The following is a 55,299-nucleotide window of genomic DNA, read 5'->3' as shown; positions in this document are numbered from 1 at the left end:
CGGCGGGTCAAAATCGCGATCCCGGTTGCCCGCCTGTTCAAAGCGGGCACTTTGCTCTATGCCGCAATCCAACCATCTTCGCCCGGCATAGGCGAAACGCGGGATCGAAGAACCATGAATGACGCAACGCCCCCCAACCGCTGTCGCATCGTGCTAATCGCGCCGCCCGGCGTGCCGGCGGCCCGTATCGCCGCGGCATTCGAAGGCGGCGACGTCGCTTCGCTGATCCTGCCGGAGAACGGCATGGACGAGGCCTCCTTCCAGGCTTTTGCCGAAGAGATCGTGCCGGCAGCTCAGGCTGCGGGCGTCGCTGTCGTCATTGCCGGCGATACCCGCATAGCCGGCCGCGTCCAGGCCGACGGTATCCATGTCGAGGTCTCCAAGGCCGAACTCGCCGAGACGATCGAGCATTTCCAGTCGAAAATGATGGTCGGCACCGGCGGCGCCAAGACGCGCGACGACGCGCTCGAGCTTGGCGAGACGCGGCCCGACTACATCTTCTTCGGCCGCTTCGGCTACGACAACAAGCCAGAACCACACCCGCGCAACCTGTCGCTTGGCAGGTGGTGGGCCGATATGATCCAGATCCCTTGCATCGTCATGGCGGGATCCGACATCGCCTCGGTGGAGGCAGTGGGCGCCACCGGCGCCGAATTCGTGGCACTGTCGAGCGCCGTGTTCGCCGACGGCACCGATCCCAAGGCGGCGGTCGCCAGCGCCAACGCGCTGCTCGACGAGACCGCGCCGCGCTTCGAGGACTGACGTGCCCTCCGCGACGCTTCCCCTCCAGGCTCTGCTTGCGGTGCTGATGGTCCAGGCAGCGGCCGCGGAGACCGTCCCGCTGCCGCAACCCAAACCAGAAGTCGGCGTGCAGACGGACAAGCCGATCGACAAACCGCTGCCGCAACCCGCAACCACGACCGAGCCGGCGCCGCTGCCGTCGGCCGACACCGTCAATCCCGACCGCTTCGGGGCGAAGCCCGCCGATGCCGCCTATGGCGCCTTCCAGCGCGGGCTCTACAAGACGGCCTACAATCTCGCACTGATCCGCGCCCAAAATGGCGACCCCGCGGCGCAGACGCTGGTGGCCGAGATCCTGTCGCGCGGGCTGGGTGTGCCGCTGAATGCGGCCGGTGCGGCGAAATGGTACGCGCTTGCCGCCGAACAGGGCGTGCCGGAATCGCAGTTCCAGTATGCGCTGATGCTGCTCGATGGCCGCTACGTGAAGAAGGACGAGAAGGGGGCCTATGCGCTGATGCAGGCCGCCGCCGAAGCGGGCAACCGGCTGGCACAGTTCAATTTCGCGCAGATGCTGGTCCAGCAGGATCCCGGCGATGCCGGCCTCGCCAAGGCAGTATCCTACTACGAGCGCGCCGCCGCAACCGGCCTCGCCGACGCGCAATATGCGATGTCCCAGATCTATGCCAATGGCGTCGGCGGCAAGCCGCGCGATGACGCGCAGGCAAGGCGTCTGCTGGCGCAGGCCGCACGGCAGAACTACGACACCGCGCAGATCGATCTCGCCGCCTGGATGATCGAAGGCCGTGGCGGGGCGCGCGACCTGAAATCCGGCTTCGGCTGGATGAAGCAAGCGGCGGAGGGCGGCAATGTCGCCGCCCAGAACCGCCTGGCCAAGCTCTATATGCAAGGCATCGGCACGGATCCGGATCTTGTCCTTGCCGGCGCCTGGTACATCGTCGCCCGCCGCGCCGGTCTCATCGATCCGCAGATGGACGATTTCCTGCAGGGGCTGGGCGACGACCAGACCAAGCAGGCCCTGCAGAAGGCGAACCGCCTGCCCTGAGGCGGCTCGCGAAATCACCGCGTGTGATCGAGGACGACCTTGCCGAATGGCGAGCCATGCTCGAGATGGTGAAAGGCCGCCGCTGCCTCTCCCCATGGCAAGACCCGGTCGATCGCCGGCCGCAGCCGGTTCACGACAAGCGCACGGTTCATGGCCTCGAAGGATTCGCGTGAACCGACCGGTATGCCGCGTGCCCTGACCTGGCGGCGAAAGATATCGAGCGGATTGATCGCCCCCTCGCTGCCGCCGAGATAGCCGATGACGTTGATCTGGGCGCCGCGTGCCGCGGCCTTCAGCGACTGCGCGAAGCTCTGCGGCCCGCCGACCTCGATGATATGGTCGGCGCCACGGCCATCGGTCAGTTCCAGGACGGCCGACGACCAATCCGGATTGTCGCGATAGTTGACGCCGTCATCGGCGCCGAGTTGTTTTGCCCGCTCGAGCTTGGCGTCGCTGCTCGACGTGACGATGACGCGCGCGCCGGCAGCAGCAGCGAACTGCACCGCAAACAGCGACACGCCGCCTGTGCCAAGGCTGAGCACGGTTTCGCCCGGCTTCAGATGGCCTTCGGTGAACAGCGCATGCCAGGCGGTGACGCCGGCGCAAGGCAGCGTCGCCGCCTCGACATCGCTCAGATGCACCGGGGCAAGCACGGCCGCCTGTTCGTCCAGCAGGGCGAATTCGCTGAGCAGTCCGTCGATGGGACCGCCGCGCTGGTAGGACGGTTCGGCCATGGCGAAGCTGCCGCCGACCCAGCGCTGCCAGAAGGTGCCGCAGACACGGTCGCCGACCTTGAACCGGCTGACCTCGGAGCCGACCGCCACGACCTCGCCGGCGCCATCCGAAAGCGGCACCAGCGGCAATGGGAATGCAGTGTGATAATTACCGCGCGCGATTTCCACGTCGCGGTAGTTCAGCGCCGTCGCCTTGACCTTGATGGTCATCTCCTGGCGGCCCGGTTCCGGCATCGGCCGTTCGACCATTTTGAGGTGGCCGATGCCGCCTGGGTTCTGCAGTTCGATGGCTTTCATTGTCGTCATCCTTTCCGTTGCAAGGAAAATCGCTTGCCACGCAACGGATTTCAAATTCATAATAAGAAGAATGATTATGCGTATAGAACATGGTAGAAACGGATGCTCGAGGAACTGCGCACGCTTGTCTTGTTCGCCGAGGAAGGGTCGATCCAGAAAGTGGCCCGGCGCCTGCCGCTGACGCAGCCTGCCGTGAGTCGGCAGATCCAGCGGCTGGAGGACATGCTCGCCACCACGCTGCTCGACCGGCGGCAGAAGCCGCCGCGGCTGACCCAGGCAGGCCAGGATGTGCTGGCACGCGGCCGCGACATTCTCGCTTCGGTCGATGCACTGAAATCCTTCGCCGGCAGTGCCGAGCCTGAAGGCGCGCTTCGCCTTGGCCTTGCCCACGGCCTCTCCGACAGGGATGTGGCGGGGGCCATTGCCAATGCCGCCGCCTTGTTTCCAAACGTGTCGCTACGCCTCAAGACCGGCTGGAGCGCCGAGCTCGTCGACCAGTTTGATCACGGGCAACTCGATGTCGCCATCGTCTTGCGGGCAAGCGCCGGCGAAAGCAGCGAAGGTGCCATCGGCACGGAGCGCCTCGGCATTGTGGCCGGCAAGCACTCCGGCCAGGCGCCCGATCTTGCAAATGCCGCCTGGGTATTGAGCCCCGCACCCTGCGACGCGCGCCAACGGCTGCTTGCCGTCCTGGGCGAAGACGCAAGGAGATTGTCCATCGCCGCCGAAATCCAGGACCCGGCCATGCAGATGGAGTGGGTGCGCCGGGGTCACGGGCTCGGCCTCATGCCCATGCGCCTTCTGCGTCAGCACCTGCCGAAGGGCGTGATGCTCGTCGAAGCAGGTGATCTCGATCTCTCCATGCACGTCGTTGTCATGCGCTCGCCGCACATCCATCGACTGACAAAGGTCGCCGATGCCGTCGCCAAATCCATCGGTGCGGTTCTCAACCGGAGCGAATGACACCGCTGCCATGGCATCGCACCTCCGGACCTCGGCCTGGGTGTTCCATCCCCGTCGCATGGCCGCAGCCTGCCCGCTCCCTTGCCTCTTCTGGCGATTTGTGGTCTTGGGAGCCGCGAAATCGCTTTCTCGGCGAACATCTCATTCCGGATCAGATCACTATGGCCAAGATCAATGGCAACGAAATCCGTCCCGGCAACGTCATCGAGCATGATGGCGGCCTTTGGGTGGCGGTCAGGACCAACACGGTCAAGCCAGGCAAGGGCGGCGCCTACAACCAGGTCGAGCTGAAGAACCTCATCAACGGTACCAAGCTCAACGAGCGTTTCCGCTCGGCCGAGACCGTCGAGCAGATCCGGCTCGACTTGAAGGATTTTTCCTTCCTCTACGCGCAGGAAGATGCGCTGGTGTTCATGGACACCCAAAGCTACGAGCAGCTCGAATTGAACAAGGACTTCGTCGGCGACCGCGCCGCCTTCCTGCAGGACGGCATGATGGTGACCGTGCAGCTCTATGACGAAAGGCCGATCGGCATCTCCTTGCCCGACTATGTGACGCTGACCATCACCGAGGCGGATCCGGTGGTGAAGGGCCAGACGGCGGCTTCGTCCTACAAGCCGGCCATGCTGGAAAACGGCATCCGCGTACTGGTGCCGCCATTCATAGGCGCTGGCGAGCGCATCATCGTCGACACCAACGAAATCACCTACGTGCGCCGCGCCGACTAGAGCAATTCCACGAAAAGTGTGAAACGGTTTTCCCGGGAAAAGCGCATAGCGCTTTCCCTTGGGAATTGCGACAAACAAGGAGACAGAGCGGTTCGGCGTTTCCGTGAAGCGATCAACCGATCTAAGCATGATCCCGAACCGAAGGTCAGCGCAGCAAGAAGTTGCAGACTTTTCGGAAACAAGCACATGGAGCGCGGGCGCGATCCAATTTGAGTTGATCCGCCCCAAGCTCTCGGAGTTTCAACGATATGGCACGCTCAGCCCTTCTCAACGTCATGGTCCAGGCCGCAATGAAAGCCGGCCGCTCGCTGTCGCGCGACTTCGGCGAGGTGCAGAACCTTCAGGTTTCGCTGAAAGGCCCTGGCGATTATGTCAGCCAGGCCGACCGCAAGGCCGAGGACATCGTCTTTGCCGAACTGTCGAAGGCACGGCCGGGCTATGCCTTCCTGATGGAAGAGCGCGGCGTGGTCGAAGGTGACGACAGCCAGCACCGCTGGATCGTCGACCCGCTCGACGGCACCACCAATTTCCTGCACGGCATCCCGCTCTTTGCCGTTTCGATCGCCCTGGAACGCCAGGGGCAGATCGTTGCCGGCGTCATCTACAATCCGGCAATGGACGAGCTCTACACCGCCGAACGCGGCGGCGGCGCCTTCATGAACGACCGCCGCCTGCGCGTCGCCGGCCGCATCAAGCTGGTCGACACGGTGATCGGCTGTGGCGTGCCGCATCTCGGACGCGGCCACCACGGCAATTTCCTGGTCGAACTGCGCAACGTCATGGCGGAGGTCTCCGGCGTCCGCCGCATGGGTGCCGTCTCGCTCGATCTGGCCTATGTCGCCGCCGGCCGCATGGATGGTTTCTGGGAAACCGGCCTGTCGGCCTGGGACGTCGCCGCCGGCCTGCTGCTGATCCGCGAGGCGGGCGGCTTCGTTTCGGACATGGATGGCGGCCAGGACATGCTCGACAACGGCTCGGTGGTCGCCGGCAACGAGGTCATCCAACGCGCCTTGCTGAAGGCCGTGAAGAAGCCGCTCTCGGCGCGCTGATGCGCCGCAGTCGCAAAACCGCAACGGAAGCTTGAAATACTGCCAGGCGAGCGCCCAAGTTAGGGTGCGCGGCGCAGGAACCCGGCAGTGAAAGACAACCAACCCTACCCCGACATACCGTTCATCGGACGCTGGCACTATTCGCGCGCCGAGATGATCGCCGACGGTATCGTCCATGCCGTCGGCATCGTGCTGGCGATTTCGGCCGGTTCGGCATTGCTGGCGCTGGCGGCCTTTCGTGTCGGGCCGGGCGAATACATCGCCGCTGCCTTCTATGTGGTTTCGCTGCTCACCGTGCTGTCGGTGTCGCTGACCTACAATCTGTGGCCGGTGTCGTCGCCAGCGAAATGGATCTTGCGGCGCTTCGACCATGCCGCGATCTATCTCCTGATCGCCGCCACCTACACGCCTTTCCTGGCTCAGCTCGAGGGCTCGCCGCTGGCGCACTGGATGATCGTGCTCGTCTGGACCGCCGCTGCCATGGGCATCGCCATCAAGGTGTTTTTTCCCGGCCGTTTCGACCGGCTGGCGATCGTCTTCTATCTCGCCATCGGCTGGAGTGGCGTCATTCTGGTGAAGCCGCTTGTCCAGACGCTGCCGACGACGTCGCTCGCGCTCATCGTCGCCGGCGGCATCGTCTATTCCTGTGGCGTCATCTTCTTCGCCTGGAAGGGACTGCGCTTCCACAACGCGCTGTGGCACGGTTTCGTCGTCACCGGCGCCGGCCTGCATCTGGCTGCGATGGTCGACTGTCTGGTCATCAATCGCCTCTGACACAGACTATCGACGCGGCAATATTGCCAAGCGCCATTCAATTTGGTCACAATTCCGTTTAGAGTCGCGGTCTACGTGATCGGCGGCGGCATCGGAAACGGGGCACGGATGGCTTTTCTCAGATCCTTCGGCATGGGCAGACGTTCTGATGTCCTGATCTACGACCCGCACAAACTGTCGAGCCCTCAGGTCTTCCTGCTGACCATGATGATCTTCCTGGTCATCGTTGCCTTCATCGCCGCCATCCTGACCCGCCAGATCTCAACTGCTTTTGGCAGCAATCCCGGCCTCAACGGTCTGATCGTCGGCGTGCTGGTGGTCGGCATCCTGCTGGCCTTCGGCCAGGTCGGACGGCTGTTTCGCGAAGTGCGCTGGGTCAACTCCTTCCGTGCCGGTTCGGAGACCACTGAACCGGTGCTGCTGGCGCCCATGAAGGCGATGATCGGCCGCTCCTCGGCGACGGCCTTCTCGACCAGTTCGATGCGGACCATGCTCGATTCCATCGCCACGCGCCTCGACGAAAGCCGCGACACCTCGCGCTATCTTGTCGGCTTGCTGGTGTTCCTCGGCCTGCTCGGCACTTTCTGGGGCCTGTTGAACACCATCGGCTCGATCCGCGAGACCATTGAATCGCTCGATCCGGGCACGGGCGACGCCGCTGCGGTGCTCGATTCGCTGAAGCAAGGTCTTTCGGCGCCTTTGGCCGGCATGGGCACGGCTTTCTCGTCCTCGCTGTTTGGCCTGTCCGGCTCACTGGTGCTTGGCTTCCTCGACCTGCAGGCCGGCCGCGCCCAGACGCGCTTCTACACCGAGCTGGAAAACTGGTTGTCCTCGGTCACCGATCTGTCGTCCGACATCGTCGTCTCTGACCCGGCCAAGGCCGAATCCTCGGACGAGATCCGGGTTTTGTCGGAAAGGCTGCGCAGCATGCAGGAGAATGGCGGCAGCTCCAATCCGCGCGTCGCCACCGCCATGGCCAATCTCGCCGACGGCATTTCCGGGCTGGTCAAGAACATGCGCTCCGAGCAGCAGATCATGCGCGACTGGGTCGAGGCCCAGTCCGACGAGCAGAAGGCGATGCGCAACACGCTGGAAAAGATCGCCGATGCCCTGAAGAAGCCCGGGGTGCATTGACGTGGCGCTGGCACGTGGGCGGCGCACCGATCGCCGCATCGACTACTGGCCGGGCTTCGTCGACGCGCTCTCGACTCTGCTTCTGGCGATCATGTTCCTGCTTACCGTCTTCGTGCTGGCGCAGTTCCTGCTCGGCCGCGAAATCTCCGGCAAGGATACGGCGCTCTCGCGCCTCAATTCGCAAATCAACGAACTGACCCAGCTTCTGGCGCTGGAGCGCTCGACGACGCAGGACAAGGATGATTCGCTGGCCAATCTGCAGGCATCACTGTCGGCAGCGGAAGCCGAAAAGAGCCGGCTCCAACAATTGCTGGCGCAAGGTGCGGGCGCCGGCGACGCCGCCAACCAGCGTGCCGTAGCACTGTCGGGGGAACTCGACAGCCAGCGCCAGATCAGCCAGCAGGCGCTGAGCCAGGTCGAGATCCTCAACCAGCAGATTGCAGCACTTCGCAAGCAGATCGGCGCGCTCGAGGATGCGCTCAACGTCTCCGAAACCCGTGACCGTGATTCCAACACCAAGATTGCCGATCTCGGCCGCCGCCTGAACGTAGCACTTGCCCAGCGCGTGCAGGAGCTGAATCGCTACCGCTCCGACTTCTTCGGCCGCTTGCGCGAGATCCTCGCCGACCGCGAGAACATCCGCATCGTCGGCGACCGCTTCGTCTTCCAGTCGGAAGTCCTGTTCCCGACCGGCTCCGAGGTGATCAACGATGCCGGCAAGGTCGAGATGAAGAAACTCGCCGACGCCATCATCGAACTGCAGAAGGAAATCCCGCCCGAGATCAACTGGGTGCTACGCGTCGACGGCCATACCGACAACAAGCCGCTCTCCGGCACTGGCCGCTACCGCGACAACTGGGAACTGTCGACGGCGCGTTCGACCTCGGTGGTAAAATTCCTGATCGAGAACGGCGTGCCGGCCAACCGGCTGGTCGCCGCCGGCTTCGGCGAGTTCCAGCCGCTCGACCCCGCCGACACCGAAGAGGCGCGCAACAAGAACCGCCGCATTGAACTGAAGCTCACCGAACGTTGATCCATCATCACGCGGCATCACGCGAATTTGTTTGCCGGCTCAACTCTAGGGCGCAGACCGAGGCCGACAAGGCCTGAAAAGATTATCTTTTTTTAATTACACATCGTCGCTGTGCAGTCCTAGCTTCCCGCCTGGGCCGAGAACCGCCGGCGATGATCCCCCATCGCGACGCGACGGAACCGGACGGCCCTCGGCCGGAAGGCAGGCGAAACAACCGCTGCCTTCCCTTTCAGGAGGAGACGCGCGATGCGCTCTTTTATTCCCAAGACCTCGCTCAGAACTGCGACATTCACGGCATTCCTCATCGCCATTCCCCTCGCCGGCGCCTATGCCGCGGGCCATCACAAGGGCGGTCTTGACGCCACCGACCCGACCGACTTTACCGGCCCGCGCGTCGAGGGACTCCTCAACCAGGTCCAAGGCGTCCACCAGGGCATAGTCGACGCAAGACAAGCCAACAGCATTACGCCGGCCGTGGCCGAGCGCCTGGAAATGCGGACCGCCCGCATCAGTCAGGCGGCCGAGAAGATCGCGGCATCGGATCATGGCAGGATACCGGCGGCACAATACCATGACCTGCTGCGCCGTCTCGACAATGTCGACCAGCGTCTGAAGGGCGATACCGGGAGCGTTTTCCTGATGGGCGATGGCGCCGACGGCGGGAAATATCCGAACGGCTGAGACCGCGCACCTCGATATCGAGCATGATTCTGCCGAAGTCGATTCCGATTTTCCGGGCATGCGCCAGGAAGGGACCACCTGGCGCCTTCGGGACCTCAATCCCGCGGGCGTCTCTTTTCGCTACCAGCCCAGCCAGACTGCAATCAGGGCAACCACCGCCGGCACGGTCTGGATGAACAGGATCTTGCGGCCAACCGTGGCCGCGCCATAGAGGCCGGCAATGGCCACGCACAACAGGAAGAAAACCTTGACCTGAAATCCGGCAGCCCCGAGGTAAAGCCCCCAGATCAGCCCAGCGGCGAGGAAGCCGTTGTAGAGGCCCTGATTGGCGGCGAGCACCTTCGAAGCGCTGGCGAATTCCGGCGTCAGATTGAATGCCTTGTGCCCGCGCGGCGTGTCCCACAGCACCATTTCGAGATAGACGATGTAGACATGGATCAAGGCCACCAGCCCGACCAGGATGTTGCCGATCATAGTCCTCCCCCTTCATCTGTCGCCGGTAGCATTTCACGCGTGACCTCACCTGCGCAAGATGCACCCGCAGCGCAGTGCCCGAGGGTTGCAAACGCCTTTGCGTTGGTATCTTTTCGCGCCGTCCTCAATCACGGAAGCCTCCATGTCCTTTCAGAAACTCGATGATCTCGGCCACAAGCTCGAAGCGCTCGAGCATGCGCTAGCCATCCTTGGCGCCGACGAGGCCACCCACATGGCAGTCGGTGGCGGCGAGAAGCGCGCCGAGGCAATGTCGGCGCTGGCAGGCATGTTTCACACCAGGGCAACGGCACCGGAAATCGCCGACTGGATCGCCGCAGCCGAACAGGAAGCGTTGAGTGAGGAGCAACGGACCGCCATCGCGGAACTGCGGCGCCAGTACACCAATCTGACTTGCCTGCCGGTCGAATTCGTCGAACGGCAGACCACGGCGCGCATGCGCTGCGAGCAACTGTGGCGCGACCTGCGCGCCAAGAACGACTGGGCTGGCTTCCAGCCGGCGCTCGAGGGCGTGGTGGCGCTGGTGCGCGAAGAGGCGGCGCTGCGTGCCGATGTGCTCGGTCTCGCCCCCTACGACGCGCTGATGGAGCAATACGACCCCGGCAACCGCGCCGCCGACATCACGCATGTCTTCACCGACCTCAAGGCTTTCCTCAGGGGTTTCGTGCCGGAGGCGCTGGCGATACAGGAAGCGCGGCTGCGCAAGCGCCCGCTGAAGCCGCTTTCGGGCACCTATGCGATCGACCGGCAGCGCGAGCTCGGCCTTGCCATGATGGCGGCGGTCGGCTTCGACCTGACACACGGGTCGCTGTCGGTGTCGCACCACCCGTTCTGCGGCGGTGTGCCGAGCGACGTGCGCATCACCACCCGCTACAAGACGTCTGACTTCCTGTCGGCGCTGATGGGCGTGCTGCACGAGACCGGCCATGCGCTGTACGAACAGAACCTGCCGAAGGCATGGTCGCACTGGCCGCTCGGCAGGGCGCGCGGCATGGCCGTGCATGAAAGCCAGAGCCTGTTCGTCGAAAAGCAGCTTGGCCGCAACCCGGCCTTCTGGCGCTGGGCGCTGCCGGTGGTCGAAAAGCATCTCGGCGAAGCCTGGTCGCTCGACGACATCCTGCCGCATGTGCATCATGTCGAACGCGGCCTGATCCGTGTCGATGCCGACGAGGTGACTTACCCGCTGCATGTCATCCTGCGCTACGAACTGGAGCAGGAGCTCGTCTCGGGCAGGCTGGAGGTGGCCGATCTGCCCGAAGCCTGGGACGCCAAGATGCGCGACTATCTCGGCCTTTCCACCATCGACAATCCGGCCGACGGGCCGATGCAGGACGTGCATTGGCCGGGTGCGGCCTTCGGCTACTTCCCCTCCTACACGCTGGGCGCGATGATGGCGGCGCAGCAATGGGCGGCGCTGACGCGGGAGCATCCCGCCGCCGATGACGATCTTGCCAAGGGTAATTTCGAGTCCATCAACGCCTGGCGCCGCGAAAAGATCTGGTCGCAGGGGTCACGCTGGTCGACACCGGACCTGCTCGAGCGCGCCACCGGCGAAAAACTCGACGCCACTTATTTCGTGAACCATCTGAAGCAGCGATACGGCGGATGAACCCGCCATATCGGCCCTTCTCGATTTCGGTGATCGGCTGATGCCCGTCGGCATTCTGGATGCAACGGGCGTCATCGCTGGGCGGCGACAGCTTCCTGTGTCTTGCGGGATCGTCTCTACTTTTCTATCACTGGTAGTATCCGACAGTTATCTTGCGAGACGGCCGGATTGTTCGGGCGGGGTGCTTTCCAGTGATATCTTCAGCGATCATGCGGCTTTTCGTCTTGATTGCCTTTGCCATTTTCTGTTCCCCAGCCATGGCCGGCGCCGAAATCCACAAGGGCAGTCCTGGCGGCTGGATCGATCGGGTCGAGCTTCCCAGGCCGGACCCGCGCTTCGACAGCCAGATCAAGAACGGCATATCCAATCTTTTGTCGGAGTATCAGATCCGAAAACGGCCAGGCGGCATCGAGGCATTTGACCGCTATGCCTACAAGATCGTCGATCGCACCGGGCTCGAGCGCGGTGCGGCCATAAGCATCGAGTTCGACCCGGCAACGTCCGAAGTCACGATGAACTGGCTGAACATCATTCGCGACGGCGTGGTGATCGACCGGTTGCCCGGGGCCACCTTCGACGTTTTTCGACGCGAAAAGGATGCGGAGAAAGGCCTGTTCGACGGCTGGCTCACCGCTTATGTGAATGTCGACGATGTCCGCGTCGGCGACATCATCGACTACGGCAAGACCACGGTCAGGACACCGATCGTCGGTGCTGACCTGTTTTTTCACTCGGTCGCGCTGGCGTGGGGAGAACCCATCGCACTCATCCGCGAGAGAGTGATTTGGCCGACAACCGAGCCGCTGAAGATCCGCCAGATCCGCACCGACCTCCAGCCGGATATCAAGGCGGATGGTGCGATGACGGCCTATCTTTGGCAGAGCGCAAATCCGGCTCCGGTCAAGCCCGAAGAGAACCTGCCGGCGGATTTCCTGACTTACCCCAGTGTGCAGATGTCTTCGACGTCCAATTGGCAGGATGTCGTCGACGCGGTTCTGCCCTACTACCGGCTCGATCAGGAACTGCCGGCCGAGTTCGCCTCGAAACTGGACGACATCGCCACCAGATACGCCAAGCCGGAAGACCGGATGATCGAGGCGATGCGGCTGGTTCAGGACACCATTCGCTATGTGAGCCTGTCGATGGGCCGCGGCTCCTACATCCCCCGCAGCCCCGATGTGGTGGTCAAGAGCGGCTTCGGCGACTGCAAGGACAAGGCCCTGCTTCTTGCCTCCAGCCTGCGGCGGCTGGGTATCCAGGCTGACCCGGCGCTGACAGACCTGGACGACGGATTTGCACTCGGCGATATTCTTCCAACAATACGCGCGTTTGACCACGTCATCGTCAAGGCCATCATCGGCAGCCAGACTTACTGGATCGATGCGACCAACTATCTCCAGGGCGGCAGGGCCGAGAACCTTGTTCCGCCCGACTATGGCTTTGCCTTGCCGATCGTCGCCGACAACGCTCAGATGGAGAGAATCGAGCGCAAGGAACTTTTTCAGCCGACCACCTTCGTCAGCGAGGCTTTTGACTTTCCCAAACTCAAGGGCGAGCCGCTCAACCTGACGGTCAGTACGACCTATCGCGATGCGGATGCCGACAGCATGCGGTACAGGTTGGTTTCGCAATCGGCCACAAAGCTCGCCGACGACTACCTACAATACTACAACCGCCAGTATCCCGGGATGACAAGCCTGGCGACGTTGTCGACAAACGACGACCGCGATCGGAACGTCGTCACGATAGTCGAATCCTACGAGTTGCCGGCAGAGGCGCTCGATACCGATGATCTTGTTACGAACTTTCCGCTGAAGGCGGATGTTGGCATCAGCAATTTGCCGGCGCCGGATATGGTCGGCAGGATCGGTCCGGTCTGGCTCGGCAGCCCCATATTCAAGCGTCATCAATGCATCGTCAGAAACCTGAAGGCACAATTTGTCGGGCCCGAGAAATCCGACGACGTGATTACGCCCTACGTCGCCTTCAAGGCGCGCTGGTCCAGTACGCCAACTGAATTTCAGGTCGACTGGTACCTCAAGACGATCGGCGATCGGGTTCCCGCCAAGAATATCGGCGCCTATCTCCGATCACGAAAGAAGATGAGCGACAATTCCGGCTGGAACTACAACTTCGCCTACGCCGAGCCCGAAGCAAACTGAGTCCCGCCGGAAATGCCTACTCCGCCGCGCCCCTGAAGGCGCTGGCGCCGGTATCGAACTGCAACTTGGCCAGCCGCGCATAGATGCCGCCCTTGGCGACGAGGCTCTGATGCGTGCCCTCCTCGACGATGCTGCCGCCGTCCATGACCAGGATCCTGTCGGCCTTCAGCACCGTCGCCAGCCGGTGGGCGATGACGATGGTGGTGCGGCCCTGCATCAGCCGCTCCAGCGCCACCTGCACCAGCGTCTCGCTTTCGGCGTCGAGCGCGGAGGTCGCCTCATCGAGCAGCAGGATCGGCGCGTCGCGCAGGATGGCGCGGGCGATCGCCACCCGCTGGCGCTGGCCGCCGGACAGCGTCACGCCGCGCTCGCCGACCTGGCTGTCATAGCCTTTCTCCAGCCTCAGGATGAATTCGTCGGCCAGCGCGTCCTTCGCCGCCGTCTCGATCTCGGCCTCGCTGGCGCCCGGCCGGCCAAAGCCGATATTGTCGCGGGCGCTTGCCGCGAAGATGGTGACATCCTGCGGCACGATGGCGATGCGCTCGCGCACCGAGACGGGATCGGCCTCGCGCACGTCGACGCCGTCGATCAGGATCCTGCCAGTTTCGGGATCGTAGAAACGCAGGATCAGCGAGAAGACCGTGCTCTTGCCGGCGCCTGACGGGCCAACAATCGCTACCGTCTCGCCGGGCATGACCTGAAAGCTCAAGCCATGCACGGCAGCGCGGTCGGGCCTGGCCGGGTAGGAGAAGGAGACATCGTCGAACACGATCGCGCCCTTGGCGGCTGTTGGCAGGGGCTTCGGATGGGCCGGTGCCTGGATTGCCGGCTTCTCGGCCAGGATCTCGGTCAGCCGTTCGGCAGCACCCGCCGCCTGCGCAAGCTCGCCCCACACTTCCGACAGCGCGCCGAGCGCACCGGCGGCGAACACTGAATAGAGTAGGAACTGGCCGAGCGTGCCTGGCGATATCGAGCCTTCGAGCACGTCGCGCGAGCCGAACCACAGCACCGCCACGACGGACGAGAAGATCGTGAAAATGGCAAAGAAGGTGAGGAAGGAGCGCGCGAAGATCGAGGCGCGCGCCGCCGCGAAAGCGGCTTCCACCGCGGCGGAGAAATGCCCTGTGACCAGCTTCTCATTGGTGAAGGCCTGCAACGTGCGCACCGCGCCGATCTGCTCGCTGGCATAGGCGGTGGCATCGGCAAGTGTATCCTGCGCCTGCCGCGACTTGCGCCGCACCGAACGGCCGAAGGCGACCAGCGGCAGCACGATGACCGGGATAGCGGCGATCACCAGGCCGGACAGTTTCGGGCTGGTGACGACCATCATCCCCACCGCGCCGAGGCCAAGGATGACGTTGCGCAGCGCCACCGAGGCCGTCGCCCCGACCGCCGATTTGACCTGCGTCGTGTCGGCGGCGAGCCGCGAAACGATCTCGCCCGACTGGGCGGTGTCGAAGAAGGAAGGCGATAGCGTCGTCACATGGGCAAAGACATCGCGGCGGATGTCGGCGACGACGCGCTCGCCGAGCGTGATGACGAAATAGTAGCGGCCGGCCGAGGCGGCCGCCAGCACGGCGGCCATCGCCACCAGCGCCGCGAAATACTCGGCGATGAAGGTGGTGCTGGCCGACGAGAAACCATGATCGATCATGCGCCGCACGGCCAGCGGCAGCGCCAGCGTCGTTGCCGCGGCGATGACCAGCGAGATGACGGCGCCGATGACCAGCGTGCGATAATGCGTGATGTACGGGAACAGGCGCCTGAGCGGCTTGAGCGAGCGCCGGCGCTCGTCTGCGCTGCTGGGTTGCGCCATTCCAGTGTTTCCTCTAGCGGCCTTCGGGCTATGCGCTTCAATATGCGCTTGCCGCGGCCTTGTGATTCAATTCCGGCTGATGTATAGGCTCGCCGACCGTTTTAGAAGCCGTGGCTCCTCAATAGCTGCGGCTTCGAGTTTTAAAAAGGGGCGCATCGACGCAGGCTTATGCCCGTCGGCAGCGCCGGCAAGCCAGGAACCGAACCATGAAGACCGACATTCATCCCGATTACCACACCATCAAGGTCGTCATGACCGATGGCACCGAATACATGACCCGTTCGACCTGGGGCAAGGAAGGCGATACGATGAACCTCGATATCGACCCGACCACCCACCCGGCCTGGACCGGCGGCCAGCAGACTCTGCTCGACCGCGGCGGCCGCCTGTCGAAGTTCAAGAAGCGTTTCGAAGGTTTCGGCCTCTAAGTCCGGCGACCTTTTCGCAGATCGGAAAACCCGCCCTTCGAGGCGGGTTTTTTGTCGGCTTCGCCGAAGATTCAGCCTGCGCTCCTTACTCCGCCAGCAATTCCCTGAGCGCCATGCGCTTGTAGGCGGCGACCAGCCTGTCGCCCTCCTGGCGCTCCACCGAGATCGCCAGCCGCACAGCGGCCTCGCCCATCTGCCAGACAAGGAACGCAGTGGTTTCCAGCGCAGTCGGATCGGCGGCCGGCCGTAGCCGCTTCAGCACCGCGGTGAGGAATTCGGCGTTGGCCCGGCTGTCGGCGAGTTCGAGCTGGCGCAGCGCCTTGTCGGCCTGCGTGCCTGACCAGATGTCGCGCATCACCGGCTCGGCCAGGAACAGCCCGTAGTAGATATCGACCAGCTCCGAAAACGCCTGGCCCAGGCCTTCGGCGTCGCCGACATCGGCGAGTGCCGCCGAGATGCAGGCCTGGCTTTCGGCGGTGTAGCGCTCGGCCAGCGCCCAGACGATCGCCCGCTTGTCCGGAAAGAACTGGTAGAGCGAGCCGATCGACACCCCTGCCCGTTCCGCCACCTCGCCCATGCGCATGGCGTCGCTGCCCTGCTCGGCGATCAGCGCCGAGGCGGCGGTGAGCATCCGCTCGACCCGCTCACGGCTGCGCTGCTGGCTCGGCGCCCGACGCGGCGAAGCAATCTGCTCCTGGGCCGAAACCGGCACGGCGGTGTCTTCCATGGCCAACTCCAAATGCCAATAAAATTGCTTGACTCGCAAAATACGAGGGTTTATCACGTTTTGCAAATGTGAGGATTACTCATGTTTGTAAAAGAGGAAAACGCCATGAACGACACGACAACGAAACCCATCCTGATCCTCGGCGGCACCGGCAAGACCGGCCGCCGCCTTGCCGAGCGGTTGACGGCGCATGGCCTGCCGGTACGGATCGGCTCGCGCTCGGGCACCCCGCGCTTCGACTGGCAGATCCCCGCGACCTGGGGCCTGGCATTGCAAGGCGTCAGCGCCGTCTACATCAGCTACTATCCCGATCTGGCCGTGCCGGGTGCGGCCGAGGCGGTCGGCGCCTTCGCCAGGCTAGCCGTAGAAAACGGTGTCCCCCGGCTGGTGCTGCTGTCCGGGCGTGGCGAGGCGGAAGCCCAACGTGCCGAAGAGATGCTGAAGGCCTCTGGCGCAGACTGGACGATCCTGCGCTGCGCCTGGTTCTCGCAGAACTTCAGCGAAGGCTTCCTTGTCGAGTCCTTGGCTGAGGGCGAAGTGGCTTTGCCGGTCGGCAATGTGGGCGAGCCATTCGTCGATGCCGATGACATCGCCGACGTCGCCTTCGCCGTGCTGACTGAGCCAGGGCATGTGGGCCAGCTCTATGAACTGACCGGGCCGCGACTGCTGAGCTTCGCCGACGCGGTCGCCGAGATTGGCAAGGCCGCCGGGCGCGACATCCGCTTTGTCAGGATTTCGCACGACGAATTCACCGCCGCCGTGACCGCGCACGACCTGCCGCCCGAATTCACCTGGCTGCTCAACGAGCTGTTCACCGAGGTGCTCGACGGCCGCAACGAGTCACTCACCGATGGCGTCCGGCGCGTGCTTGGCCGCCAGCCAAGAGACTTCTCCGCTTACGCAACCGCAACCGCCGCAACCGGCATCTGGAGCAACTGACATGATCACGAAACTTCTCCCCACCCTCGTGTTCCTCGCCGCGATCGGCTCGGGCGTCGTCGGCGGCGTGTTCTTCGCCTTTTCCAACTTCGTCATGCCGGCGCTCGCCCGACTGCCCATCCCAAGCGGCATCGCGGCGATGAATTCGATCAACATCACGGTGATCACCCCGACCTTCATGATGGCGCTTTTCGGTACCGGCCTGCTCTGTCTGGTGCTTATCGCCGCCGCCATCATGGGCTGGAGCCAGTCCGGCTCGTACTGGTTGCTTGCCGGCGCGGTGATCTACCTGATCGGCAACCCGATCGTGACCATGGTCTTCAACGTGCCGCTCAACGATGCGCTCGCCGCCGTCGACCCGGCCAGCAGCAACGGCGCCGCCGTGTGGGCGAACCATCTGAACCAATGGGTGATGTGGAACCACGTCCGCACCATCACCGCCATCGTGGCGATGGCCTGCTTCATTCTCTCATTGCTCTAAGCAACTCCAGGAAACGTGTGTAGCCGTCCGGATTGCGTCAAGACAAAGAGAGAAGCGTTTCTGCGAAAAGCAAGAGGCCCCGCTCAGGCGGAGTCTTTTGATGTATGGCCCTTGCGGTCGGAATGACCGAGATCGCGATCCGGATCGATGACATCGCGGACCAGCTGCTTCAGCTTTGCCGCGTCCGGAAAGCCGCCGTCGCGCTTGCGGTCCCAGACCAGCGTATCATTGCAGGAAATGGTGAAGATGCCGCCGGTGCCGGGCACCAGCGTCACTTCGCCGAGATCAGTGCCGAAGGTCGACAACAATTCCTGCGCCATCCAGCCTGCACGCAGCAGCCACTGGCACTGCGTGCAGTAGGTGATGCGGATGGCGGGCAGCGCTTTTTCGCTCATCTCGGACTGAGCTCCGCTCATGTCTCTGGCCGAGCCCTGCTCATGCCGCGCTGAGCTTGGCCATGGTCTCGTCGTCGACTTCGAAGTTGGCGTAGACGCTCTGGACGTCGTCGTCGTCCTCGAGTGTGGCGACCAGCTTCATCAGCGACTGTGCGCGATCCTCGTCGACTGGAACACTGTTCTGCGGCTTCCAGATCGGCTTCACCGATTCGGCTTCTCCGAGCGAGGCTTCCAGCGCCTTCGAAACTTCGCCGAGATTCTCGAAGGCGCAGTAGATCGTGTGACCTTCCTCGTCGGATTCCACATCGTCGGCGCCGGCTTCGATCGCCGCATCCATCACCTTGTCGGCGCTGCCGGCCGATGCCGGATAGTAGATCTCGCCGGCACGATCCCACATGAACGACACCGATCCGGTCTCGCCCATCGCCCCGCCAGCCTTGGTGAAGGCGGCGCGCACATTCGACGCCGAACGGTTGCGGTTGTCGGTCAGAGCCTCAACGATAACGGCGACGCCGCCCGGACCGTAGCCCTCATAGCGCACGGCTTCGTAGTTCTCGGCATCGCCCATCGACGCCTTGTTGATGGCGCGCTGGATGTTGTCCTTCGGCATCGACACCGCCTTGGCGTTCTGCACGGCAAGGCGCAGGCGCGGGTTCATCGATGGATCGGGCGTCCCGCTCTTGGCGGCAACGGTGATTTCGCGCGCCAGCTTGGAAAACATTTTCGACCGCACCGCATCCTGGCGGCCCTTGCGGTGCATGATGTTCTTGAACTGTGAATGGCCAGCCATGGCACCCCTGTCGTCTCTTGGGCTAGAGCAGCTTGCGGCCAGGTGGAATCACCTGGCGTTTTGCAAAATGCTCAAATTCAAAATTTCAGAACGCCCCTTGCGCGTCCGCATGGACGTACGGCGTTCTCTGTCGGAATGGCCGGCTTATAGATAAATCGGCTCAATTCGTCCAGCCGCGCCTTATAGGCAGCGCGGCGCTCGGGATCGCGGCTTTCCGAGGCTAGTGACCGCCGGACCCTGACTTCTTCCGTTTGCGGGCCAGCATGTTGAGACCTTCGACCATCGCCGAAAAACCCATGGCGGCATAGATATAGCCCTTGGGCACGTGATAGCCCATGCCGTCGGCGATCAGCGTCATGCCGATCATCAGCAGGAAGCCCAGCGCCAGCATGACGATGGTCGGGTTCTTGGCGATGAAATTGGCGAGCGGCGCCGCCGCCAGCATCATCACGCTCACCGCCACGATGACGGCGATATACATGATGGCGATCTCGTCGGTCATGCCGACAGCGGTGATGATCGAATCGATGGAGAAGACCAGGTCGAGCAACAGGATCTGGAAGATCGCGCCGGCGAGCGAAAGCTGTAGCGTCTCGCCCATCATCGTGTCCTGATGATCGTCGAGATCGACCGTGTGGTGGATTTCCTTGGTCGCCTTCCAGACCAGGAACAGACCGCCGGCGATCAGGATCAGGTCGCGCCAGGAAAAACCGTGGCCGAAGGCGGTGAACACCGGCGTCGTCAGCTGGACGATGATCGAAATGGTGGCCAGCAGCACCAGCCGCATGATCAGCGCCGCCGAGATGCCGAGGCGGCGGGCACGAGCCCTTTGCGATTCCGGCAGCTTGTTGGTCAGGATCGAGATGAAGATCAGATTGTCGATGCCGAGCACGATCTCCAGCACCACCAGCGTCAGCAGCGCGACCCAGGCGGTTGGATCGGACACGAAGTGAAAATGCGGCGCCAGGAATTCGATGAGCTGCATGGAGGTCGTCCCCTCTTGTAACGATCTGAAGCAGATGAAGCCGGCAGTTAGGTACTAAGCGCGTCTATATCAATGTCACAACCAGAAGGAGGGTGCGGTTTCCTCCAGCCGCGGGCCGCGACGAAACGGCGCGATCCGCTCGGTCAGCCCGGTGCGGTCGGAAATATCGACACCGACGCCACACAATGTCGCCGGCCCGGTCGCGGCCTCGAATCGCCCTTTCGGCACCTTCGACAGGAACCGGTTGAGCGGTTCCTCCTTGTCCATGCCGAGCGAGGAATCATAGTCACCGCACATGCCGGCATCGGAAATGTAGCCGGTACCGCCATTGAGGATCTGGTGATCGCCGGTCGGCTGGTGCGTGTGGGTGCCGACGACGAGACTGGCGCGGCCATCGACGAAATGCGCGAAGCACATCTTTTCCGAGGTTGCCTCGGCGTGGAAGTCGATGATCACCGCATCCGCCTGCTCGCCGAGCGGACAGGCAGCCAGCTCGCGTTCGCCGGCCTGGAACGGATCGTCGAGTTCGGGATGCATGAACACCCGGCCCATGATGTTGGCGACCAGAACCCGCGCGCCGCTCCTGGCGATGTAGACGCCGGAGCCGCGCCCGGGCGTGCCCTTGGGGAAATTGGAGGGGCGCAGAAAACGCTCTTCGCGCGGCGCAAAGGCCAGCGCATCGCGCTGGTCCCAGACATGGTTGCCGGTGGTGACGACATCGGCGCCGGCCGCGATCGTCTCGCGAAAGATCTCTTCGGTGATGCCGAAGCCGCCGGCGGCGTTCTCGCCGTTGACGATGACGAAATCGAGTTTGAAATCGGAGATCAGCCCCGGCAGTTGTTCCCACACCGCCGTGCGTCCCGTTTTTCCGACCATGTCGCCGAGGAAGAGAAGTCTCATATCCACTTCTATCCAGAGCCATGGATGCAAGGCAAGCGGTACCGCGATTGGTCCTGACGCCGACCGGAAGTGACCCGCTGCCGGTGGAGCGGCGTTGTGCACGCGCCCGCAGCGCGAACGGGCGATTGCATCATGGGCGACGTGGACGCGCGTGCCATCCGCGTAGCCAGAAGAACCATACGTAGAAGGCCGTGAAGCCGCCGGTACCGACAATGATCAACAGGGCGACGAGCCAGCCCTTCATTGCGGCGGTATCGAGGTTCGATGGATCGGCGGGGTCGTAGTACAATTCCACCTTGTCGCCTATGGACGCCGCATAAAGACCGATGATTTTGCCCTTTCCGGACCAGGTCATCGGCGCGTCGTCAACCACATAGGTGACGGCGACTTTGATGCCATCTATCGTTAGGCCGTTCTTTCTCGTTTCAGTGTAGGGATCGACATCCGTCACGGTGGCGACCGTCTGATGCCAGGCAGCCTGATGATACAGGCCGGTCCCGACGATGTGCAATCCCATTGCAAACAGCGCTGCCGTGATCAGGGCGAAAGGCATCAGGATGAAACGCATTAAAGACACAGTCTTTGCCGCCATCAAGTCGGATTGTACTACTGAAATACTATCCGATCTTCCCAGAAACGCGATAGGCAGATCATAATATTTTAAGGGATATCGAACCGGCGCAATCCGCTCTCGGTGAGTATTTCCGCAATGACAACGTCATGGTTTTCGTCCGGCACCTGTGCCACCTCCTGGCAGTCGAAGGCGATGCCGATCAGCCGTGGCGGCAGCCCCTTGTCGATCAGCTTGGCGATGGCGCGGTCGTAATAGCCGGCGCCATAGCCGATACGGTGACCGCGCGCGTCGAAGGCGGCAAGCGGCACCAGCATCACCGAAGGGTCGAGCACCTCGGCTTCTTCATGCGGGCCGACAGTGCCGAAGCCCATCTCGACCATCGGCGCGCCGCGCACCAGTTCGCGAAAGACGATGGTGGTCTTGTCGAGAATGGCCGGCAGGCAGAGCCTTGCCCCTTGCTCGCGCAAGGCAAACATCAGCGGCCGCACGTCGACCTCCGAGCGCATCGGCCAGAAACCGGAGACGATCTGCCCCGGTTCAACCGCGAGGTGATCGCGCGCCGTCTCGGCCATTTCGAGCGCCGCCTCCACCCGCCAGAACGCATCCAGCGCATCGCGGCGGCCGAGTGCTTCCTTGCGGAGGTGTTTTTTCAGTTCTTTTGGAGAGGTCATGGAGCCAGGGTAGAAAAGGTCGGATTTGAACGGAGGGGCAGGAACGACGTTTTCTACCGCATGATCCACCGAAATGTCAGTGGATGCTTGGCCTTGAGCGACGATCCACACAACCGGTGGAGAGAGCGATCCCGGGAACCTACAAAGTAGGTGGGCGCCGTATGAGAAAACCCACGGGTCTTCCCAGGGACAGCTCCCTAAGGATCGTTAAGGCCCCGGGGAAAATGTTCTCCTGCCGGGAAGCACAGACCGTCTCGCTCAATATAGGCTGCTGGTAGACCAAGCGCCAGTGAGACGGGCATTCTTTCCGTGTCGGGTTGACGGCCTCGCCGCCGCCAACAAGCCACCCTTGCACAGGCAGGGCGGCGTCCTTACGGTCGTCATGACCAAACCAGGGAGCAAAAATGCGTTTCGAAGGCACGGCGGCCTATGTCGCCGACAAGGATCTGATGGTGGCGGTCAACGCGGCGATCGCGCTCGAGCGGCCCTTACTGGTCAAGGGCGAGCCCGGCACCGGCAAGACGGAGCTCGCCAGGCAGGTGGCCGCCGCACTCGGCCTCGACCTCATCGAATGGCACGTCAAGTCGACGACAAGGGCGCAGCAGGGCCTTTACGAATACGACGCCGTCTCGCGGCTGCGCGACAGCCAGCTTGGCGACGCACGTTTCAACGACATCAGGAACTACATCAAGCGCGGCAAATTGTGGGAGGCTTTCGCGGCCGGCAGGAAGGTCGTGCTTCTGATTGATGAGATCGACAAGGCCGACATCGAGTTCCCCAACGATCTGCTGCAGGAACTCGATCGGATGGAGTTCTTCGTCTACGAGACCGGCGAGACCATCCGCGCCGCGGTCAGGCCGATCGTCATCATCACCTCCAACAACGAGAAGGAACTGCCGGACGCCTTTCTGCGCCGCTGCTTCTTCCACTACATCCGTTTCCCCGACGTCGAGACGCTGCACAGAATTGTCGACGTGCACTATCCCGGCATCAAGCAGAATCTGGTGCGGGCGGCGCTGACCCAGTTCTACGAGATCCGCGAGGTGCCGGGGCTGAAAAAGAAACCGTCAACCTCAGAGGCGCTCGACTGGATAAGGCTTCTGGTCGCCGACGACATCGCCCCGGAAGACCTGCGCGCCGACCCGAAGAACGCCCTGCCCAAGCTGCATGGCGCATTGCTGAAGAACGAGCAGGACGTGCATCTGTTCGAGCGGCTGGCCTTCATGGCGAGGCGGCAGGGTTAGCGCTTTCCCCGGCTGTGGACCGTTGCCGCCAGCCGAACAGGCAGGCAGCTTCGGCCAAAACCCTTCGGAGGAGACAAAATGACCGAGATCACCGTCCGCCCGCTGGCGCAGTCCGACCATGCCGACTGGCAGCGGCTGTGGACCGCTTATCTCACCTTCTATGAGACCAGGCTGCCGGAGGAGGTCTACGCCGTCACCTGGAAGCGGCTGTTTACGGCGGGTGAGTTCGAGCCGAAGGGCTTCATCGCCACCCTCGACGGCAAGGCTGTCGGCCTCACCCACTACCTCTATCACCGCTCCTGCTGGGCGGAGCAGAACAACTGCTACCTGCAGGACCTGTTCGCCGACCCGGAGGTGCGCGGCAAAGGCATCGGTGCGGCGCTGATCGAGGCGGTGAAACACGAAGCGGCAGGGATCGGCGTCAAGAACGTCTACTGGATGACGCACGAGACCAATGCCACGGCACGAAAGCTCTACGACCATGTGGCGCGTCGGACCGGCTTCATCGAGTATGATCTGCTGTAGATAGACAATGTTCATCCCATTCTTCCTCGAACTGAAGGCAGCGCGTGTTCCCGTTTCGCTACGGGAATATCTGTCGCTGCTGGAGGGGCTGGAAGCCGGGCTGGTCGACTACGACGTCGAGGGTTTCTACTATCTCGCCCGCACCGCACTGGTGAAGGACGAACGCCACATCGACCGCTTCGACCAGGTGTTTGCCCATGTCTTCAAGGGTGTTGAGGCGCTGGGCGGGACGGATGCCGTGGACGTCGCGAACCTCCCGGAAGAATGGCTGCGCCGGCTCGCCGAGAAGCACCTGACCGACGAGGAGAAAAAACTGGTCGAGGCACTCGGCGGTTTTGAAAAGCTGATGGAGACCTTGAAACAGCGGCTCGAGGAGCAGAAAGGCCGACACCAGGGCGGCTCGAAATGGATAGGCACCGGTGGCACCTCGCCCTTCGGCGCCTATGGCTACAATCCCGAAGGCGTGCGCATCGGCCAGCACGAAAGCCGAAACCGCCGCGCCGTAAAAGTCTGGGATAAGCGCGAGTTCAGGAATTTCGACGATGCCGTCGAACTCGGCACGCGCAACATCAAGATCGCGCTCAAGCGCCTGCGCCGCTGGGTGCGCGAAGGCGCCGAGGAGGAATTCGACCTGCCCGGCACCATCCACGCCACCGCCGAGCATGGCTATCTCGACGTGCAAACGCGGCCGGAACGCCGCAATGCCGTGAAGCTCTTGATGTTCTTCGATGTCGGCGGCTCGATGGACGATCACATCAAAGGTGTCGAGGAATTGTTCTCGGCCGCCCGCGCGGAATTCCGCCAGCTCGAATATTTTTATTTCCACAACTGCCTCTACGAGGGCGTGTGGAAGGACAATCGCCGCCGTCACGCCGAGACGATCCCGACCTTCGACCTGCTCCACAAATATGGGCCGGACTACAAGGTGATCGTCGTCGGCGACGCCTCGATGAGCCCCTACGAGATTGCCCACCCTGGTGGCTCCGTCGAACACTGGAATCCTGAAGCAGGCAGCGTCTGGCTCGGCCGCCTGCTGCAGCAGTGGCCCAACGCGGTATGGCTGAACCCCGAGGACCAGAAGAACTGGGGTTATACCCATTCGATTGCCATGATCCGCGACATCTTCGGTGGCCGCATGTTCCCGCTGACGCTCGCCGGGCTCGAAGGCGCGACGAAGCAGCTTTCAAGGAAGCATTGAATAGCCACCGACGGGAAACCCGATGACCTGCTTTCTCTGCCTGCAATGCGGCGTCCAGTTCGCGGCAACACAGGAACCACCGGACCACTGCCCGATCTGCGAGGACGAGCGGCAATTTGTACGCTGGGAAGGCCAGGCCTGGATCACGTCGCAGGAGCTCGCTGACGGACACCGGGTCATGGTCAGGGACGACGCCGGTGTTCTCGCTTTCGGCATCGAGCCGCGCTTCGCCATCGGCCAGCGCGCACTGCTGGCGCAGACGCCGCACGGCAATGTGCTGTGGGACTGCATCTCGATGGTCAGCGACGAGGCAGTGGCCGAAATCAACCGTCGCGGCGGCCTGACAGCGATCGCCATCTCGCACTGCCACTTCTACTCGGCGATGGTCGAATGGAGCGAGGCGTTTGGCGGCGTGCCGATCTATCTCCATGCCGACGACCGACAATGGATCCTACGACCGCACAAGGCGATCATCAGTTGGGAGGGCGAGACGCTCTCCATGAACCGTCACTGACGCTCATCCGCTGCGGTGGCCATTTTGCCGGCAGCCAGGTGCTGCACTGGAAACGCGATGGCGGCAACGCCATCCTGACCGGCGATACTGTGCAGGTGACGCCGACGCGTCGCCATGTCAGCTTCATGTACAGCTACCCGAACCAGATTCCGCTCAACGCGGCCGCCGTACGCCGCATTGCGACGGCACTCGAGCCGTTCCGGTTCGACCATATCCACGGCGCATGGTGGAACCAGAATGTCATTGGCGATGCAAAGGCGGCATTCGACACATCGGTCGCCCGCTATCTCAGGGCCATCGCATGAAGGCACGACCGAAAATGCGGGCAAACCCTGTAACAAATGCCTATTTGCTGCGAATATGACGTTGCAATCAACAACGAGCCGGCAAGGCTGAGGAGACCAAATGGATACCCACACCTACCCCATCACCCGCACCGACGCCGAATGGCGCGCCCGGCTGACGCCGGAGCAATACGCCGTCATGCGCGGCCACGGCACCGAGCGGCCGGGAAGCTGCGCCCTGCTCTATGAGAAGCGCGCCGGCACCTTTTCCTGCGTCGGCTGCGACCAGCCTCTGTTCGAATCCAAGCTGAAGTTCGAGAGCGGCACCGGCTGGCCGAGCTTCAACGACCCGGTGCCCGGATCGGTTGAGAACACCGTGGACCGCAGCTACGGCATGGTCCGCACCGAATGTCATTGCGCCCGCTGCGGCAGTCATCTCGGCCATGTCTTCGAGGACGGTCCGCCGCCGACCGGCCTTCGCTATTGCATCAACGGCGTGGCGCTGAAATTCGAGCCGGCAATTTGAGCCCAACACGATCGCTGGGTAGACGGAAAGGGCGGCTGCGGCTGCCCTTTTTCATGCGCAGCAGGAGCCCGGCGAACGCGACAGGCGCCATGTCCGCGCTGTCAGACCACAACCACCAGGATCAGCCACAATGTGGCGCCAAGCGTCATCAATGAGGCCTTGGCGCCCTTGTCCTTTTCCGTGGTTCGCCATACCGCAAACGTCAGAAAGATGTTGTAGGGCACCGGCGCGAAATGCGCCGCCAGAGCCAGCGCGAGCGGCAGCTTCAGTGCGAGCAGGATGATCGCGACCACCGAAAATGCGACGTTGATCGCGGTGCCGACAAGGACGAGGTCGCGCCAGAACAGCCGATCGAGTGGCATCTGGCCTTGCCAGCGTGAGCGGAAGAAGGATCGGATGCCTTCTGGCAACACCGGCGAACTATCCCTGTCCCAGGACTTCGGTCACCGCGCGTTCGATGCGCGAGGCCTCCGTCACCAGCCAGTCGGCCATGGCCGGCCAGTTGTCTTCGGCATAGCAGTTAACCCGCCACATCGAATTGATGCCAAGGCCCTCGCAACTCTGTTCGGGCTTAAGCTTCAGCCTGTCTTCGATCGCCGGCTGGAACGGCTTCAACCGCGACCAGGCTTGCGTGGCGCCAAACTTCTCGTTGCGGCCGAAGAAGACGCCGACATGGTTCTGCGCCGGCGCGACATACATGGAAAGGACCAAGGCGAAATCGGGCATTCCGCGCTGCCAGAACCAGGGTCCGCGCCTCGCCATCAGAGTCCTTTCTTCCGGATGCCGTTCGGCGAACAGCGCCCAGAAGCCGCGCTGGCGGAATTCAGAGGCGCGGCGGGCGCCGAAGTCGAATTCGCTCATGGTTCGAACTGTATCTCCGGCAACCGCGTTGGGCGCCGGGCCGGTTAGTCTTACACCATGCCGAGCGCGGCCTTGTACAGGTCGAGGATGGTTTCCTCCTCCTGCCGCTCAGCCTGATCCTTCTTGCGCAGCCGGATGATCGTGCGCATCGCCTTGGTGTCGAAGCCGGTGCCCTTGGCCTCGGCGAACACTTCCTTGATGTCGTCGGCGATGGTCTTCTTCTCCTCCTCGAGCCGCTCTATGCGCTCGATGAAGGCACGCAGCTGGCCGGCGGCAACAGTCTGGCTGGTCTCGGTGATATCGTCGGCCATGTTTTCTCCACATCGTTCCTGCGCCGCGACTCGGGGGACTACGGCGGCAAATTTGAGCCGGTTCGATGCCCGACCGACGGCGGCGGGTCAAGCGGTTATCGATGCGGCCTGTCGAGACGTTGGACAGGACGTGACAATCCGGCCTCAATCCGGATCCGAGACCTTTTCAGAATTCGCTCCGGTAAGCCGGATGGCATGGTTTCGAGAGCCGGCGCGCAGCAGACATTCCGGTCCATGAGCACCGGAAGCGCAGAAACCCGCATCAGGTGACCGCCGGAGTAGAATTCTCAAAAGGTAAGGTCTCAATTGAAGGCGATCAGCAGATCCTTGGCATCGATCTGATCGCCGGCCTTGACCAGCACCTCGGCGACCGTGCCGTCGCGCTCGGCATGCAGCGCCGTTTCCATCTTCATCGCCTCGATGGAAAGCAGCACGTCGCCGGCCTTCACAGCCTGGCCGGCGGCAACCGAAAGCGCCGAGACGACGCCCGGCATCGGCGCGCCGACATGCGCCTCGTTGCCCGGCTCGGCCTTGCGGCGGGCCTTGGCGGCGGAAGCACCATGTGCCCTGTCGGGCACCTTGACGCGGCGCGGCTGGCCGTTGAGTTCGAAGAACACGGTGACCATGCCCTTCTCGTCGACATCGCCGATCGCCAGGCAGCGCACCACCAGCGTCTTGCCCTTCTCGATGTCGACGAAGATTTCGCCCTCCGGCTTCATGCCGTAGAAATAGGTCGGCGTCGGCAGGACGCTGACCGGTCCGTAGGTCTCCTGCGCGCCGGCGAAGTCGGAAAACACCTTCGGATACATCAGCCACGAGGCGAATTCGAACTCCGAGAGCTTGCGCTCGAGCTTCTCCTCGATTTCCTTGCGGCTGGCCGTGAGATCGGCCGGCTTGAGCAGCGAACCAGGCCGCACCGTGATCGGCTTGTCGCCCTTCAGCGCCTTCTTCTGCAGCGCCGCCGGCCAACCGCCGGGCGACTGGCCGAGATCGCCGCGCAGCATCGAGACGACCGAGTCCGGAAAGGCGATGTCCCTGGCCGGATTTTCGACATCGGCGACCGTCAGGTCCTGGCTGACCATCATCAATGCCATGTCGCCGACGACCTTGGACGACGGCGTTACCTTGACGATGTCGCCGAACATGAGATTGACGTCGTGATAGGTCTGCGCCACCTCGTGCCAGCGTGTCTCGAGCCCAAGTGAGCGCGCCTGTTCCTTGAGATTGGTGAACTGTCCGCCCGGCATTTCGTGCAGATAGACTTCCGAGGCCGGTCCCTTGAGGTCGCTTTCGAAGGCGGCGTACTGGTTGCGCACCGCTTCCCAGTAGAAGGAGATCTTGCGGATCCATTGTGGGTCGAGGCCCGGGTCGCGCTCGGTGCCTTTCAGCGCCTCGACGATCGAGCCCAGGCAAGGCTGCGATGTGTTGCCGGAAAAGGCATCCATCGCCGCGTCGATGGCATCGACACCGCTCTCCACCGCCGCCAGCACCGTCGCCGCCGACAGGCCTGACGTGTCGTGGGTGTGAAAATGGATCGGCAGATCGGTCGCCTCGCGCAGCGCCTTGAACAGAACGCGTGCGGCGGAAGGCTTCAACAGGCCCGCCATGTCCTTGACCGCGATGATGTGGGCGCCGGCCGCCTGCAATTCGCCGGCGAGGCCGACATAATATTTGAGATCGTATTTGGCTCGCGCCGGGTCGAGTATGTCGCCGGTGTAGCACATCGCCGCTTCGATCAGCTTGCCCTCGGTGCCGACCGCGTCCATGGCGACGCGCATGTTCTCGACCCAGTTCAGGCAGTCGAACACACGGAACAGGTCGACGCCGCCGCTTGCCGACTGCTTGACGAAATGCTGCACGACATTGTCGGGATAGTTGGTATAGCCGACGCCGTTGGCACCGCGCAGCAGCATCTGCAGCAACAGATTGGGCGCTGCCTCGCGCACCAGCGACAGCCGCTCCCATGGATCCTCGGTGAGGAAGCGCATGGCAACGTCGAAAGTGGCGCCACCCCAGCATTCGAGCGACAGAAGCTGCGGCAGGGCGCGCGCATAGGTGCCGGCGATGCCGGCAATGTCATGCGTGCGCACACGCGTCGCCAGCAGCGACTGATGGCCGTCGCGCATCGTCGTATCGGTGACCAGAACTTCCTTCTGCTCGCGCATCCAGGCGGCGAATTTCTCCGGTCCGAGCACGTCCAGCTTCTGCTTGCTGCCGCCCGGCACGTTGCCGTTGAGGTAGGGCACGACGGGGGCGGCCGCGTCGGCCTTCGGCTCCGGCCGCCCCCGCGTCTCGGGATGGCCGTTGACCGACACGTCGGCAAGATAGTTGATGAGTTTGGTGGCGCGGTCCTGCCGCTTCACCTGCTGGAACAGTTCCGGCGTCGTGTCGATGAACTTGGTCGTATAGGAATTGTCGGCAAAGCTTGGGTGATTGATGATCGCTTCGAGGAAGGTCAAATTGGTGGCGACGCCGCGGATACGGAACTCGCGCAATGCCCGGTTCATGCGGGCAATGGTCTCGGCTGGCGTCGGTGCCCATGCCGTCACCTTCTCAAGCAGCGGATCGTAGAAGCGGGTGATGACCGCGCCGGAATAGGCGGTGCCGCCGTCGAGGCGGATGCCGAAGCCGGTGGCTCCGCGATAAGCGGTGATGCGGCCGTAGTCCGGGATGAAATTGTGCTCGGGATCTTCGGTGGTGATGCGGCACTGCAGTGCATGGCCGTTCAGCCGGATGTCTTGCTGCGCCGGCACGCCCGATTCCGGCGTGCCGATGGCAAAGCCGTCGAGGATGTGGATCTGTGCCTTAACGATGTCGATGCCGGTCACCTGCTCGGTGACGGTGTGCTCGACCTGGATGCGCGGATTGACCTCGATGAAATAGAACTTGGCCGTATCGGCATCCTGCAGGAACTCGACCGTGCCAGCACCGATATAGCTGGTCTCGCGCGCGATCTTCAGCGCGTAGCCGCAAAGCTCCTCGCGCTGTGACATTTGGAGATATGGCGCGGGCGCACGCTCGACGACCTTCTGGTTGCGGCGCTGGATCGAGCAGTCGCGCTCGAACAGATGCACCGCATTGCCATGCGTGTCGCCCAGTACCTGCACCTCGACGTGGCGGGCGCGCTCGATCAGTTTTTCGAGATAGACCTCGTCCTTGCCGAAGGCGGCTTTCGCCTCGCGCTTGCCTTCCATGACCTCGCGGGCAAGATCGGCCTCGGAGCGGATGGCGCGCATGCCGCGCCCGCCGCCGCCCCACGATGCCTTCAGCATCACCGGATAGCCGATCTCCTTGGCCAGCTTCTTGACCGCGCCCATGTCGTCCGGCAGCGGATCGGTGGCCGGGATCACCGGCACGCCGACCTCGATCGCCAGATTGCGCGCGGCAACCTTGTTGCCGAGCCGGCGCATCGTGTCCGGCTTCGGCCCGATGAAGGTGATGCCGGCGACGGCACAGGCTTCGGCGAATTCGGGGCTTTCCGACAAAAGCCCGTAACCGGGATGGATGGCATCGGCGCCGGAAAGCCTGGCGACGCGGATCACCTCCTCGATCGACAGGTAGCTTTCGATCGGACCCATGTCGCGGGTCAGGTGCGGCCCGCGCCCGACCTGGTAGCTCTCGTCGGCCTTGAAGCGGTGCAACGAATACTTGTCCTCCTCGGCCCAGATCGCCACGGTTTTGAGACCGAGTTCGTTGGCCGCGCGAAAAACGCGAATGGCGATTTCGGATCGGTTGGCGACGAGGATCTTCGTGATGGCCAAGGACGAACTCCGGACAGTGTCGGGGAGGGAAACAGACGCCATGATTAGCGCGAAAATGCTGCAGCGCAAACAAAATTGACGCTGGATTAAACCGATTGAAATGGAATCTTTGCGCCAAACCTGGTCGCATTCGGTCGAACGCGCAAGAAAGCGCCGAAGCTGCCGTTCAAGGCACGTTCCTTTTCTGGCCAAAGGCCGGGCTGTAGCGGCTTTCCGGACTCATCGGAAAGGGGAGCGCGCCCAAAAGAAAAATGCCCGGCGCGAGGCGCCGGGCATCCGTAAGTCTAGAGGCCGACAGGCTTACATCTTCTGGATGTAGGTGTACTTGCCGTCGTCGCCCTTCTTCCACTCGTACATGACGTAGCCGGGCAGCGTCGGATCGCCCTTGGCGTCATAGGACAGGTCGCCGAGCACGGTCTTGAACGGGCCGTTTTCATGCAGTGCCTTGGCAACTGCCTGCGGGTCGTTCGACTTGGCGGCCGTCGCTGCTTCCGTAAGCGCCTGCACGGCAGCGTAAGCGTAGAGCGTGTAGGCTTCCGGCTCGAAGCCCTGCGCACGGAACTTCTCGACGAGTTCCTTGTTCGCGGGGATCAGGCGCGGATCCGGGCCGAACGTGTTGAGCGTGCCCGCGACCGCGTCGCCTGCGATCGAAGCCAGTTCGTTCGACACGATGCCGTCACCGGAGACCAGCGTCGCCTTGAGGCCCTGGTCAGCCGCCTGGCGGATGATCAGGCCGGCTTCGGTGTGAAGGCCGCCCCAATAGATGATGGAGACGCCGGCTTCCTTCATCTTGGCGATCAGAGCCGAGAAGTCCTTGTCGCCGACGTTGATGCCTTCATACATGACTTCCGTCAGGCCCTTGGCGTTCATTGCCTTCTTGGTTTCGTCGGCAAGGCCCTGGCCGTAGGTGGTCTTGTCGTGCACGACGGCGATCTTGGCGTCCTTGAAGTTCGCGGCGAGATAAGCGCCGGCAATGCTACCCTGCTGGTCGTCGCGTCCGCAGGTGCGGAACACGTTCCACAGGCCACGCTCGGTGAACTGCGGGTTGGTGGCCGCCGGGGTGATCTCGACGATGCCGTTTTCCGCATAGACTTCCGATGCCGGGATCGACACGCCCGAGTTGAAGTGGCCGACCACGAACTTGACGCCGTCGCCGACGAACTTGTTGGCGACCGAGATGCCCTGCTTCGGATCGGAGACGTCGTCACCAACCTCGAGCTTGATCTGCTCGCCGTTGATGCCGCCCTTGGCATTGATGTCGGCGACAGCCGCTTCCGCACCCTTCTGAAGCTGTGCGCCGAAGGCTGCGTTCGGACCAGTGATCGGACCGGCAACGCCGATCAGTACATCAGCCCACGCGTTGCCGCCGAACGCGACCAGCGCGGTCAGGGCGACGGCGGACAAAAGTGACTTTTTCATTTAAACGCTCCCATTTACGGAGTGGGCGTGGATGAAGCTTTCATGCGATGCCCACCCTTATCGCAGAAAGCATAGTTTGCCGATTTTCAGGCACTTGTCACGCCGATTCATCCCCGAAGCGGCGTTAATGGTGAGCGTCAACCTTTCGGTTTCCAGCTCAAGATTGAAGCTCTTTCATAGAGCCAATTATACTGCGTCACCATCTGGTTGGTGCGCGTGTATTGATAGCCGACGAAGCCGAGGATCATCAGCACGATGGTGTCGACGACGTAGTAGTGCAGCGAGAACATCGTGCCGCCAAACAGCGCGTGATGGATGAAGCGGATGCCGATGCCGAGGCCCAGCATATAGGCGAACAGCTGGATGAAGCTGCGCCATGTCTGGGCGCTGGCCTTGCCCGTCATCCAGGCCGCCCAACCGCCGAGCAGACAGGTGACGAAGAAGAACTGCCAGATCGACGGCTCCTCGTAGAGAATACCCTGCATGGTGAAGTCTCCTGAGCTCAGTGGTGTCCGCCTTCGAGATAGGCGGCGCGCACTTCCGGATTGGCGAGCAGCTCCTTGCCGGTGCCGCTCATCGTCACGTTGCCGTTGACCATGACGTAGCCGCGCGTGGCGAGCTTGAGCGCGCCGAAGGCGTTCTGCTCGACCAGGAACACGGTCAGCCCCTGGGTGCGGTTCAGCTCGCGGATGGCGTCGAAGATCTGCTTGACGATCAGCGGCGCCAGACCCAGCGACGGCTCGTCGAGCAAAAGCAGCTTTGGCCGCGCCATCAGCGCACGTCCGATCGACAACATCTGCTGCTCGCCACCCGACAGCGTGCCGCCGCGCTGGCCGATACGCTCCTTGAGCCGCGGGAACAGCGTGAACACCTTCTCGACGTCCTCGTCATAGTGCTTGAGGTTGTCGAGGCTGGCGCCCATTTGCAGGTTTTCCATCACCGTCATGCGCGGGAAGATGCGCCGGCCTTCGGGCGATTGGGCGATGCGCATGCGAGCGATCTCATGCGTCGGCATCTGGGTAATGTCGGTGCCGGCGAAGGTGATGGTGCCGGCGCGGGCGCGAGGCGCGCCGAAGATGGTCATCATCAGCGTCGACTTGCCGGCGCCGTTGGCGCCGATCAGGGCCACGATCTCACCCTCGTTGACGGTGACATCGACGCCGTTCAGCGCCCGGATGTTGCCGTAATAAGTCTGCACGCCCTTGATATCGAGCAGCGTTGTCCCGGCCATCACTTGCCCCCTCCGCGCTTGCCCGCCACAGGCTTGGCGGCGGCAGTCTTTCCGGAAGCCGTGGTCTTTCCGGAAGCTGCATTTGCAGTCTTTCCGGACGCATGGCTGGTCGCCACCTTGCCCGCATCGACGCGACGCGAGAATTCCGTGTCCTTGCCCTTGCCGAGCAGCTTGGCCTGCTTGACCCATTCCTCACGAGCGATGCGCCCATCGAAGGCAAGATAGGCTTCAGCGGCCTCGACATCTGATTTCTTCCAGGCGCCGATCTGGTCGAAATGGAAGATGCCGTGCTCGTTGAGCTTCTTCTCGTTGACTGTGCCGATGCCCTTGATGCGGGTCAGATTGTCGGCCTTGCCGCCGCGGGGCGCCGCCAGCCTGTTGGAGATTTCCCCAACCTTGGCCGCTGGCGCTTTGGCGGCTGCCGGAGTCTTGGCTGCCGGTTTGGTCGGTGCGGACGCAGCGGTCGACTTCACCGCCGCTCCGGTTGCCACCTTGGACGCCGCTTTCGAAGCAGGCTTTGCCTTCGCCGCTGGAGCGGGCTTCGCGGCCGGTACGGCAGCCAGCGAGGCCGCCTTGCTTGCCGCGGCAATCGATCTTGCGTCGACCTGATCGGCCTTTGACGCGCCCTTCGCCACCGTTACCCGCTCGCCCGAAATGTGCCCGACCGTGTCGGTCACCGGCCCGGCGAGATACGATGACGATGTCCCCGGACCGTGCGCGCCATCAGGCCCGGTATCGAGCTGTTCGATGACGTCTTCGTCGCCGACTTCGGTGAGGACCGCCTCGACTTCCTCGTCGTCGACGCCGAGATAGGCGGCGATGACGCGCGGATCGGTACGCACCGATTGCGGACTGCCGTCCGAGATCTTGCGGCCATATTCCAGCACCACGACATGGTCTGAAATCTGCATGACCACCGACATGTCATGCTCGATCAGCAGGATCGAGGTGCCCGTGGTGTTCTTGATGTCGATGAGCAGTTCGTTGAGCGACGCCGATTCCTTTGGATTGAGACCGGCCGCCGGCTCGTCCAGGCACAGAAGCTCCGGACCCGTGCACATGGCGCGGGCGATCTCGAGGCGGCGCTGTGCGCCATAGGGCAGGTCACCGGCCGGATCGTCGGCACGATCGACAAGATTGGCCTTCTCCAGCCAGTGCCTGGCGAGGTCGATCGATTCGGCCGAGGCCTTGCGATAGCTCGGGAAGCCGAACAGGCCAAGCACCGTATAGCCCGAGGCCTTCATCAGCTTGTTGTGCTGGGCAACCAGAAGGTTCTCCAGCAACGTCATGCCCGAGAACAGGCGGATGTTCTGGAAGGTGCGCGCCACCTTGGCGCGCGCCGGGATCTCGTGATTGGGCAGACGTTCGAGCAAATAGCTGGAGCCGTCGTTCCGGTTGAGCGTGATCATGCCTTCCGACGGCTTGTAGAAGCCGGTGATGCAGTTGAACACGGTGGTCTTGCCGGCACCGTTGGGTCCGATCAGCGCGGTGATCTCGCCGCGCTTGGCGGTGAAGGACAGGTCGCCGATGGCGACCAGGCCGCCGAACTTCATCGACAGGTGATCGACCTGCAGGATGGCCGCGTTCATGGGTGTGCTCGCATTCATCAGCCGTGGCCCTCCTTGGTGAAGGAACTGGAGACAGCCCTTCGCTCCTTGAGGAAGGCGGTCGGTTCGCGACTGCCGACGAAGCCGCGCGGCTTCCACAGCATGACGATGACCATGGCCATGCCGAACAGAAGCATGCGGTAGAGTTCGGGGGTGAAGTCCGGCCCGAAGATCTGCTTGAGGAAGTCGAGTTCGCGCAGCGCCTCGGTGCCGCCGATCATCACCAGTGCGGCAACCGCTATGCCGACCAGCGAGCCCATGCCGCCGAGCACGACGATGGCCAGGATGATCGCCGATTCCAGGAAGACGAAGGATTCCGGGCTGACGAAGCCTTGCCGCGCGGCGAAGAAAGAGCCGGCGAAGCCGCCGAACATGGCGCCTGTTGCAAAAGCCGTGAGCTTGGTCGTCGTCGTGTTGATGCCCAGCGACCGGCAGGCGATCTCGTCCTCGCGCAGCGCTTCCCAGGCGCGGCCGACCGGCAGGCGGCGCAGCCTGATGGTGACGAAGGCGGTGAGCAGGCACAGGCCCAGGATCAGATAATAGAGGAAAATCTTGTAGTAGGCGCCTGATTGAGCGATGTGCAGCACCTTGGCGATATAGTTCGGGTCTGACACGTTGAACGACATCAGGCCGAAGAAGCTCACCTTGGGAATGCCGGAAATGCCGGCCGAGCCGTTGGTGACCTCGCGCCAGTTGATCAGCACCAGGCGGATGATCTCGCCGAAAGCCAGCGTGACGATCGCCAGATAGTCGCCGCGCAGGCGCAGCACCGGGAAACCGAGCAGCACGCCCCAGAAGGCGGCCATGGCGCCGGCTGCCGGCAGCAGGATCCAGAACGACAGGCCGTACTGGGTGCCGAGCAGCGCATACGCATAGGCGCCAAGTGCATAAAAGGCGACGTAGCCGAGGTCGAGCAGGCCGGCGAGGCCGACAACGATATTCAGGCCCCAGGCCAGCATCACGTAGATCAGGATCTGGATGCCGAAATTATCGACCCATTTCAGCGAGCCCTGCAGCCCGCCGGCAATCGACCAGGCGCTCAGCGACAGCACCGCGACTACGAGGATCGGGTACAGCACCAGCGCGGCAATGCCGAGTTTGGTGAAGTTGGCATGGATGAAGGCCCTGAAATAGTAGATCACGCAAGCCAGTACGTAGATGACCGCCAGGGCGCGCAGGAATTGCAGATAGCCGGCCGGTTCTGCTCCCACCCATCCGGCGAGAGAGCTGTTGAACACGAACAGCAGCACTGCCGCGACAACGGCCCCGATGAACGCCGGCAACTGGAAGAAGCGTGATGCCACGCTGCCTGGCAACAGGCCGGTGGCGACGTCGGCGATCTTCTGGTTGGCCATGAACGGCTGGCCATAGGCGACATAGAGGAAGCGGCCGACGGCTGTGGCGATCACCACGGCGGCGAGCAGGCCCCAGCGCGTGGTCACGACCAGTTCATTGGAGATGTTCTGGCCGGTCTTCAGGCCAATGAACAGCACGAACAGGCCAAGCGAGATGGCGCCTGCGTAGAACGCCTCGCGCAACGCGCGCTGCACAGGGGTGGCGACGACGTCGCGCTCCGGAGATACGGTGACGGCCATGATCTCAGACCTTTTCGACTTCTGGCCGGCCCAGAATGCCGGAAGGCAGGAAGATCAGCACGATCGCCAGGATCGAGAACGCCGCGACGTCCTTGTAGTCGATCGAGAAATAGGCGGACCACATGCTTTCGATGAAGCCGATCATCAGCCCGCCGAGAACCGCGCCCGGCAGTGAGCCGATGCCGCCGAGCACCGCGGCGGTGAACGCTTTCACACCCGGCGTGAAGCCGTCGGAGAAGGCGATGACGCCGTAATACATCAGGAACAGAGTGCCGGCGACGGCGGCGAGCGCCGCGCCCATGATGAAGGTGATCGAGATCGTGCGATCAACGTCGATGCCGAGCAGTGCCGCCATCTTGCGATCCTGCTCGCACGCTCTTTGCGCCCGACCCAGCGATGTCCTGTTGACCAGATACCAGAACAGCGCCAGGAGCGCTGCCGTGACGGCGACGATGATGATCTGTTTCAGCGACACGCTGATGCCGTTGATGTTGTAGACCTGGCTGACCATCGGCGGGATCGGCTTGTTGCGCGGCCCCTGGGTCACCTGGACGAAGTTCGACAGCGCGATCGACATGCCGATCGCGGTGATCAGCGGCGCCAACCGGAACGAACCGCGCAGCGGCCGGTAGGCCACCTTCTCGATCGTCCAGTTGTAGAGGCTGGTGAGCAGCATCGCCACGATCATCATGACCAGCAGCGCGACGACGACGGGCACCGAATAGAACAGCGCGCCGAGGACGAGGAAAACGATCAGCGCCGTGAAGGCGCCCACCATGAAGATGTCGCCATGGGCGAAGTTGATCATGCCGATAATGCCGTAGACCATCGTGTAGCCGATCGCGATCAGCCCATAGATCGATCCCAGCGTCAGCCCGTTGATAAGCTGCTGGACAAAGTACTGCATGTGTACGTGGCTCCCCTGGAATGTCGCCCATGCAGACGCATTCCTTTTCGTATTTCCCCTAGTCGTAAAGTTTCGAGCCCGGATTGCAACGTCATTTTTCAATCGTCATGCGCGTTTTGCCGACACGCCGTCGGATTGCCCTTTTCTCCCATCCGGCCCCTGGACTATCGCGGACCCTATCATTGGCATAACGCAATGTCTTTGACGATTCGACCGCATCATGCGCCCCGTTTCGAAGAAATCACCGTCAAAATTAGGTGATAAGAGGAATCGTTGCGTTGCTGACATCATCCGTTTTTCGCCCTGTCGCTTTCCGCAGGGTGAGGTTTCCCATTACCCGACCACAAGAACATGCGTGAACGGATCGCGGCCGTCGAGAAAGATGGCGTTCAATCCGGTCACCCGTGCCCAGCCGCCGATCGAGGGTGCGGTGGTTCCCCCGGGGCACTCAGTAGGCAGACCCGCCATTCTCGCTCAGGACATGCCGCTCGGTGCCATCAAGGGGAGGATTGAATACGCTGACCAGGATCATGTCGCCGGCAGCATCGGCACGCAGATAGTGGTCGTCATGTTCATCGAGCACATAGATCGTGCCCGGCTCGATACGATGCACCTCACCGGACATGTCTTCGACCTCACCGGTGCCGGCGATGCAGTAGCAGGCCTCGAAATGTCGCCGATAGTGGAGGCGCGACTCGCTGCCTGCACGCACAACGGTATGACAGACGGTGAACCCCATGCCGTCCTTTTGTGTCAGCAGGCGGTGACTGGTGCCATTGCCCCAATCCACGAAGAAGTCAGATTTTTCTACATCAGCCAATTGTCTGGTGAACATGATCGCTTTCCCTGCGTATCGTCAAATGTCCGGAGTCTCCGGTGATGGACCGGAAAAAGACCCGAGATCCGACTGCAGAAATGCCGCAAGATAGGCACGTCTTCAAATGATTGCTTCTCACCCGATATGTTAGTAAATTTTACATATGGAATACGTCCCGCTGAACGCCGTCCGGGCTTTCGAGGCTGCTGCGCGTCATCTCAGTTTCTCCGCTGCCGGCGAGGAGCTGCACGTCACTCATCCGGCCATCAGTCACCAGATAAGGCGACTGGAGGAGTGGTTGGGCGTGCCGCTTTTCCACCGGGATGCGCGCAAGGTGCGGCTGACGGACGCCGGGGTTATCCTCCAGGCCTCGGCGAGCGGGGCACTTGCCGAACTCGGCGCCACATGCCGGCGCATTCGGCGCAATGCAGCGGTGGCGACCGTATCCGTGGGCTGCATCCCTTCCATTGCCAGCCGTTGGCTCGTGCCCCGCTTGCCGGACTTCACGGCCGCCCATCCCGATATCGGCATGCGTGTGGCTTATGCCCGGGCCGAGGAAAGGCTCGGCGATGGCGAGAACGATGTGCTGATCACGCTTGGGGCGGATCCGACGCCCGGCGTCACCAGTCTCAAGCTGTTTTCACGCCTGAACCGGCCGGTATGCAGCCCCTATTACTTCGCTGGCAAGGACCATCTGCGAACACCTGCGGGTATGGCAGGGGCGGACCTGCTTCATGACGAGAACCGCCAGGGCTGGCGCGAGTGGTTCTCCGAGGCCGGACTGCCCAATGTCGATGTCGGCAACGGACCCGTCTTCGCCGACTTCAACATTCTAGCAACGGCGGTCATCGCCGGCCACGGCGTGGCGCTTTGTCCCGTCGACGTTTTTCGGGACGAACTGAATCGCGGCGATCTGATTGTTTTGTCGCAGGTCGCAACCAACCGCGACAAGGGCTACTTCCTGACGATGTCGGTGGATGCCGCGCCCGCAGCCCTTACCTTCGCCGACTGGTTTCGCCAGGAGGTCTCGGTCGATGCCGCGGCAGATGATCGGTAGATATCACTTGACGACAAAACCATGTGCGAACGGATCGCGGTCGTCGATGAAGATGGTGTTCAAGCCGGTCATCCGCGCCCAGCCGCCGATCGAGGGAATGATCGCCGGCTTTCCGGCGACGGTGACGTCCTTTTCGACCTTGCCCTTGAACAGCGAACCGATGATCGATTCATGGACGAAGCTGTCGCCGGCCTTGAGCTTGCCCTTGGCATGAAGCTGCGCCATGCGCGCCGAGGTACCGGTGCCGCACGGTGAGCGGTCGATCGCCTTGTCGCCGTAGAAGACGGCATTGCGCGCGTCCGCGCCATCCACCGTCGGCGCACCTGTCCATAGCATGTGCGACAGCCGGTTGATGCCCGGGTTCTCCGGATGCACGAAGGAATATTTTTCGTTGAGCCTTTGCCGCACCACCGGGCTCCAGGCGATGAAGTCGCCGGCCGAATAATCGGCCATGTCGCGATAGTTCTTTTGTGGCTCGACGATGGCATAGAAATTGCCGCCATAGGCGACGTCGACGGTGATCTCGCCGAGTTGCGGACATTCGACGGTCAAGCCCTGGGCATGGAGGAAGGACGGCACATTGGTGATGCGCACCTCCTCGACATAGTCGCCAACCTGCTTGTATTCGGCGATGACCAGGCCGGCCGGCGTGTCGAGCCTGAGCACGCCCGGCGTCTTCGGCTTGATCAGCCCGTGCTCGATCGCCATCGTCACCGTGCCGATGGTGCCGTGGCCGCACATCGGCAGGCAGCCCGAGGTTTCGATGAACAGGATGGCGATGTCGCAATCCACGCGCGTCGGCGGATAGAGGATCGAACCCGACATCACGTCATGGCCGCGCGGCTCGAACATCAGCCCGGTGCGGATCCAGTCATATTCGGCAAGGAAGTGCGCGCGCCGTTCCATCATCGTCGACCCCTGCAGCAGCGGGCCGCCGCCCGCGACCAGCCGCACCGGATTGCCGCAGGTGTGGCCGTCTATGCAGAAGAAGGATTTCTTGGCCATGACGCTCCTCGAAAAATCAAAACCGTTTTGGACTGAAGGGGGCCAGATCGATCGGCGGAACCTGCCCCAGGACAAGGTCGCGGATCAATCGCCCGGTGGCCGCCGCCTGGGTCAGGCCGAGATGGCCATGGCCGAAGGCATAGACCACCGACCGGCCTCCGGGCGCGCGGCCAATGACTGGCACTGAATCCGGCAACGAGGGTCGGAACCCCATCCATTCGCGCCCACCGGTCGGATCGAGCCCCGGCAGGAATTTCTGTGCCTTCTGCAGCAGCGCCTTCGATCGCGCATAATTGGGCGGCCGCTCGATGCCACCGAGTTCGACGGCGCCGCCGACGCGCAGGCCTGTTTCAAGTGGCGTGATGACGAAGCCATGACCGGAAAAGATCAGCTGCCGCTTCACGTCGAAGGCAGCCTTCGGCAGCGTCGTGTTGTAGCCGCGCTCGGTCTCCAGCGGAATGCGATCGCCGAGCTGCCGCGCCAGGAGATGCGACCACGCGCCGGCGGCAATGACGAGATGTCTGGCCTGCCTTGTCGTGCCATCGGCCAGCGTCAGTGTCGCGCCATCCTGGTCCGCCGCGACGCGCTCGATCCGAGCCATTTCAAAGCGCGCGCCCTTGGTCTGCGCATAGGCCCACACCGCCTTGCCGAGCAGTTTTGGATCTGCGACCGTCTTCCATCCCGGCACGAAGGTGCCCTTGACGAAAAGTGGCGAAAGCCCGGGCTGCAAGTCCGCAAGGTCTTCGCCCTCGACATGGCGGAAACCGATGCCGAAACGCTCACGCGCCGCCCAGCCGGGCAGCGAGGCGCGGAACTCGGCCTCGCTCTCGTAGAGTTCGAGCGAGCCGTCCTCGCGCAGCATCCCTCGCGTGCCGGAACGATCGAGCAGCGCCATCCATTCGGCTTCGGCGAGCTTCATCATGCCGGCCTGCGCGGTGAGACTGGCCTCGTAGCGATCGCTCCACCCGGCGCGCCAGAAGCGGACCAGCCAGGGCAAAAGCTTGGGCAGATAGGCGGGTGGAATGCTGAGCGGGCCGAGCGGGTCGGCCAGCCATTTCGGCAACTGCCGGATCATGCCCTTGTGGGCCATCGGCAGCACTTCTGAAAAGGCAAAGGCGGCGGCGTTGCCGGAGCTCGTTTCCTCGCAGATGCCGGTGCGATCGAAGACCGTGACGTTGCGCCCCGCCTCGGCAAGACGGGCGGCGGCGCAGATGCCGATGATGCCGCCACCGATGATGGCGATGTCTTTGCCTTCTCCTCGTTCACGGGGAGAAGGTGTTCGAGGGGCGGGACGGAGGCCCGCTTCTGTCGACTTGGAATATCCCTGCACGTGGGCGCTGTCCCTCATCTGGCTGCCGGCATCTTCTCCCGCTAACCGGGGAGAAGAAAGCCTCAGAACTGCGGCAGCTTCGGCCGTACCGCCAGTGCATCCTTGACGATCTTCTCGACTGCCTTGCGGCGCTCGCCCGACAGCGGCTGGCGCGGCATGCGCACGCGATCGTTGGTTTGAATGGCGAACACCTCGGCAAGCTTGATGTTCTGCACCAGATAAGTCGAAACGTCGAGATCGAGCAGCGGCCGGAACCAGCGGTAGATGGCGAGCGCCTCTTCGCGGCGGCCCTGTTTCATCAGCTGGTAGATGGCGACGGTCTCGCGCGGAAACGCCGTGACCAATCCGGCGACCCAGCCGATGGCGCCGACCGACAGCGCCTCGAAGGCGAGATTGTCGACGCCAGTGAACAGGTCGTAGCGGCTGCCCAGGCGATTGATGATCTCGGTCGAGCGGCGGATGTCGTCGGAGGATTCCTTGATGGCGACAAAGCGCTTGTCCGACGCCAGCTCCTCCATCTGGTCGACGGTGACGTCGACGCGGTAGGCAAGCCGGTTGGAGTAGATCATGACCGGCAGGTCGCCGGCCTCGGCCACGGCGCGCAGCGCCGCGACCGTCTCTTCCGCATTGGTGTGATAGATCGGGCTCGGCACCACCATCAGACCATTGGCGCCTTCCTTGGCGGCGCGGCGGGCAATGCTGGCGGCTTCGCGGGTGCCGGCCTCATTGACCGTCAGCAGCACCGGCTTCTTGCCGGCGACTTTCTGGGCGGTCTTCAGCACCTCGATCTTCTCATCCGGTGACAGCATCGGCCCTTCGCCGAGCGATCCGCAGACGATGATGCCGTCGCAGCCGGCCTCCATCTGCAGGCCAAAGCAGCGTTCCATCTCGGCATGGTCGAGGCGGTCGTCAACAGTGAATTTGGTCGTAACGGCGGGGAAAACTCCGGTCCACATGGTCATCGCTCCATCTGATATATCAGCGGTATATCTGTTAAGAAACCGCCTGTCAATGAGGATTCTCCTATGATATATCCTGAATATATCAGGAGATCGCCTTTGATATCCATGGAATCAACTACCGCATTCGAGCCTGCGGCGGCCAAAGCCTACCGCGTGCTCGAGCACATGATCGTCACGCTCGAACTGGCGCCGGCGAGTTTCGTCACCGAGGGCGCCCTGATCGAAAGGCTGGCGCTCGGCCGCACACCGGTGCGTGAAGCGATCCAGCGGCTGGCCTGGGAAGGGCTGCTCGACGTACGGCCGCGCGCCGGCATTGCGATCGCTCCGCTGCATCCTGGCGACTGGCTGCGCGCGCTTGACGCGCGCCGCGGCGTCGAGGTGGTGCTGGCCCGCTCGGCCGCCCGCTTCGTCACCCGCGAAGCCGCCGACATGTTTCACGAAGCAGCCCTTGCCATGCAAAAGGCGGTGATCGCAGGCAACGTGCTTGCTTTCATCCAGGCCGACAAGGCGCTCGACGAAGCGCTGGCGCTGGCCGCCGACAACCCGTTTGCTGCCCGCCTGGCAGCCCCCTTGCAGGCCCACAGCCGCCGCTTCTGGTTCCGCTACAAGGCCGACACCGGGCTTGCCGAATCGGCCGAGCACCACGTCGCGCTGATCCGCTCGATCCTCGACGGCGACGAGGAGGCCGCTGCCAAGGATGCCAAACGGCTGATGGCGCTGCTGCGCGGCCACGCCGAGGTGGCCGCGACCCGCTGATCGGGCGGTCAGATCCCTTGCGCCGTCGCGGTCACCGCGAGGGTATTCTCCCAGCCCTCACCGGTCGCGATGATGCAGCTTTGGCCCTGCACGTCGGTTACCAGCATGGTCCATGTCCCACTTGCCGAAACGTAGATTTCGACGATGGCGGCTTGTCCGACCACCCCGTAGCCGATCTGCCTTTGTTGGAAGGCCTGCGCCAGTCCCGCGACAAGATCGCCGTGGCCGCCGCAGACGAATTGCGCCTGTGCGGATAGCGTCGACAGCGCCAGCGCGGCGCCGATCGCGGCTATCCTGATCCATCGAAACGAAAATTTGTGTGCCATTTGGCACCTCCTTCGCCTTGACGTTCCGGCAAAGGGAGGCACATGGGCAGCCTCAATATGCCGGCGCGTTCCAGGCCGGGTCCGACGTCTTCATCACGTCACTCCTTCTGGTTTCCGGTCTGTCGTCTGGGAATTCTGTCACATTCCCTGGAGTCGATATGGTGAGGTCCCGATCCGAAAACAAGCGCCATTTCGGCCCTGCGGCGGGCAGCGGGACGACGATCCCGTCAGCCTTCCACGGGTTCGCGAAGCGCCGCCCATTTCAGCAGGGCGTCGAGAGCCGGGCATAGCGCCTGGCCCCAATCGGTCAGACAGTATTCGACTTTCGGCGGCACTTGATGATGCACGATGCGGCGCACGATCCCGTCGCCCTCCATCTGCCTCAGCTGCTGGATCAGCATCTTCTGCGAGATCGCCGGGATCGCCCGTTCGAGGTCGGAAAAGCGCAACACCTTGCCGCCAAACAGGTGAAACAGGATCACCAGCTTCCAGCGGCCTTCGAGGATACGCAGCACATTCTCGACGCCGCTCGCGGCCGACAATGGCGTCAATGCTTCAACCTTACTTTCAGGTAAGTACCTTACTTTTTCGTCGGTTCTTGTCATTTTTTCAGCATATCTCATTTTAGGAGCCCGACAAGCCGTGGACTGTAAGTCGGCGGCAGGAACTGGGACCGGAGACGAGCCATGACCGTAAAACTTCCGCAGCCGCTGACCGACTATTTTGTCGCCAAGAACAGACACGACGTCGACGCCATGCTCATACCCTTCGCGTCGGATGCCACGGTCAAGGACGAAGGCGAAACCCGTCGGGGTTCGGCCGCCATCCGCGGATGGATGGAAGCAACGACAAGCAAATATCGGGTGACGGTTGAGGTCGCCGACGCGACCGCCAATGGCGGTTCATGGCGGATCGCCGGCCTCGTCTCAGGCAATTTCCCGGGCAGCCCGGCGACGCTCCATTACAACTTCACGCTGGCCGACGACCGGATCACGCGGCTGGAGATCGGTGCATGACCATCCCTGGGAAATTCCCGGTCGACAATCAGGAATTTACCGGCAAGCGCGTTCTGGTCACCGGCGGCACCAAGGGTGCCGGCGAAGCCATTGTGCGCCGGCTTACGGCGGCGGGCGCGATGGTTGTCACTACCGCCCGCTCGGCGACCGGACCATCATCGCCGAAGCTGTTCGTGCAAGCTGACATCAGCACTCTGGCCGGCGCAGAAAAAGTGGCGGCATCCACCATGGACAGTCTCGGTGGCGTCGATATCCTTGTTCACAACGTCGGCGGGTCGAAAAGCCCCGGTGGAGGATTTGCCGGACTGACCGATCAGGCCTGGCAGGACGAGCTGAGCCTCAACCTGCTCGCGGCGGTGCGGCTCGACCGCCTGCTTGTCCCACATATGGTGGAACAGGGTGCCGGCGCGATCGTTCACATATCGTCGATCCAGCGCCGGCTGCCGCTGCACGAATCCACCATTGCCTATGCGGCGGCGAAGGCAGCCCTTGCAACCTACAGCAAGGCGTTGTCCAAGGAACTCGGCCCTAAAGGCATTCGAGTCAACACCGTGGCGCCCGGCTGGATCCACACCACCGCATCTGAGGCGATGGTGAAGAGGCTGGCCGCCCATTCCGGTTCAGATGAAGAAACCGCACGCCAGGGCGTCATGGATGCGCTTGGCGGCATCCCGATCGGCCGGCCGGCTTGGCCGCACGAAGTTGCCGAGTTGGTGGCATTCCTTGTTTCGGACCGCGCTTCCGGCATCCATGGCGCCGAATACGTCATCGACGGCGGTACCATTCCGACCGTGTAATCCAACGCAAAGAGGGCGCGGCCAAGCCGCGCCCTTTCCCGTGAAATAGCTGTCGGATTTTAGTTCATCGTCGGGATGACGAACTCCGCACCATCCTTGATGCCGGACGGCCAGCGCGAGGTGACCGTCTTGGTCTTGGTGTAGAAGCGGAATGCGTCCGGGCCGTGCTGGTTGAGGTCGCCGAAGGACGACGCCTTCCAGCCGCCGAAAGTGTAGTAGGCGATCGGCACCGGGATTGGCACGTTGACGCCGACCATGCCGACCTGGACCCGCGAGGCGAAGTCGCGCGCTGCGTCACCGTCACGGGTGAAGATAGCGACGCCATTGCCCATCTCGTGATCGTTGGCGAGTTTGATCGCGCTCTCATAGGTCGGCGCCCGTACCACCGATAGCACTGGACCAAAGATCTCTTCCTTGTAGATGCGCATGTCTGATGTGACGTTGTCGAACAGGCAGCCGCCCATGTAGTAGCCGTCCTCGTAACCCTGCATGGAGAAGCCACGGCCGTCGACGACCAGCTTGGCGCCTTCCTTGACACCGGTGTCGACGTAACCCTTGACCCGCTCCAGCGCCTGCGCCGTCACCAGCGGGCCGAAATCGGCGGAAGAGTCGGTCGAAGGTCCGACCTTCAGGCTTTCGACGCGCGGAACCAGCTTTTCCATGAGCCGGTTGGCGGTATCCTCGCCGACCGGGACGGCCACCGAGATCGCCATGCAGCGCTCGCCGGCCGAGCCGTAGCCGGCGCCGATCAGCGCATCGACGGTCTGGTCCATGTCGGCGTCGGGCATGATGATCATGTGGTTCTTGGCGCCGCCGAAGCACTGCACGCGCTTGCCGGCGGCGGTGCCGCGCGAATAGATGTAGTGGGCGATCGGCGTCGAGCCGACAAAGCCGATGGCCTTGATGTCGGGATCGTCGAGGATCGCGTCGACCACGCCCTTGTCGCCATTGACGACGTTGAGGATGCCAGCCGGCAGGCCGGCCTCGATGAACAGTTCGGCAATGCGCATCGGCACGCCCGGATCGCGCTCCGACGGCTTCAGGATAAAGGCGTTGCCGCAGGCGATGGCCGGCGCGATCTTCCACAGCGGGATCATTGCCGGGAAGTTGAACGGCGTGATGCCGGCGACGACACCGAGCGGCTGGCGCATCGAATAGACGTCAATGCCGGGGCCGGCGCCGTCGGTGAATTCGCCTTTCATCATATGCGGCGCGCCGATGCAGACCTCGACCACTTCGAGGCCGCGCTGGATGTCGCCCTTGGCGTCGGCGATCGTCTTGCCGTGCTCGCGCGCCAGAATGTCGGCCAGTTGGTCATAGTCGCGGGCGACGAGTTCGAGAAACTTCATCAGCACGCGCACGCGGCGCTGCGGATTGGTTGCCGCCCACTTCGGTTGGGCCGCCTTGGCATTCTCGACGGCTGCGCGCAGTTCCGCCTGCGAAGCCAGCGCCACCGTGCCGCGCACGGTGCCGTCCATCGGCTGCATGACATCCTGCTTGCGGCCGCTGGTCCCGGCGACATGCTTGCCGCCGATGAAATGACCGTAGTCGATCATGATTTCTCTCCCTGGGTTTGTGATGGCGCATTGTCCGCCTTTGGCCGGCGGATGGCAACGCGAGCCAGAACGCAACCGTTGTGCATGAAATAGATAGCGATTGACGGAAGAGCATCAATTGCCGCAAAATGATGAATTGCCATTGCTGCTGTACGGATTGAGAGATTGAGTTCCACGGCGCTCATCATTCGATCGGACCATCCCTATGAACTGGGATGACGTCCGCATTTTCCTGGCGGTGGCGCGGGCCGGGCAGATCCTTGGCGCGGCCAAGCGGCTGGAGCTCAACCATGCCACCGTCTCGCGCCGCATCGCCGCACTCGAGGATGCACTGCGGACAAAACTGTTTCGCCGACTGACCACCGGCAGCGAACTGACGCCGGCGGGCGAGCGCTTTCTCGATATCGCCGAGCGCATGGAAGGCGACATGATCGCCGCGCGCTCGATCGTTGCCGGCGAAGGCGACGATGTCTCCGGCACGGTGCGCATCGGCGCGCCGGACGGGTTTGGTGTCGCTTTCCTGGCCAAACGTCTCGGCGCACTGACCACGCTGCACCGCGAACTGACTATCCAGCTCGTGCCGGTGCCGCGCTCCTTCTCGCTGTCGCGCCGCGAGGCGGACATCGCCATCACCGTCGAGCGGCCGACCGAAGGCCGACTGGTGGCGGGCAAGCTGGTCGACTACTCGCTCGGCCTGTTTGCCTCGCGCGCCTATGCGCAAGCGCATGGCCTGCCCCAGAGCGCCGCCGAGCTCGGCCAGCATACTCTCATCGGCTATGTGCCGGACCTCATCGTCAGCCCCTCTCTTGATTACGCCGCCGAATTCAGCCCGGATTGGCGCACCAGCTTCGCCATCTCCTCGGCGCTCGGCCAGGCTGAAGCGGTGCGGTCGGGCGCCGGCATCGGCATCCTGCACACCTTCGTTGCCCGCTCGATACCGGAACTGGTTTCAGTCGACGTGGTGGCGCCCATCCGCCGTGCCTACTGGCTGGTCTACCACGAATCGGTCCGGCCGCTGCGCCGCGTTCAGATCGTCGCCAGCTTCATCACCAAGGCGGTGGAGCAGGAGAGAAGCCTGTTCGTTTAGAGATGCCGCCTTTTCCTCGCCACAAAATCGATGACTGTGGCACCGGGCGTGCAATTCTGCCGATGTCACGGTGGAATTCCTGCTGCGGGGTGGGACATTCAGAAAGCTGGCGCGGATAAAAATGCGAGCCGTTCTTGCCATCCTGCCGCTGCTTTTTCTTTCCGCTTGCGCCAATCCATGGACCAAGGTGCCGGAAGCCGAACTGCCCAGGCCGATCCGCTACGCCATGGCCCGCCCTTCGCCTTTCGTCTTCGGCAATTATTGCGGCCCCGGCACCCGCACCGGCGATCTGTCGGCACGCCCGGTCTCCCGTCTCGACGCGGCCTGCCAGACGCATGACGCCTGCTACATCGCCCGCCACAATCATTGCGACTGCGATGGTGCCCTCGTCGCCTCGGCGAAAGCGATACGCGACGACAAGACAGCTCCGCGCAAGATGCGCGGCGAGGCGGAGCTGCTGATTGCCACTTTCGCCATCCCCGTCTGCAAGGTGTTCCCGCAGGGCTTCATGCCGCCGCGCGACCCGGCACAACTGAGCGCCCTGAAGGCCGGGGCGACCGAGTGAACGGCCGCGCATCCATCATCGTGGCCCTGTTCGGGCTGGCGGTCCTTGCCGGCTGTGCCGGCTCGTCGGGCCGCAATGCCTGCGACCTGCTGCAGGGCCAGGAGGCCTGCGCTCGACCCTCGCTGTCGGCCACGACGCCTGGGCCGCGGGTCGCCGCCGCTCAATTTTTTGGCGACGCCGGCACTAGTGACTACGAAAAGCGATTCCTGGCGCTGCTCGCCCACCACCAGCTCGGCGCCATGGACCGGGCCAACGGCACCGGCCCTTTCGGTCATGACCGCCATGAGATCCGCAACAGCGATTTCCAGGCGACCTACCGGACGCTGCAGCACCTGGCCGGGCCGGTTGCCGAAACGCATCTGCCGCCGGTCAGCGGCGGCAGCGGCGATGGCCATTTCAACGGACGCTGGCGGGTGTCGCGGCAGACGCTCTACATCGATGCGGCAGCACGGCCTTCGGCGCCCAAGAGATTCGACTTTTCCGGCCTGCAGGCGCGCAGCGTCGAGATCGTGCTGCGCCAGGCGGGCAAGCAACCGGCCGACATCGAGGGCGCATGCGACGGCGCGTTGGCGCTCCGCGACGGCGCCGGTTCGCGAACCATTGCTGCGGGCACGGCATTCCGCTTTCGCCTGTCTGGCAAGGACGACACCGTCAGCCTGTTCCCCAGCGACAGCCTGAACCGCTGCACTGCCAGGATCCGCTCCAGCCTTGTGCCGGCCGGCGCGCCGCTCACCATCCGGCGCGAAGAGACCGCCGATCCGGCGCTCGCCGCCTTCGACAGCCGTTACGAGCGTTGTCCTACCCCCGACCCCACGGGCCTCGACCCGCTGAGCCGCGCCTTCTACGCCAGCCGCTGGCTGTCGCAGACCTGTGCCCTGCCTATTGGAGAACCGCGCCTGCTGCGCAAGTCACGCGACGGCTTCAACGCCAAGGTCGAGGCGCTGATGGGAGCACCGCTGTCCGACAGCGCCATCGACAAGGGCGATCCGGATCTGCCTCTCGACTTCTCAAAGGCGCCAAAGCTGAAACTGATCTATCTGTCCTCGCTCGAGTTCAAGGCGGATTTTTCCGGCCGCATCATCGAACGGCTGATCCGCCACCATGCCGCGCTCGGCACCAAGGTGCGCATCATGGTCACCGAAGTGCTGGAGCGCGACAAGGACGATGCGCTTCTGCACCGGCTGGCGGCAGAATTCCCCAATGTCGAGCTGCAGGAATATCGCTGGCGGGCGGATCAGGGCGCGCCGATCGACGAGCAGATCTCACAATTGCACAAGACCCACCACGTCAAGATGCTGGCGACGCTGGCTGATGAGCCCGGGCGCTCGCGCGTCATCATCGGCGGCCGCAACATCCATGACGGCTTCCTGTTCCACCAGCCGATCGATCTTTCGCGCCATCCGGACCTGGAGCAATACGGCAAGACCGATGGGTTCTCGCTGAACTACTATTCGAACTGGAGCGACTTCGACATCGAGTTCTCCGACCGGACCACGGTCGAGACGCTCGCGGCGCATCTTTCGACAGTGTGGCTGCGCGACGCTGACACCAACATCGCGCGGCCCTTCTCCATTCCGGTCCGGTCGGACGGCCGCCGCCCGTCAGGCACGGCGCGGCACTTCATCTCCGTGCCCTATGCGGATGGCCATGCGCTGGAGGATTATTTCGTCGAGCTGGTCGACGCCGCCCAGCACCAGATCCAGATCGTCAATCCCTACCTCAACCTGACACCAAAGCTTAGCCGCGCTTTCGACCGGGCGCTGGCCCGCGGCGTCAGGATCGACATTGTCGGCCGCATCGATCTCAAGGGCGATATCGGCGGCAAGTTCCTCACCGCACTCAACAAGCTGTTCGTCGAGAAATATGGCGACCGCATCGACATTCGCGAGTTCAAGGCACCCGATGTCGTTCTGCATTCCAAGATCATGATGATCGACGAAAGGCTGGTGGCCATCTCCTCGGTCAATCTCAACAACCGCAGTTTTTTCCACGATTCAGAGAACGGGATGATGGTGTTGGACCCGGCCTTCTACACCAGGATGAAGGCGATCTATGACGACTATCTCGCCCACTCCAACCCGGTCGCCACCAATGTGACGATCCCGTGGGCCTATCGGCTGCTGTTCGACGAAGACTGGGTCAGGCAGGCGTTCTAAATCCCCTATCGCAGGTAACGCTCCTGCGCGAGGTCGCGGACGTCGATGTCCGGCACCCGGCTCGAGATGATGTCGGCCAGCACCTTGGCCGAGCCGCAGGCCATGGTCCAGCCGAGCGTGCCGTGGCCGGTGTTGAGATAGAGATTGGAAAGCTCGGTACGGCCGATCAGCGGCGGACCATCCGGCGTCATCGGCCGCAGCCCGCACCAGAACGTCGCGTCCCGCATGGCGCCGGCGCCCGGAAAGAGATCGCCGACCGAGTGTTCCAGCGTGCGGCGCCGCGATTCGTGCAGCCTGAGGTCGAAGCCGGAAATCTCGGCCGTGCCGCCGACGCGGATGCGGTTCCCGAGCCGGGTGATCGCCACCTTGTAGGTCTCGTCCATCACCGTCGACACCGGTGCCACGGCGGCATCCTGGATCGGCACGGTGATCGAATAGCCCTTAACCGGATAGACTGGGATCGGCCGCTTCACCCGGCGCATGAACGCCGCCGAATAGCTGCCCATCGCCATCACATAGGCGTCGGCGGTCATCCAGCCCTTGCTGGTGCTGAGATTGGCGATGCGGTTGCGGCTGCGCAGCACGCGCCATACCGTCAGATCATATTCGAATTTGACGCCACGCGCCACGCACAGCTCGGCCAGCCTGTCGGTGAACATCTTGCAGTCGCCGGTCTCGTCGCGCGGCAGCCTGAGGCCACCAACGAATTTTTCGCGCACGCCGGCCAAACCCGGCTCCGCCGCGATGCAGCCGTCCTGGTCGAGGATCTCGTAGGGCACGCCATACTTCTTCAGCACCTCGACATCGCCACCGGTGCCGTCGAGCTGCTTTTGCGTGCGGAACAGCTGTAGCGTGCCCTGGCTACGCTCGTCATAGGCAATGCCGGTCGCTTCGCGCAGCGCCTTCAGCGTGTCGCGGCTGTACTCGGCCAACGGCACCATGCGCGCCTTGTTGATCGCATAGCGCTCGGCCGTACAGTTGCGCAGCATCTTGATCAGCCACGTCCACATATGCGGGTCGAAGGCCGGCCGCACCACCAGCGGGCCATGCTTCATCAGCAGCCATTTGATCGCCTTCAGCGGAATGCCGGGCCCTGCCCAGGGCGAGGCATAGCCGGGCGAGATCTCGCCGGCATTGGCGAAGCTGGTTTCCAGCGCCGGGCCTTTCTGGCGATCGACCACCGTCACCTCGTGGCCGGCTTCGGCGAGATAATACGCCGTGGTCACCCCGATGACGCCACCGCCCAGCACCATGATTTTCATCGTTCACTCCTTGCCGCGCCGCGCGTCCTTCAGGACACCCGTAGACGCGGCCGCATTTCCGATTTGCGCATGATCCTTTCCGAAAATCGATTCCGATTTTCGGGGCCTTGCGCTGTGGCTCGTTCACGCCGCCGAGGGACCGGGGTCGTCGTCTTCTGTCTGCCGCATTCCAGCCTTCGCGCCAAGAGGCCGCCTGTCGGCCGCGGCGCTGTAGACCAGGGTGAGCCCATGCGGTCGCCTCACCTCGGCCTGGGATTTCTCCTCGACCGCGCGCCGCGCAGCCTCCGGCTGATAAAGCACGGCCTTGATCAGGATCGACTCTCGCCTGCCGTCGGCCTGTTCGATCATGGCCGCCTGGCCTTGCGCCATGCCAAGCATGCAAAGCCCGCGCCTCGTTGCGATCGACAGGCTGGAGCCGACCGGTCCGCGCACCTCGTTTTGTACCAGGGTTCGCGTCTCGGCAGGGCCCGCGCCGATGCAAAACACCACTCTGCTGTTCAGCGTGACGATATCGGGTTCGACCAAATCGATCGGGACGAGATCAGCGTTTGAAAGCTTGTGTTCAAGCATGTCCACCATCGGATCCGCGAATGCGCGCCGACGCTCCAGCATGATTTCGAGGACGGCAAAGTCCTTCGTCGTCAAGCGACAATTCGCACCTTTCATCACCGCCTCCACGATCAGCGCCGCTGATGGCCGGAGGCGGGCGTGTCGACGGCTTCGACGGTCACCGACAGTTCCCTGCCGCCACGGCTGCTCCAGCACACCGCCTGCCCGACGGTTGCACCGATGAGCGCCGTGCCCATGGGCGTCAGCACCGAGATCTTGTTTTCAGCGATGTTGGCATCGCCGGGATAGACCAGCGTGATCCGCTGGAGGGTCCCGCTTTCGGCGCGGATTGTCACTGTCGAACCCATTCGCACCACGTCGGCCGGCATCGCCGCCGCTTCCGTGACGACAGCCCGGTCCATTTCCGAAAGCAACTCTTCGGCCGTCTCAGGCGTGCGGTCGAGCGACGCTCTCGCCAGGGCTGTCAGTCTGTCATGGTCAGCATCGCTGACCATGATCTGGCTCTGTGGACGCAGTCCTGTTGCATATTGCATGGCAAACCTCATGAATTGGCGCATTGAATGGATGCGCGCTTGCCGCCGTACGGACGGCAGCTTGATGAAAAGCCGGCAGCCGCGAGGGCTGTCAGGCTTGATGGCGGTGTTGGATGTATGGATGCCCCGGTTCGGACGGACGCCAAGAAGGCGGCCGCGCCGGGGCTACGATCCCGCGATCGGGCAGACCCTGAACAAGGTTCTGATATGGGCGAGGTTGCTCATGCACGAAACCTTGCCGACAGGCGTCCGCTTGTCAAGCGCGGCCAAACCGCTCAACCATCGACGTATCGCCGATGAAAGCGAGGTCCGAGGCTGGTCAGGATTTCGTAGCCGATGGTGCCGGCATGACCGGCCGCGTCATCGACGCTTTGCGAGGGGCCGAGCAGCTCGACGAGATCGCCTTCGCGGAGCTTGCCGGGTGGCAAGGCGGAAATGTCGAGAATGATCGAATCCATCGACACCCGCCCAAGGAAGGGCAACCGCACGCCCTCGAACCAGGCCGCGGACGCCGCGCGGCGATGCCAGCCATCGGCATAGCCGAGCGAAATCGTCGCGGCTGTGAGAGGAGCCGTGGTGCGGAAAATATGGCCGTAGCCGACACCAACGCCGGCCTCCAGCATGCGTGTCTGGACGACCTTGGCCTGCAGCCTTACCACCGGCAGCATCGGATTCGGCCTGGCCGGTGTCGGATTGATGCCGTAGAGCGCCGCACCGGGGCGGGCCAGATCATAGTGAAAGCGCTGGCCAAGAAAGATGCCGGACGAATTGGTGAACGAGGCCGGTGCCTCCGGCAACAGCTTGCGCAGCCGCTCGAACGCAAATCGCTGCTGCTCATTGGCCGGATGATCCGGCTCATCGGCGCAGGCCAGATGGCTCATTACGAAAAGGATGTCGATGCCGTCAAAGGCGCGCGGGTCGGCAGCGATGCGCTCGACATCCTGGGACGCCATGCCGAGCCGCGACATACCGCTGTCGACCTGGATCGCCGCCGGCAGTTTTCGGCCGGCGCGGCGGGCCGCCGCACGCCAGGCCGCCAGTTGTTCCGGGCTGTTGACGACGGCGCAAATGTTTGCCGCCACGGCGTCCGGCTCGGCACCGGGCGGAATGCCGTTCAGCACGAAAATGGAAGGGGCCGGCCCAAGCGAGCGGCGCAAGGCGATGCCTTCGCCGAGAAGCGCGACGAAGAAGTTCTCGCAGCCTTCGCGCAGCAACGCGGCGGCCACCTGGCTCGCGCCAAGCCCGTAGCCGTCGGCCTTGACCACGCCGGCACAGCGAACGCCCCCCAGTTGCGCTTTCAGCCGCCGGTAGTTTTCACGGATCGCGCCAAGGTCGATGGTGAGGATGGCGCCGGC

The 55,299-nt window shown here is 63.2% G+C and carries 57 protein-coding genes, 1 other RNA gene and 1 pseudogene (1 of these 59 only partly in view); 26 read left to right on the top strand and 33 right to left on the bottom strand.

All coding sequences use genetic code 11. The annotated features are described in order from the left end of the window. The first annotated feature begins 114 nt into the window (after nt 1-114). Together AC1RZR_RS07645 and AC1RZR_RS07640 are read left to right on the top strand one after the other, a co-directional pair. The gene (locus AC1RZR_RS07645) at nt 115-762 is read left to right on the top strand and encodes a thiamine phosphate synthase (RefSeq protein WP_481828142.1); all 648 of its coding nucleotides are present in this window, start codon (nt 115-117) and stop codon (nt 760-762) included. Nucleotides 763-808: 46 nt separating this feature from the next. Then, nucleotides 809-1,804: a tetratricopeptide repeat protein gene (locus AC1RZR_RS07640; RefSeq protein WP_477269846.1), complete on the top strand. Its 996-nt coding sequence runs from the start codon at nt 809-811 to the stop codon at nt 1,802-1,804. A 14-nt stretch (nt 1,805-1,818) separates the two neighbouring features. Here the strand turns inward: AC1RZR_RS07640 and AC1RZR_RS07635 are convergent, their stop codons facing one another. Continuing rightward, complete coding sequence (locus AC1RZR_RS07635; protein WP_477269154.1) at nt 1,819-2,835, bottom strand: zinc-dependent alcohol dehydrogenase family protein; 1,017 nt, start codon at nt 2,833-2,835, stop codon at nt 1,819-1,821. Nucleotides 2,836-2,937: 102 nt separating this feature from the next. Between AC1RZR_RS07635 and AC1RZR_RS07630 the strand changes: the two genes are divergently transcribed. From AC1RZR_RS07630 to AC1RZR_RS07600, 7 genes are all read left to right on the top strand, one after another. Then, a complete protein-coding gene (locus tag AC1RZR_RS07630) occupies nt 2,938-3,798 on the top strand; it encodes a LysR family transcriptional regulator (protein ID WP_477269152.1) in 861 nt (286 codons plus the stop codon). A 161-nt stretch (nt 3,799-3,959) separates the two neighbouring features. Further along, nucleotides 3,960-4,526, top strand: coding sequence for an elongation factor P (gene efp / locus AC1RZR_RS07625; RefSeq protein WP_111548334.1), 567 nt, complete (start codon nt 3,960-3,962; stop codon nt 4,524-4,526). Between the two features lie 248 nt (nt 4,527-4,774). Beyond that, nucleotides 4,775-5,575 (top strand): inositol monophosphatase family protein, encoded by an 801-nt coding sequence (locus tag AC1RZR_RS07620; protein WP_477269149.1) that lies wholly within the window; start codon nt 4,775-4,777, stop codon nt 5,573-5,575. An 87-nt stretch (nt 5,576-5,662) separates the two neighbouring features. After that, entirely contained in the window at nt 5,663-6,349 is a 687-nt protein-coding gene (gene trhA / locus AC1RZR_RS07615) for a PAQR family membrane homeostasis protein TrhA (protein ID WP_481828141.1), read from the top strand. Nucleotides 6,350-6,457: 108 nt separating this feature from the next. Beyond that, the gene (locus tag AC1RZR_RS07610) at nt 6,458-7,483 is read left to right on the top strand and encodes a MotA/TolQ/ExbB proton channel family protein (RefSeq protein ID WP_477269145.1); all 1,026 of its coding nucleotides are present in this window, start codon (nt 6,458-6,460) and stop codon (nt 7,481-7,483) included. A gap of 1 nt (nt 7,484) precedes the next feature. After that, nucleotides 7,485-8,516 (top strand): peptidoglycan -binding protein, encoded by a 1,032-nt coding sequence (locus AC1RZR_RS07605; protein ID WP_477269143.1) that lies wholly within the window; start codon nt 7,485-7,487, stop codon nt 8,514-8,516. A 246-nt stretch (nt 8,517-8,762) separates the two neighbouring features. Further along, a complete protein-coding gene (locus tag AC1RZR_RS07600; RefSeq protein ID WP_477269141.1) occupies nt 8,763-9,197 on the top strand; it encodes a hypothetical protein in 435 nt (144 codons plus the stop codon). 120 nt (nt 9,198-9,317) lie between these two features. Here AC1RZR_RS07600 and AC1RZR_RS07595 read toward each other — a convergent pair whose 3' ends face one another. Further along, on the bottom strand, nt 9,318-9,671 hold the full coding sequence (locus AC1RZR_RS07595) for a DUF1304 domain-containing protein (RefSeq protein ID WP_477269139.1): 354 nt from the start codon (nt 9,669-9,671) through the stop codon (nt 9,318-9,320). 142 nt (nt 9,672-9,813) lie between these two features. Between AC1RZR_RS07595 and AC1RZR_RS07590 the strand changes: the two genes are divergently transcribed. Both AC1RZR_RS07590 and AC1RZR_RS07585 read left to right on the top strand, forming a co-directional pair. Next, nucleotides 9,814-11,298, top strand: coding sequence for a carboxypeptidase M32 (locus AC1RZR_RS07590; RefSeq protein ID WP_477269137.1), 1,485 nt, complete (start codon nt 9,814-9,816; stop codon nt 11,296-11,298). Between the two features lie 209 nt (nt 11,299-11,507). Beyond that, nucleotides 11,508-13,460 carry a DUF3857 domain-containing protein gene (locus AC1RZR_RS07585; protein WP_481828140.1) on the top strand — a complete coding sequence of 651 codons (1,953 nt, stop codon included), beginning with the start codon at nt 11,508-11,510 and terminating at the stop codon, nt 13,458-13,460. Nucleotides 13,461-13,476: 16 nt separating this feature from the next. Here the strand turns inward: AC1RZR_RS07585 and AC1RZR_RS07580 are convergent, their stop codons facing one another. Next, nucleotides 13,477-15,276, bottom strand: coding sequence for an ABC transporter transmembrane domain-containing protein (locus AC1RZR_RS07580; protein ID WP_477269133.1), 1,800 nt, complete (start codon nt 15,274-15,276; stop codon nt 13,477-13,479). A gap of 206 nt (nt 15,277-15,482) precedes the next feature. On the opposite strand from AC1RZR_RS07580, the gene rpmE reads away from it, so the two are divergent. Next, complete coding sequence (gene rpmE / locus AC1RZR_RS07575) at nt 15,483-15,704, top strand: 50S ribosomal protein L31 (RefSeq protein ID WP_006327661.1); 222 nt, start codon at nt 15,483-15,485, stop codon at nt 15,702-15,704. An 85-nt stretch (nt 15,705-15,789) separates the two neighbouring features. On the opposite strand, the gene AC1RZR_RS07570 is transcribed toward rpmE, so the two are convergent. Further along, nucleotides 15,790-16,431, bottom strand: a complete 642-nt coding sequence (locus AC1RZR_RS07570) for a TetR/AcrR family transcriptional regulator (RefSeq protein WP_477269130.1) — start codon at nt 16,429-16,431, stop codon at nt 15,790-15,792. A 105-nt stretch (nt 16,432-16,536) separates the two neighbouring features. Here AC1RZR_RS07570 and AC1RZR_RS07565 point away from each other — a divergent pair, with 105 nt between their 5' ends. Both AC1RZR_RS07565 and AC1RZR_RS07560 read left to right on the top strand, forming a co-directional pair. Next, nucleotides 16,537-17,370 (top strand): NAD(P)H-binding protein, encoded by an 834-nt coding sequence (locus AC1RZR_RS07565; protein ID WP_481828139.1) that lies wholly within the window; start codon nt 16,537-16,539, stop codon nt 17,368-17,370. A gap of 1 nt (nt 17,371) precedes the next feature. Then, nucleotides 17,372-17,851, top strand: a complete 480-nt coding sequence (locus tag AC1RZR_RS07560) for an anthrone oxygenase family protein (protein WP_477269126.1) — start codon at nt 17,372-17,374, stop codon at nt 17,849-17,851. Nucleotides 17,852-17,934: 83 nt separating this feature from the next. Here AC1RZR_RS07560 and AC1RZR_RS07555 read toward each other — a convergent pair whose 3' ends face one another. The 7 genes from AC1RZR_RS07555 to ssrS all read right to left on the bottom strand — a co-directional run bounded on the left by AC1RZR_RS07555 (nt 17,935) and on the right by ssrS (nt 22,420). Next, the gene (locus tag AC1RZR_RS07555; protein ID WP_477269124.1) at nt 17,935-18,246 is read right to left on the bottom strand and encodes an Rdx family protein; all 312 of its coding nucleotides are present in this window, start codon (nt 18,244-18,246) and stop codon (nt 17,935-17,937) included. Between the two features lie 40 nt (nt 18,247-18,286). Beyond that, nucleotides 18,287-19,036: a YebC/PmpR family DNA-binding transcriptional regulator gene (locus tag AC1RZR_RS07550; protein WP_184872386.1), complete on the bottom strand. Its 750-nt coding sequence runs from the start codon at nt 19,034-19,036 to the stop codon at nt 18,287-18,289. Between the two features lie 220 nt (nt 19,037-19,256). Next, nucleotides 19,257-20,021: a TerC family protein gene (locus AC1RZR_RS07545; protein WP_477269122.1), complete on the bottom strand. Its 765-nt coding sequence runs from the start codon at nt 20,019-20,021 to the stop codon at nt 19,257-19,259. Nucleotides 20,022-20,096: 75 nt separating this feature from the next. Continuing rightward, complete coding sequence (locus AC1RZR_RS07540; RefSeq protein WP_379103923.1) at nt 20,097-20,921, bottom strand: TIGR00282 family metallophosphoesterase; 825 nt, start codon at nt 20,919-20,921, stop codon at nt 20,097-20,099. Between the two features lie 130 nt (nt 20,922-21,051). Continuing rightward, complete coding sequence (locus AC1RZR_RS07535) at nt 21,052-21,489, bottom strand: DUF3592 domain-containing protein (protein ID WP_481828138.1); 438 nt, start codon at nt 21,487-21,489, stop codon at nt 21,052-21,054. A 92-nt stretch (nt 21,490-21,581) separates the two neighbouring features. Continuing rightward, a complete protein-coding gene (locus AC1RZR_RS07530) occupies nt 21,582-22,166 on the bottom strand; it encodes a 5-formyltetrahydrofolate cyclo-ligase (RefSeq protein ID WP_481828137.1) in 585 nt (194 codons plus the stop codon). Between the two features lie 98 nt (nt 22,167-22,264). Continuing rightward, a non-coding RNA gene (gene ssrS / locus AC1RZR_RS07525) (6S RNA) lies at nt 22,265-22,420 on the bottom strand. 150 nt (nt 22,421-22,570) lie between these two features. Between ssrS and AC1RZR_RS07520 the strand changes: the two genes are divergently transcribed. From AC1RZR_RS07520 to msrB, 5 genes and pseudogenes are all read left to right on the top strand, one after another. Beyond that, nucleotides 22,571-23,410, top strand: a complete 840-nt coding sequence (locus AC1RZR_RS07520; protein WP_481828136.1) for an AAA family ATPase — start codon at nt 22,571-22,573, stop codon at nt 23,408-23,410. 78 nt (nt 23,411-23,488) lie between these two features. Then, nucleotides 23,489-23,935 carry a GNAT family N-acetyltransferase gene (locus AC1RZR_RS07515; RefSeq protein WP_481828135.1) on the top strand — a complete coding sequence of 149 codons (447 nt, stop codon included), beginning with the start codon at nt 23,489-23,491 and terminating at the stop codon, nt 23,933-23,935. 7 nt (nt 23,936-23,942) lie between these two features. Beyond that, nucleotides 23,943-25,133, top strand: coding sequence for a vWA domain-containing protein (locus tag AC1RZR_RS07510; RefSeq protein WP_481828134.1), 1,191 nt, complete (start codon nt 23,943-23,945; stop codon nt 25,131-25,133). Nucleotides 25,134-25,155: 22 nt separating this feature from the next. After that, a pseudogene (locus tag AC1RZR_RS07505) lies at nt 25,156-25,952 on the top strand (MBL fold metallo-hydrolase). A gap of 100 nt (nt 25,953-26,052) precedes the next feature. Next, a complete protein-coding gene (gene msrB / locus AC1RZR_RS07500; protein ID WP_477269107.1) occupies nt 26,053-26,457 on the top strand; it encodes a peptide-methionine (R)-S-oxide reductase MsrB in 405 nt (134 codons plus the stop codon). Between the two features lie 101 nt (nt 26,458-26,558). Here msrB and AC1RZR_RS07495 read toward each other — a convergent pair whose 3' ends face one another. The 11 genes from AC1RZR_RS07495 to AC1RZR_RS07445 form a co-directional block, all read right to left on the bottom strand. Next, a complete protein-coding gene (locus AC1RZR_RS07495; RefSeq protein WP_481828133.1) occupies nt 26,559-26,870 on the bottom strand; it encodes a hypothetical protein in 312 nt (103 codons plus the stop codon). A 7-nt stretch (nt 26,871-26,877) separates the two neighbouring features. Continuing rightward, on the bottom strand, nt 26,878-27,318 hold the full coding sequence (locus AC1RZR_RS07490; RefSeq protein ID WP_481828132.1) for a hypothetical protein: 441 nt from the start codon (nt 27,316-27,318) through the stop codon (nt 26,878-26,880). 50 nt (nt 27,319-27,368) lie between these two features. After that, nucleotides 27,369-27,629 (bottom strand): DUF2312 domain-containing protein, encoded by a 261-nt coding sequence (locus AC1RZR_RS07485; protein ID WP_352695314.1) that lies wholly within the window; start codon nt 27,627-27,629, stop codon nt 27,369-27,371. A gap of 302 nt (nt 27,630-27,931) precedes the next feature. Then, a complete protein-coding gene (gene pyc / locus AC1RZR_RS07480) occupies nt 27,932-31,390 on the bottom strand; it encodes a pyruvate carboxylase (protein ID WP_481828131.1) in 3,459 nt (1,152 codons plus the stop codon). A 300-nt stretch (nt 31,391-31,690) separates the two neighbouring features. Continuing rightward, the gene (locus AC1RZR_RS07475; protein WP_477269098.1) at nt 31,691-32,809 is read right to left on the bottom strand and encodes a branched-chain amino acid ABC transporter substrate-binding protein; all 1,119 of its coding nucleotides are present in this window, start codon (nt 32,807-32,809) and stop codon (nt 31,691-31,693) included. 137 nt (nt 32,810-32,946) lie between these two features. Further along, nucleotides 32,947-33,294, bottom strand: a complete 348-nt coding sequence (locus AC1RZR_RS07470; protein WP_379099815.1) for a DUF6867 family protein — start codon at nt 33,292-33,294, stop codon at nt 32,947-32,949. Nucleotides 33,295-33,311: 17 nt separating this feature from the next. Further along, the gene (locus AC1RZR_RS07465; protein ID WP_477269096.1) at nt 33,312-34,040 is read right to left on the bottom strand and encodes an ABC transporter ATP-binding protein; all 729 of its coding nucleotides are present in this window, start codon (nt 34,038-34,040) and stop codon (nt 33,312-33,314) included. Next, nucleotides 34,040-35,647, bottom strand: coding sequence for an ATP-binding cassette domain-containing protein (locus AC1RZR_RS07460; protein ID WP_481828130.1), 1,608 nt, complete (start codon nt 35,645-35,647; stop codon nt 34,040-34,042). Before AC1RZR_RS07460 ends, AC1RZR_RS07465 begins: the two co-directional genes overlap by 1 nt. Continuing rightward, nucleotides 35,647-37,242 (bottom strand): high-affinity branched-chain amino acid ABC transporter permease LivM, encoded by a 1,596-nt coding sequence (gene livM / locus AC1RZR_RS07455; RefSeq protein WP_481828129.1) that lies wholly within the window; start codon nt 37,240-37,242, stop codon nt 35,647-35,649. The genes AC1RZR_RS07460 and livM overlap by 1 nt, the downstream gene beginning before the upstream one ends. 4 nt (nt 37,243-37,246) lie before the next feature. After that, entirely contained in the window at nt 37,247-38,149 is a 903-nt protein-coding gene (locus AC1RZR_RS07450; RefSeq protein ID WP_379099826.1) for a branched-chain amino acid ABC transporter permease, read from the bottom strand. Between the two features lie 448 nt (nt 38,150-38,597). Continuing rightward, the gene (locus AC1RZR_RS07445) at nt 38,598-38,984 is read right to left on the bottom strand and encodes an ectoine synthase (protein WP_379099829.1); all 387 of its coding nucleotides are present in this window, start codon (nt 38,982-38,984) and stop codon (nt 38,598-38,600) included. A gap of 145 nt (nt 38,985-39,129) precedes the next feature. Here AC1RZR_RS07445 and AC1RZR_RS07440 point away from each other — a divergent pair, with 145 nt between their 5' ends. Next, a complete protein-coding gene (locus tag AC1RZR_RS07440) occupies nt 39,130-40,023 on the top strand; it encodes a LysR substrate-binding domain-containing protein (RefSeq protein ID WP_477269093.1) in 894 nt (297 codons plus the stop codon). A 3-nt stretch (nt 40,024-40,026) separates the two neighbouring features. Here AC1RZR_RS07440 and AC1RZR_RS07435 read toward each other — a convergent pair whose 3' ends face one another. From AC1RZR_RS07435 to AC1RZR_RS07425, 3 genes are all read right to left on the bottom strand, one after another. Continuing rightward, nucleotides 40,027-41,028 carry a 4-hydroxyproline epimerase gene (locus tag AC1RZR_RS07435; protein WP_481828128.1) on the bottom strand — a complete coding sequence of 334 codons (1,002 nt, stop codon included), beginning with the start codon at nt 41,026-41,028 and terminating at the stop codon, nt 40,027-40,029. Between the two features lie 16 nt (nt 41,029-41,044). Beyond that, nucleotides 41,045-42,358, bottom strand: a complete 1,314-nt coding sequence (locus AC1RZR_RS07430) for an NAD(P)/FAD-dependent oxidoreductase (protein ID WP_481828127.1) — start codon at nt 42,356-42,358, stop codon at nt 41,045-41,047. A 62-nt stretch (nt 42,359-42,420) separates the two neighbouring features. After that, nucleotides 42,421-43,314 carry a dihydrodipicolinate synthase family protein gene (locus AC1RZR_RS07425; RefSeq protein ID WP_481828126.1) on the bottom strand — a complete coding sequence of 298 codons (894 nt, stop codon included), beginning with the start codon at nt 43,312-43,314 and terminating at the stop codon, nt 42,421-42,423. A gap of 111 nt (nt 43,315-43,425) precedes the next feature. On the opposite strand from AC1RZR_RS07425, the gene AC1RZR_RS07420 reads away from it, so the two are divergent. After that, a complete protein-coding gene (locus tag AC1RZR_RS07420; RefSeq protein WP_481828125.1) occupies nt 43,426-44,076 on the top strand; it encodes a GntR family transcriptional regulator in 651 nt (216 codons plus the stop codon). A gap of 8 nt (nt 44,077-44,084) precedes the next feature. On the opposite strand, the gene AC1RZR_RS07415 is transcribed toward AC1RZR_RS07420, so the two are convergent. Together AC1RZR_RS07415 and AC1RZR_RS07410 are read right to left on the bottom strand one after the other, a co-directional pair. After that, on the bottom strand, nt 44,085-44,402 hold the full coding sequence (locus tag AC1RZR_RS07415) for a hypothetical protein (protein WP_477269088.1): 318 nt from the start codon (nt 44,400-44,402) through the stop codon (nt 44,085-44,087). Nucleotides 44,403-44,629: 227 nt separating this feature from the next. Beyond that, nucleotides 44,630-44,953, bottom strand: a complete 324-nt coding sequence (locus AC1RZR_RS07410) for a winged helix-turn-helix transcriptional regulator (protein ID WP_208647184.1) — start codon at nt 44,951-44,953, stop codon at nt 44,630-44,632. 135 nt (nt 44,954-45,088) lie between these two features. Between AC1RZR_RS07410 and AC1RZR_RS07405 the strand changes: the two genes are divergently transcribed. Next, entirely contained in the window at nt 45,089-45,418 is a 330-nt protein-coding gene (locus AC1RZR_RS07405) for a nuclear transport factor 2 family protein (protein WP_481828124.1), read from the top strand. After that, nucleotides 45,415-46,215, top strand: a complete 801-nt coding sequence (locus AC1RZR_RS07400; protein ID WP_481828123.1) for an SDR family oxidoreductase — start codon at nt 45,415-45,417, stop codon at nt 46,213-46,215. Before AC1RZR_RS07405 ends, AC1RZR_RS07400 begins: the two co-directional genes overlap by 4 nt. A gap of 59 nt (nt 46,216-46,274) precedes the next feature. Here the strand turns inward: AC1RZR_RS07400 and AC1RZR_RS07395 are convergent, their stop codons facing one another. Together AC1RZR_RS07395 and AC1RZR_RS07390 are read right to left on the bottom strand one after the other, a co-directional pair. After that, nucleotides 46,275-47,771: a CoA-acylating methylmalonate-semialdehyde dehydrogenase gene (locus AC1RZR_RS07395; RefSeq protein WP_477269085.1), complete on the bottom strand. Its 1,497-nt coding sequence runs from the start codon at nt 47,769-47,771 to the stop codon at nt 46,275-46,277. Then, nucleotides 47,768-47,959: a hypothetical protein gene (locus tag AC1RZR_RS07390; RefSeq protein WP_481828122.1), complete on the bottom strand. Its 192-nt coding sequence runs from the start codon at nt 47,957-47,959 to the stop codon at nt 47,768-47,770. The genes AC1RZR_RS07395 and AC1RZR_RS07390 overlap by 4 nt, the downstream gene beginning before the upstream one ends. Before the next feature lie 17 nt (nt 47,960-47,976). On the opposite strand from AC1RZR_RS07390, the gene AC1RZR_RS07385 reads away from it, so the two are divergent. The 3 genes from AC1RZR_RS07385 to AC1RZR_RS07375 all read left to right on the top strand — a co-directional run bounded on the left by AC1RZR_RS07385 (nt 47,977) and on the right by AC1RZR_RS07375 (nt 51,579). Continuing rightward, nucleotides 47,977-48,858, top strand: coding sequence for a LysR family transcriptional regulator (locus tag AC1RZR_RS07385; protein ID WP_481828121.1), 882 nt, complete (start codon nt 47,977-47,979; stop codon nt 48,856-48,858). A 121-nt stretch (nt 48,859-48,979) separates the two neighbouring features. Next, on the top strand, nt 48,980-49,423 hold the full coding sequence (locus tag AC1RZR_RS07380; RefSeq protein ID WP_481828120.1) for a phospholipase A2 family protein: 444 nt from the start codon (nt 48,980-48,982) through the stop codon (nt 49,421-49,423). Then, the gene (locus AC1RZR_RS07375; RefSeq protein WP_481828119.1) at nt 49,420-51,579 is read left to right on the top strand and encodes a phospholipase D-like domain-containing protein; all 2,160 of its coding nucleotides are present in this window, start codon (nt 49,420-49,422) and stop codon (nt 51,577-51,579) included. Before AC1RZR_RS07380 ends, AC1RZR_RS07375 begins: the two co-directional genes overlap by 4 nt. Nucleotides 51,580-51,584: 5 nt before the next feature. On the opposite strand, the gene AC1RZR_RS07370 is transcribed toward AC1RZR_RS07375, so the two are convergent. From AC1RZR_RS07370 to alr, 4 genes are all read right to left on the bottom strand, one after another. Then, nucleotides 51,585-52,841 (bottom strand): D-amino acid dehydrogenase, encoded by a 1,257-nt coding sequence (locus tag AC1RZR_RS07370; RefSeq protein WP_379099866.1) that lies wholly within the window; start codon nt 52,839-52,841, stop codon nt 51,585-51,587. A 123-nt stretch (nt 52,842-52,964) separates the two neighbouring features. Then, nucleotides 52,965-53,486 carry a GreA/GreB family elongation factor gene (locus AC1RZR_RS07365; protein WP_481828118.1) on the bottom strand — a complete coding sequence of 174 codons (522 nt, stop codon included), beginning with the start codon at nt 53,484-53,486 and terminating at the stop codon, nt 52,965-52,967. Between the two features lie 35 nt (nt 53,487-53,521). Then, complete coding sequence (gene rnk / locus AC1RZR_RS07360) at nt 53,522-53,944, bottom strand: nucleoside diphosphate kinase regulator (protein ID WP_481828117.1); 423 nt, start codon at nt 53,942-53,944, stop codon at nt 53,522-53,524. Nucleotides 53,945-54,219: 275 nt separating this feature from the next. Then, nucleotides 54,220-55,299: the 3' portion of an alanine racemase gene (alr, locus tag AC1RZR_RS07355; protein ID WP_481828116.1), read on the bottom strand. 60 nt of this gene lie beyond the right edge of the window; the window shows 1,080 of its 1,140 coding nt (coding positions 61-1,140); its start codon lies beyond the right edge, outside the window; it ends in the stop codon at nt 54,220-54,222.

Source organism: Mesorhizobium bavaricum, assembly GCF_056781655.1.
The sequence above is the reverse complement of the archived record's forward strand: the minus strand, read 5'-3'. Positions and strand labels throughout refer to the sequence as shown.

Excerpts from the sequence above, each read along its gene's own strand:
- AC1RZR_RS07645 (WP_481828142.1), top strand. The coding sequence starts at position 115 with ATGAATGACGCAACGCCCCCCAACCGCTGTCGCATCGTGCTAATCGCG.
- AC1RZR_RS07640 (WP_477269846.1), top strand. The coding sequence starts at position 809 with ATGGTCCAGGCAGCGGCCGCGGAGACCGTCCCGCTGCCGCAACCCAAA.
- AC1RZR_RS07635 (WP_477269154.1), bottom strand. The coding sequence starts at position 2,835 with ATGAAAGCCATCGAACTGCAGAACCCAGGCGGCATCGGCCACCTCAAA.
- AC1RZR_RS07630 (WP_477269152.1), top strand. The coding sequence starts at position 2,938 with ATGCTCGAGGAACTGCGCACGCTTGTCTTGTTCGCCGAGGAAGGGTCG.
- efp (WP_111548334.1), top strand. The coding sequence starts at position 3,960 with ATGGCCAAGATCAATGGCAACGAAATCCGTCCCGGCAACGTCATCGAG.
- AC1RZR_RS07620 (WP_477269149.1), top strand. The coding sequence starts at position 4,775 with ATGGCACGCTCAGCCCTTCTCAACGTCATGGTCCAGGCCGCAATGAAA.
- AC1RZR_RS07610 (WP_477269145.1), top strand. The coding sequence starts at position 6,458 with ATGGCTTTTCTCAGATCCTTCGGCATGGGCAGACGTTCTGATGTCCTG.
- AC1RZR_RS07600 (WP_477269141.1), top strand. The coding sequence starts at position 8,763 with ATGCGCTCTTTTATTCCCAAGACCTCGCTCAGAACTGCGACATTCACG.
- AC1RZR_RS07595 (WP_477269139.1), bottom strand. The coding sequence starts at position 9,671 with ATGATCGGCAACATCCTGGTCGGGCTGGTGGCCTTGATCCATGTCTAC.
- AC1RZR_RS07590 (WP_477269137.1), top strand. The coding sequence starts at position 9,814 with ATGTCCTTTCAGAAACTCGATGATCTCGGCCACAAGCTCGAAGCGCTC.
- AC1RZR_RS07585 (WP_481828140.1), top strand. The coding sequence starts at position 11,508 with ATGCGGCTTTTCGTCTTGATTGCCTTTGCCATTTTCTGTTCCCCAGCC.
- AC1RZR_RS07580 (WP_477269133.1), bottom strand. The coding sequence starts at position 15,276 with ATGGCGCAACCCAGCAGCGCAGACGAGCGCCGGCGCTCGCTCAAGCCG.
- rpmE (WP_006327661.1), top strand. The coding sequence starts at position 15,483 with ATGAAGACCGACATTCATCCCGATTACCACACCATCAAGGTCGTCATG.
- AC1RZR_RS07570 (WP_477269130.1), bottom strand. The coding sequence starts at position 16,431 with ATGGAAGACACCGCCGTGCCGGTTTCGGCCCAGGAGCAGATTGCTTCG.
- AC1RZR_RS07565 (WP_481828139.1), top strand. The coding sequence starts at position 16,537 with ATGAACGACACGACAACGAAACCCATCCTGATCCTCGGCGGCACCGGC.
- AC1RZR_RS07560 (WP_477269126.1), top strand. The coding sequence starts at position 17,372 with ATGATCACGAAACTTCTCCCCACCCTCGTGTTCCTCGCCGCGATCGGC.
- AC1RZR_RS07555 (WP_477269124.1), bottom strand. The coding sequence starts at position 18,246 with ATGAGCGAAAAAGCGCTGCCCGCCATCCGCATCACCTACTGCACGCAG.
- AC1RZR_RS07550 (WP_184872386.1), bottom strand. The coding sequence starts at position 19,036 with ATGGCTGGCCATTCACAGTTCAAGAACATCATGCACCGCAAGGGCCGC.
- AC1RZR_RS07545 (WP_477269122.1), bottom strand. The coding sequence starts at position 20,021 with ATGCAGCTCATCGAATTCCTGGCGCCGCATTTTCACTTCGTGTCCGAT.
- AC1RZR_RS07540 (WP_379103923.1), bottom strand. The coding sequence starts at position 20,921 with ATGAGACTTCTCTTCCTCGGCGACATGGTCGGAAAAACGGGACGCACG.
- AC1RZR_RS07535 (WP_481828138.1), bottom strand. The coding sequence starts at position 21,489 with ATGCGTTTCATCCTGATGCCTTTCGCCCTGATCACGGCAGCGCTGTTT.
- AC1RZR_RS07530 (WP_481828137.1), bottom strand. The coding sequence starts at position 22,166 with ATGACCTCTCCAAAAGAACTGAAAAAACACCTCCGCAAGGAAGCACTC.
- AC1RZR_RS07520 (WP_481828136.1), top strand. The coding sequence starts at position 22,571 with ATGCGTTTCGAAGGCACGGCGGCCTATGTCGCCGACAAGGATCTGATG.
- AC1RZR_RS07515 (WP_481828135.1), top strand. The coding sequence starts at position 23,489 with ATGACCGAGATCACCGTCCGCCCGCTGGCGCAGTCCGACCATGCCGAC.
- AC1RZR_RS07510 (WP_481828134.1), top strand. The coding sequence starts at position 23,943 with ATGTTCATCCCATTCTTCCTCGAACTGAAGGCAGCGCGTGTTCCCGTT.
- msrB (WP_477269107.1), top strand. The coding sequence starts at position 26,053 with ATGGATACCCACACCTACCCCATCACCCGCACCGACGCCGAATGGCGC.
- AC1RZR_RS07490 (WP_481828132.1), bottom strand. The coding sequence starts at position 27,318 with ATGAGCGAATTCGACTTCGGCGCCCGCCGCGCCTCTGAATTCCGCCAG.
- AC1RZR_RS07485 (WP_352695314.1), bottom strand. The coding sequence starts at position 27,629 with ATGGCCGACGATATCACCGAGACCAGCCAGACTGTTGCCGCCGGCCAG.
- AC1RZR_RS07475 (WP_477269098.1), bottom strand. The coding sequence starts at position 32,809 with ATGAAAAAGTCACTTTTGTCCGCCGTCGCCCTGACCGCGCTGGTCGCG.
- AC1RZR_RS07470 (WP_379099815.1), bottom strand. The coding sequence starts at position 33,294 with ATGCAGGGTATTCTCTACGAGGAGCCGTCGATCTGGCAGTTCTTCTTC.
- AC1RZR_RS07465 (WP_477269096.1), bottom strand. The coding sequence starts at position 34,040 with ATGGCCGGGACAACGCTGCTCGATATCAAGGGCGTGCAGACTTATTAC.
- AC1RZR_RS07460 (WP_481828130.1), bottom strand. The coding sequence starts at position 35,647 with ATGAATGCGAGCACACCCATGAACGCGGCCATCCTGCAGGTCGATCAC.
- livM (WP_481828129.1), bottom strand. The coding sequence starts at position 37,242 with ATGGCCGTCACCGTATCTCCGGAGCGCGACGTCGTCGCCACCCCTGTG.
- AC1RZR_RS07450 (WP_379099826.1), bottom strand. The coding sequence starts at position 38,149 with ATGCAGTACTTTGTCCAGCAGCTTATCAACGGGCTGACGCTGGGATCG.
- AC1RZR_RS07445 (WP_379099829.1), bottom strand. The coding sequence starts at position 38,984 with ATGTTCACCAGACAATTGGCTGATGTAGAAAAATCTGACTTCTTCGTG.
- AC1RZR_RS07440 (WP_477269093.1), top strand. The coding sequence starts at position 39,130 with ATGGAATACGTCCCGCTGAACGCCGTCCGGGCTTTCGAGGCTGCTGCG.
- AC1RZR_RS07435 (WP_481828128.1), bottom strand. The coding sequence starts at position 41,028 with ATGGCCAAGAAATCCTTCTTCTGCATAGACGGCCACACCTGCGGCAAT.
- AC1RZR_RS07425 (WP_481828126.1), bottom strand. The coding sequence starts at position 43,314 with ATGTGGACCGGAGTTTTCCCCGCCGTTACGACCAAATTCACTGTTGAC.
- AC1RZR_RS07420 (WP_481828125.1), top strand. The coding sequence starts at position 43,426 with ATGGAATCAACTACCGCATTCGAGCCTGCGGCGGCCAAAGCCTACCGC.
- AC1RZR_RS07415 (WP_477269088.1), bottom strand. The coding sequence starts at position 44,402 with ATGGCACACAAATTTTCGTTTCGATGGATCAGGATAGCCGCGATCGGC.
- AC1RZR_RS07405 (WP_481828124.1), top strand. The coding sequence starts at position 45,089 with ATGACCGTAAAACTTCCGCAGCCGCTGACCGACTATTTTGTCGCCAAG.
- AC1RZR_RS07400 (WP_481828123.1), top strand. The coding sequence starts at position 45,415 with ATGACCATCCCTGGGAAATTCCCGGTCGACAATCAGGAATTTACCGGC.
- AC1RZR_RS07395 (WP_477269085.1), bottom strand. The coding sequence starts at position 47,771 with ATGATCGACTACGGTCATTTCATCGGCGGCAAGCATGTCGCCGGGACC.
- AC1RZR_RS07390 (WP_481828122.1), bottom strand. The coding sequence starts at position 47,959 with ATGATGAGCGCCGTGGAACTCAATCTCTCAATCCGTACAGCAGCAATG.
- AC1RZR_RS07385 (WP_481828121.1), top strand. The coding sequence starts at position 47,977 with ATGAACTGGGATGACGTCCGCATTTTCCTGGCGGTGGCGCGGGCCGGG.
- AC1RZR_RS07380 (WP_481828120.1), top strand. The coding sequence starts at position 48,980 with ATGCGAGCCGTTCTTGCCATCCTGCCGCTGCTTTTTCTTTCCGCTTGC.
- AC1RZR_RS07370 (WP_379099866.1), bottom strand. The coding sequence starts at position 52,841 with ATGAAAATCATGGTGCTGGGCGGTGGCGTCATCGGGGTGACCACGGCG.
- rnk (WP_481828117.1), bottom strand. The coding sequence starts at position 53,944 with ATGCAATATGCAACAGGACTGCGTCCACAGAGCCAGATCATGGTCAGC.